This window comes from Mycolicibacterium komossense, assembly GCF_025822605.1.
GTDB classification, from domain to species: domain Bacteria; phylum Actinomycetota; class Actinomycetes; order Mycobacteriales; family Mycobacteriaceae; genus Mycobacterium; species Mycobacterium komossense.
Genome location: NZ_JACKTY010000033.1, coordinates 170,052 through 226,416, shown reverse-complemented (window position 1 = coordinate 226,416; position 56,365 = coordinate 170,052). Strand labels below are relative to the sequence as shown.

The window sequence follows — 56,365 nt, the reverse complement described above, 5'->3', positions numbered from 1 at the left end:
CGGCACTGGGGCGCGCGCCGGCGGGGTGCGATTCGGTGGCGACGGTGCGGTGATGATGTTCCAGTCCGGGAACAGCAGGCTGCTGCCGGGTTTGGTGGTGTAATTCTTGCCCGTGGGGCTGGTGACGATGATGGTGCCATCGGGGCGTTGTTCATCCGACCAGCCGTCTCCGCCGGTCCACCAGGTTTTCAACAGATGATGCTTTCGGCAGTAGCACCCCGGGAATCGGCACGTCAGATCCCGCATCCGGACGAATTCCGCAGGCTTGGCCGACGGAATATGGTGCCGCTCAGCTTCCAGGCCCTGGCTGACGACGTGCCGAACTGTCACCCCGGTACGGATCAACTCCGCCAGCAGCGCCGGCGGCACGATACCGCCGCCAACGATGACACCGGCAGTGGGGCGCGCGGGCCGCGGAGCGGGTTCGGGCTCAGGCTTACCTTCGCCGTGCAGATCAGGATCGGGCCGGGCAGTCGGGGCTTGCGCACCGACATGACAGCTGATCCGAACCCGCCGCCAATGCGCCCAACGCATCGGCGCGGCGCTGCCCCACCGTGCGCGGATCATCCGCACAAACACCACTAGCCATCACCGTCAAGCGCTTCTTCACCACCGCGCCATCGGTGACGAACAACCGCCCCCAGATCGACGTCGTGCCGATGTCGTCCTCCCAATCACCGATGGTGATATCGCGCTGACGAACCGCGCCCCGCCGCCGGCGCACCGCGTCAGGATCATGCTGCTCGATCAACTGATCAATCTTCTTCTCCACCTGGAGATCAGACAGCCCGCCCCAGACCACCACCCGCTCCGCCAACGTCGCATCCAGCACGGGCAACACGTCCTCGTCGACAAACTTGGTGCGATACTTCAGCTTCTGCACCACCTTCAGGTCGACCACACCCGCCAAGAACAACACGTTGACCGCAGGCACCCGATCCCGCAGAAACAACGCCGATGTTCAACGCCGCGCCCACCTCCGCGGCGACAGATTCCCACGGGTCACAGGTCCACAGATGCCGCTCATCAGCCTCATCACCACACCGGCGGGTCACCAACTCCGCAATCGGCGCCAACCGCCGCGCATCACTGACCGCCGACGCCCGCCCATACCCCTGCACCGCCCCGACCAGCCCAGCATCAGAGACCTCACACAGCTCGGCAGGCCCCAGCAACGACCCGTCGAACATGCGTTCGACTATGCCACAACACGGTGACACGCTGACACAAAAGCCGGGCTAACGTTTCTGGGCATGGTCAACATTCATGTGGAACGGGTGATCGACGCCTCACCGCAGCGGGTCTTCGACTGGCTGGCCGATCCGGCCCGCCTGACGACCGCTCCGCTGGTGCTCAAGGCCGACTGGGCGCAGGGTTCTGCCGCACAGGGTGTCGGCGCCGTGCGGGAAGTATGGGGAACCGGCATGTGGTTCCGCGAGGAGATCACTGCCTACGACCCGCCGAAGAGTTACTCGTATCGAATTACCCGCTCGCTACCGGTCTTTGACCACGACGGCGGCACCCTGACCTTCACGCCGACGGGCGACGGCACGCACGTCGACTGGCTCAGCAGCTACACCCATCCGGCTCGCGCGGGCGGTAAGGCGATGGAGGCGATCAGCTCACGGCTGTTGCTGTGGAATTTCGGAGCGATCCTCACGAGCTGCGGCAAGGATCTCGAGCCCTAGCGTCAGCGCCTGATGGTGGCGCTGGCCAGCACTTCGTCGCCGTCGGCGGCGTCGGGCCGGTACAGCACCATCGTCTGCCCGCCGGCGACCCCGCGCAGCGGTGAACGCAGCTGGACTCGCAGCTCACCGTCAACGAATTCTGCTATGGCAGAAGCAATTCCACCGTGCGCGCGGACCTGAACATCGCAGTCGACCGGTCCCGTCAGCGCGGTGCCCGAAGTGAACACCGGCCGCTCGCCGGTCAGGGCGAAGATCTCCAGATCGGCAGCCGAACCCACCCGCACCGTGCCGCTCTCGGCGTCGATCCCGGTGACGTAACGGGGCTGTCCATCCGGGCCGGGTCCGGCGATCCCGAGGCCTTTACGCTGGCCGATGGTGAAACCGTGCACACCGTCGTGTTCGGCAAGCACGGCGCCGCCCGCGTCGACGACCGAGCCGCGCCGCACGCCGATCCGAGCGCCCAGAAAAGCCTTGGTGTCGCCGGACGGAATGAAGCAGATGTCGTGGCTGTCCGGCTTCTCGGCGACCGCCAGACCACGGTGGGCGGCCTCTTCGCGGATCAACGCCTTCGGCGTGTCACCGATCGGGAACGCGGAATGCCGCAGCTGCTCGGCAGTCAGCACGGCCAACACATAGGACTGGTCTTTGTCACCGTCCACCGCGCGCCGCAGCCGCCCATCGCTGAGCCTGGCGTAGTGCCCGGTGGCCACCGAATCGAAGCCGAGTGCGAGCGCGCGCGCGGACAGCGCGGAGAATTTGATCCGCTCGTTGCAGCGCACGCACGGATTCGGCGTCTCGCCTCGAGCATAGGACTCGACGAAGTCGTCGATGACGTCTTCCTTGAAGCGGTCAGCGAAATCCCATATATAGAACGGGATTCCGAGGACATCGGCAACACGGCGGGCATCGCCGGCGTCCTCCTTCGAGCAGCACCCGCGTGATCCGGTCCGCAAGGTGCCCGGCGCCGAGGACAGCGCCAGATGCACGCCGACGACGTCGTGTCCGGCGTCGACCATCCGGGCGGCGGCCACCGACGAGTCGACGCCACCGCTCATCGCGGCCAGTACACGCATCAGCGGACCTGTCCGGCACTGGCCAGCGCAGCCTGCCTGGCCCGCTGAACGGCCGCGGGCAACACCTGCAACGCGGCGTCGACGTCGGCATCGACACTGGTGTGCCCCAGAGACAGCCGGATCGAGCCGCGCACTGTTGCCGGATCCGCGCCCATCGCGACCAACACATGCGAGGGCTGCGCGACACCGGCCGTGCACGCCGACCCGGTCGAGCATTCGATTCCGTTGGCGTCCAACAACATCAGCAGTGAATCGCCCTCGCATCCGCGGAAGGTGAAGTGCGCGTTGCCCGGTAGCCGGGCCTCGGGTGCGCCGTTGAGGATCACATCGTCGATTTCGGCGAACACACCCTCGATCAGCCGGTCCCGCAGTTCACGCAGCCGCGTGGCGCTGGCCGACAGCGACTCGGCGGCGATCTTCGCCGCCGCCGCCATCGCTACCGCACCCGCGACATCCGGTGTGCCGGAACGGACATCGCGTTCCTGACCACCTCCGTGGGTCAGCGGCACGCAGGCAGTGTCCCGTCGCAGAAGCAGCGCGCCGACACCGGTCGGGCCGCCGAACTTGTGCGCAGCGATGCTCATCGCCGACAGCCCGCTGGCGGCGAAGGCCACCGGCACCTGGCCGATGGCCTGGATGGCATCGCTGTGCATCGGCACGTCGTATTCGGCGGCGACCGCGGCCAGTTCGTGAATCGGCATGATCGTGCCGATCTCATTGTTGGCCCACATGATCGTCACCAATGCGACGTCGTCACCGTCGGCAAGAGCCTCCCGCAGAGCCGCAGGGGTGACGGAACCATCCGGCTCGGTGGGCAGCCAGGTGACCTCGGCGCCCTCGTGCTCGGTCAGCCAGATCACCGAATCCAGCACGGCGTGATGTTCCACCGCGGTGCTGATGATGCGCCGACGACTCGGGTCGGCGTCGTGGCGGGCCCAGTAGATGCCCTTGACGGCGAGATTGTCACTCTCGGTGCCACCCGCGGTGAAGATGACCTCGGACGGACGAGCCCCCAGCTGGGCCGCGATGGTCTCGCGGGCCTCTTCCATCCGCCGCCGGGCCACCCGCCCGGCGCTGTGCAACGACGACGCGTTGCCGACCGTGCCGAGCACACTCGTCATCGCCTCGATCGCAGCAGGGTGCATCGGGGTGGTGGCGGCGTGGTCGAGGTACACCGGAATGGACGGGCTCATGACCAACCAAGGATAGCTGTAGCACGGCCCGATCCTCGCCTCCGCTGACCTCCCCCGGAATCAGGCTGCCAGAGCGTGCCCGTGCACCGCTTGGGGCACCTGCGCGCCGCGAACCGCGGCCTCGCACCGAGCGGCCAGCGCCCGGCGGTCAGTGCCGGGCAGCTCCAACGATTCGACGTGCACGCCGACGATCGTCCGCCGGGCCACGATGAGCCGGCGGATCGACTCGAACAGGGTGTCGTCGCCGATGTAGGCGGGCACCGTCGAGGTGCTGCCGTCGCGGTGGTGATAGTTGAGCCGCAGCGGCTGCACCGGTCGGCCGGCATCGATCGCGGCCTGGAACATCGCCGGCCGGAACGGTCCGTAGCCCAGGCCGCACCAGGTGGTGCCCTCGGGGAAGGCGACGACGGTGTGTCCGGCGCGCAGACGCGCCGCCACGGCGTCGACCACTTCCGGGAGCCGGCGCAGGCTTTCCCGTTCGATCGGGATCACCTTCATCAGGCGGGCCAGCACGCCCAGTGCGGGCCAGCTGATCATCTCGGCCTTGGCGACAAACGATCCCGGCATCACCGCACCGACGGTGAAGATGTCCACCCAGGACACATGGCCGCTGACCACCAACACACCGCGCAGGTTGCGGATGGGGCCGCCCGACACCGTGATTCGCACGCCTAGGCAGCGCAACACCAACCGGCAGTAGCCGCGCTGGATGTGGGAGCGGCCGGGCAGCGGAACCGCCAACAGCGGCAGCGCCGGGATCAGGATCAGCGCCAGAATGGTTCGCAGTGTGGTGCGCAGCGCCACTGCCGCCCGGCGACCGGCCTGTCCGGACCCGGCCCGGATGCATTCGGCTCCGCACGATGCTCGCGGCAGCCACGGATTGGGATTGGTCATGCTGCGGTCCCCCCGGTCATTCCATCGCCCATTTGACTGGCCGCCGATACCGAACGCAGGCGCGTCAGGTACCGGGTATCGGCCTTGCGTTTGTCCAGCAGCGCCGGGAAATCCCCCACCCCGAAGTCCGGGTCGTGGGCCGGTTCGCCGCACACCTCGGCACCGAGACGCAGATAGCCCCGCATCAGCGGCGGCACCGTCGGCCGCGCAGGCGGGGCGATGTCGTCGAGTGTCTTGCCACCCAGGACCACCGGGCGGTACGGGTACACGGTGTACTCGGCCGGAGCCGCGTGGCGTTTGGAGACGAAATCTCGCACTCCGCGGATCTCACGGCCGGGCTCGGCGCTCGGATCGGCCGGGTCGTGGGTGGGCACCGACACGCAGCCGGTGACGTAGTCGTAGCCGCAGCGGTCGAGGTAGGCGAGAATGCCGGCCCACATCAGCAACACCACCGCGCCGTTGCGATGGTCCTCCCGCACCACCGCGCGGCCCATCTCGACCAGTGAGGGTCGCAGCGAATCCACTGCCCGGACGTCGAATTCGGTTGCGGTGTAAAGACTTCCAGCCGCGATGGCGCCGGGTGGCGGAAGCATCCGATAGCAGCCGACCAGTTCGCCGGAGCGGTCCTCGCGGACGATCAGGTGATCGCAATGTTCGTCGAACCTGTCGGCATCCCGGCCATCGGTTGCAGGCAGGGAGAAACCCGGCTCGGAGGTGAACACGTCATAGCGCAGCCGCTGCGCCGCGTCGATCAGCTCTGGATCGGTGGAAAGCAGCAGCGTGTACTGCGGGACGTCGGCAGATTCGGTCGGATGATCGGCGGCGATGAGTACGGAAGCGGTGCTCATAGCCAGCACGGTCGCCCAACAGGACAGCGGGACGGCAATCAGCGCGTGTCGTGTCCGTGCACGCTGGGTGACGTCTCAGGGCGAGCAGACACAAAAGTCCCCCATCTCGCCACGGAAATGGGGGACTTTGTGTCTGCTCGCGCAGAAAAAGCTAGCCCTTGCGGGCCTTGACCGCGTCGGTCAGCTGCGGGGTGACGTTGAACAGGTCGCCCACGATGCCGTAATCGGCGATCTCGAAGATCGGCGCCTCTTCATCTTTGTTGACGGCGACGATGGTCTTCGAGGTCTGCATACCGGCCCGGTGCTGGATGGCTCCGGAGATGCCCAGCGCAATGTAGAGCTGCGGCGACACCGTTTTGCCGGTCTGGCCCACCTGGAACTGACCCGGGTAGTAACCGGAGTCCACGGCGGCGCGCGAGGCACCGACCGCGGCGTTCAGCGAGTCGGCGAGACCCTCGACGACACTGAACTTCTCCGCGCTGCCGACACCGCGGCCACCGGCGACGACCACCGATGCCTCCGTCAGCTCCGGCCGGTCACCAGCGACCGCCGGCTGGCGAGACGTGATCTTCGTCGCATTCTCCGCAGGTGCCGGCACCTCGACGGTGACCTGCTCGCCGGCACCGTCGGCGGCGACGGCCTCGACGGAGCCCGGACGGAGCGTGATGACCGGGGTGTCGCCGTTGACCTGGGCATCGACGGTGAACGCGCCACCGAAGATGCTGTGGACGCCGATGGCGCCTTCCTTCACCTCGACGACGTCGACCAGGATGCCGGAGCCGATGCGCGCGGCCAGCCGGCCGGCGATCTCCTTGCCGTCGGCGTTGGCCGCCACCAGGACGGCTGCCGGGGTGGCCTGTTCGACCAGCGCGGCGAGGACGTCGACCACGGGGGTCACCAGGAACTTGTCCACGTCGTCGGACTCGGCGACGTAGATCTTGGCCGCACCTGCGGCCTTGAGACCGTCGACCAGCGGCGCCGCCGTACCAGGAGCCCCCACCACGACGGCGGACGGCTCACCCAGGACGCGGGCAGCGGTGATCAGTTCAGCGGTGACCTTCTTGAGTGCACCTTCGAAGTGCTCCACGAGCACAAGTACTTCAGCCATGTGTCGATTCCTTAAATGAGTTTCTGAGCAACCAGGTACTCGGCGATCTTCGTGCCGCCGTCACCTTCATCGGAGATTTTCTCGCCTGCAGTCTTGGGCGGCTTCGGGGTGGACGACAGCACCGTCGAACCCGCATTCGCCACGCCGACCTCGTCAGCCTCGACACCGATCTCGGCGAGGGTGAGAGTGGTGACTTCCTTCTTCTTGGCGGCCATGATGCCCTTGAAAGACGGGAAACGCGGCTCGTTGATCTTCTCGTTCACGCTGACGATCGCGGGCAGGCTCGCTTCGAGGGCGAACACGCCGTCGTCGGTCTCGCGCTCACCGGTGATTTTGCCGTCGGCGACCGACAGCTTGCGCAGGTGCGTGAGCTGCGGCAGGCCGAGGTACTCGGCGATGATCGCCGGGACCGCGCCGCCGACGCCGTCAGTGGCCTCGTTACCGGCGATGACCAACTCGACGCCCTCGACAGTCCCCAGCGCACGGGCCAGGGCCCATCCGGTCTGGACGATATCGGAACCGTGCAGGCCGTCATCCTTGAGGTGAACGGCCTTGTCGGCACCCATCGACAGGGCCTTGCGGATCGCCTCGGTGGCGCGCTCGGGACCCGCGGTCAGCACCGTGACCGAACCTTCGATCCCGTTGGCGGCTTCCTTTTCCTTGATCAGGAGCGCTTCCTCGACGGCGCGCTCGTTGATCTCGTCCAGCACGGCGTCGGCCGCTTCCCGGTCAAGGGTGTAATCGCCATCGGAAAGCTTGCGCTCCGACCACGTGTCAGGGACCTGTTTGATCAGGACCACGATGTTCGTCATGACTCTGTTTCGTCCTCCTCGAAGGGCCTTCACTGCGTTGTGAGCGCCGTGAAGAACTCTGCCTTTGGCCACTGTTTCGGCCCACCCCGCAATGTTACTAGTCGGTAACTTATGGTGGTCCGTTCGTCCACCATAGCGGGTCGTCCTGCGGGTTCTGACCCCCTCACCCCGGCGAAGGGTCGGATGCGCTACTCGATGGGTCGGCTTCGGGTTAGCCTGCCTTCCAATGAGCACTTCAACCTCCGACACCTCGGGACTCCCCGGCCCTTCTGGTCCGTCGCTACCGCTGACCGGCGAGCGCACCATCCCGGGCCTGGACATCGAGAACTACTGGTTCCGCCGCCACGAGGTGGTCTACCGGCGCCTGGCGCAGCGCTGCACAGACCGCGACGTGCTGGAGGCCGGATTCGGCGAAGGGTACGGCGCTGACCTGTTGGCCGACGTCGCCTCCCACGTCGTCGGGGTGGACTATGACGAGTCCGCCGTCGCACACGTCCGGGCGCGTTATCCGCGGGTCGAGGTGATCCAGGGAAATCTCGCAGAGCTGCCACTGCCCGACGCATCGGTCGATGTGGTGGTGAACTTCCAGGTCATCGAGCATCTCTGGGATCAGCCGCAGTTCGTCGCGGAATGTCGCAGGGTGCTGCGGCCAGGCGGGCTGTTGATGATGTCGACGCCGAACCGGATCACGTTCACCCCGGACAGCGACACCCCGATCAACCCGTTCCACACCCGCGAGCTCAATGCCGCCGAACTGACCGAACTACTGAGCGACGGCGGCTTCACCATCGAAAGCGTCTCCGGGGTCTTTCACGGTGCGCGCCTGCAAGGCCTCGACGCGCGCTACGGCGGCTCCATCATCGAGGCGCAGATCGCCCGCGCACTGGCCGACGCACCGTGGCCTGCCGACCTGCTGGCCGATATTGCCGGGATCACCACCGATGATTTCGATATCTCGGACGCCGACAGCGCCGATATCGATAGCAGCCTGGATCTGGTGGCGATCGCGGTGCGTCCGTGACTGCTGTTTCCGGGCGGGCAACCGGGGCCGTACCCGGGATGTTCACGCTGGTGCTGCACACCCATCTGCCGTGGTTGGCCCATCATGGCCGGTGGCCGGTCGGCGAGGAGTGGCTCTACCAGTCCTGGTCGGCCGCCTACCTCCCGCTGCTGCGGGTGCTCCGCACGCTGGCCGCCGAGAATCGACGCAACCTGGTCACCCTGGGCATGACGCCGGTCGTGGCCGCCCAACTCGACGATCCGTACAGCCTCGAGGGAATGCACCACTGGCTGGCGAACTGGCAATTGCGGGCGGTCGAAGCCCGAACCCAGGTAGCGAGCCCCAGCCGCCGCGGCACCGCAGCCCCGGATACGGCGTGCACCCCAGAGGCGCTGCGCACGTTCGGAATTCACGAGTACGCCGAGGCCGATCGGGCCCTCGACGACTTCGCCACCCTGTGGCGGCACGGCGGCAGCCCCGTGCTACGGGAACTCATCGACGCGGAGACCGTGGAGCTGCTCGGCGGCCCGTTGGCGCATCCGTTCCAACCGCTACTGCATCCGCGACTGCGGGAGTTCGCACTGCGGGAGGGGCTGGCCGACGCGCGGCACCGCTTCGGGCGGTCACCTGCCGGGATCTGGGCTCCGGAGTGTGCCTACGCCCCGGGGATGGAACTCGGCTACGCCGCCGCCGGAGTAGGGCATTTCATGGTCGACGGGCCCTCCCTGCACGGTGACACCGCGCTCGGGCGTCCGGTCGGCGACACCGACGTCGTCGCATTCGGGCGCGACCTCCAGGTCAGCTACCGGGTGTGGTCACCGAAATCCGGCTATCCCGGCCACGCCGCCTACCGCGATTTCCACACCTACGACCACGTCACCGGCCTGAAGCCGGCGCGCGTGACGGGGCGCAACGTGCCCTCGGAAGACAAGGCGCCCTACGATCCGGAGCGCGCCGACCGGGCCGTCGACAGCCATGTCGCCGACTTCGTCGATATCGTCCGGCGGCGCCTGATCTCCGAAAGCGAGCGCATCGGCCGGCCTGCGCACGTGGTGGCCGCGTTCGACACCGAACTGTTCGGGCACTGGTGGTACGAAGGCCCGATCTGGCTGGAGCGGGTGCTGCGGGCCCTGCCCGAGGCCGGGGTACGAATCGGCACCCTGGCGGATGCAGCCGCGCAGGGATTCGTCGGTCAGAGTGTCGAATTACCGCCCAGCTCTTGGGGTTCCGGCAAGGACTGGCAGGTGTGGGCGGGTGAGCAGGTGGCCGATCTGGTGACTCTGAACACCGAGGTGGTCGACACCGCATTGACGACGGTGGACAAGGCGCTGGAGCAGAACAGCACTCCGGGTGCCACCGTGCCACGGGACTTTGTCGCCGACCAGATCGTGCGCGAGACGTTGCTCACCGTGTCCTCCGACTGGCCCTTCATGGTCAGTAAGGACTCTGCCGCCGACTACGCGCGATATCGCGCCCACCTGCATGCCCACGCGACCCGGGAGATCGCCGACGCGCTGGCATCAGGGCGGCGGGAGGCCGCCGAACGCCTCGCCACAGGCTGGAACCGCGCCGACGGGTTGTTCGGGGCGCTCGACGCCCGGCGGTTGCCTCGCCCGTGAGAATTTTGATGGTGTCGTGGGAGTACCCGCCGGTGGTGATCGGCGGCCTCGGCAGGCATGTCTACCAACTGGCGACCGCGCTGGCTGCGGCCGGCCACGAGGTGGTCGTGCTGAGCCGGCAACCGTCCAACACCGACCCGCGCTCACATCCGTCGACCGACAGCATCAGCGAAGGGGTGCGGATCGTCGCGGCCGCGCAGGACCCGCACGAGTTCACCTTCGGGACGGACATGATGGCCTGGACGCTGGCGATGGGCCATGCAATGTTGCGGGCCGGGTTGGCGATCCGCGGTCCACGGGGGCGCACCTGGCGACCCGATATCGTCCATGCGCACGACTGGCTGGTGGCCCATCCATCCATCGCACTAGCCGAATTCTACGACGTGCCACTGGTTTCCACGATTCACGCGACAGAAGCCGGCCGGCACTCTGGCTGGGTGGCCGGACCCATCAGCCGACAGGTGCACGCGGTGGAATCGTGGCTGGTGCGCGACTCAGATGCGTTGATCACCTGCTCACACTCGATGGGCGACGAGATCGCCGACCTGTTCGGCTTCGGCCTGAGCGAGTCGACGGTCATCCCGAACGGGATCGACACCGAAGGTTGGCCATTCACGCGACGACAGCGCCGCACCGGCCCCCCGGAACTGCTGTTCGTCGGCCGCCTCGAATACGAGAAGGGCGCGCAAGACGCCATCGCCGCGCTGCCGCGGATCCGTCGCACCCATCCCGGAACCACACTCACGATTGCCGGCGACGGCACGCAGCGCGACTGGCTGATCGAACAAGCGCGCAAGCACAAGGTAATCAAGGCGACGAATTTCGTTGGCCTCGTTGATCATTCAGAACTTCTGCGACTCCTGCACCGAGCCGATGCCGCCGTGCTGCCCAGCCACTACGAACCGTTCGGCATCGTGGCGCTGGAAGCCGCCGCGGCCGGCACTCCCCTGGTCACCTCGAACGTCGGCGGCCTCGGAGAAGCGGTGATCGACGGTGTCACGGGATCGTCCTTCCCGCCGCGCGACCTGGCCGCACTGGCCGCCGCCGTGCGGACGGTGCTCGACGACCCGGTGGGAGCGCAGCGCCGGGCGGTGGCCGCCCGGGACCGACTGACCTCCGATTTCTCCTGGCCGACGGTCGCCACCCACACCGCAAAGGTTTATCTCGCAGCCAAGCGCCGCGAGCGGGAGCCGCAGGACCGGCGGCCGATCGTGGAACACGCCCTGCCCGGGCGCGGCTAGCCAGGCGGATCCGTCGCCGGCGACACCGGTTGTCCCACACTGACATCCAGCGCGGCGGGTCAACGCAGCGCTCGGCGATCTCGGTCACGGGGCGCATCGCACCTCCCTTAGCACACCCCGAGGCGCGTATTAACTATATTGAGCATATTAACTAGGTAGTGACTTCCTGGCGGCTCGATACCTATGCCGTACAGCGAAATTGCGCTACAAGGATGCAAAAAACACGAAACATCGTGGAAATCCAGCCAGAATATGGTCTGCTCATCATACTGTGTATGCACACTGGTCATGGAGAGGCTCGAGCAATGGCTGAGATTAACAGGCTCGCGACGGACGGGCTCGCGACGGACGGGCTCGCGATGAATCGGCGTGGTTTCCTTCGCACTTCGGCGGTCGTCGCGGTCGCTCTCGGCGGTGCGGCCGCGTTGGCCGCCTGCGCGCCGGAGACCAAGACCAGCACGGTGTTGCGCGTGGGATCCACCACCGATATCGACTCGCTCAACCCCTTCACCGCGTTCTCCACCCAGTCCTACGACGTGATGCAGTTGCTCTACGACAAGCTGATGGACTACGACGCCGACCTGAAAACCCAACCCGTGCTCGCCACGAAAGTCGACGTCACCGATGGCGGCAAGACGTTCACCTACACCCTGCGCTCGGACGCGAAGTGGCACGACGGCCAGCCCTTCACCGCCGACGACGTCGTCTTCACGTACCTGATGGTGCGCGACAACAACTACGGCACCTATGGTGCCTACTTCAAGGAACTGACAGACGTCACCAAGGTCTCCGACACCGAGGTCCGGCTCTCGTACTCTGCGCCGCAGACCCTCGACCCTGCCGTCATCATGCCGATCGCCCCCAAGCACATCTGGGAGACCGTCGGCAAGGACAAACTCACCGACTATGCGAACGACAAGCCAATCGGCACTGGGCCTTTCAAGTTCGACTCGTGGAACAAAGGCACCGTCACGACCGTCGTACGCAACGACTCGTGGTGGGGAACGAAGCCGGCCGCGGAGAAGGTGACGTGGACCAAGTTCGGCAGCGACGACATCGTCACACAGGCGCTGCGCACCGGCGATATCGACATCGTCGCCGAGGTGCCCCCGACCATCTTTACCGGGCTCAAGGGCGCCCAGGATGTCGCCACCGCCGAGATGAACTCGTTCTCGTTCCACATGATCGGATTCAACTGCTCGACCGCGCCCGGTTCAAAAGGCAACCCCCTGCTGCGCAACCAGGTCATCCGGCAGGCGTTGAGCTGTGCTGTCAGCCGCCAACAGCTGGTGGAGCTCGCACTCGGCGGATTCGGCCAGCCGGGCACCGACCTGCTGCCACCTGCGTTCGGCGATTTCCATTTCACCCCGTCGGCCGATCAGCTCCTGGACAACAACCCGGCCAAGGCCAAACAGCTCCTCGACGCCGCGGGCTTCACCGAACGCAACGGGGTCCGCCAGTCACCGGATGGAGTACCGCTCGACTTCCGGATCCTGGCCATCGCGGATACCGCCGTCGACGTCAAGGCCGCCGACCTGTTCATCACCGCCGCGAAAGCCGTCGGCATCACGCTGCACCTGTCCACCACCGACGCCGACTCGATGGGCTCCACGGTCTACAACACCAACGCACCGGACTGGGACATCATGGTGTGGGGCTGGGACTCCGCGCTCTACGACCCGTCATATCTGCTCGGCATTCCCACCACCGACCAGATCGGCGGCAACAACGACACGTTCTGGACCGACCCGCGCTACGACGAGCTGTACGCCAAACAGGCGACGACGATCGACCGTGGGGCACGGGTGGCGATCGCCCAGGAGATGCAAGCCCTGCACTACACGGCCTGCCCCTACATCGTCATGTGGTACCAGAAGAAGCTCACCGGCACCCGCTCGAACACCTGGACCGGCTGGAAACCGATCAACGGCGGCATGATCCTGAACTTCCCCCGGGCCAACTACCTCGACGTGAAGCCGGCGTGATCGTCGATGCCGCAATACATCGGGCGCAAACTCGCCTATCTCGCGGTCACCCTGGCGGCGGTGCTGGCAACGAATTTCGTGCTGTTCCACCTGATGCCGGGCGATCCGGTCACCCATATCGCGCGCGGGCAGCATCTCGACGCCGATGCGATCGCGCGACTGCGGACGTTCTACGGCCTCGACCGGTCACTGCTAGCCCAATTCGGTTCGTATCTGGGCAATCTCGTCAAGGGAGACCTCGGCTACTCGTACACTTATCACGCGCCGGTGGGGCCGATCGTCCTCAAGGCACTCGGCAACACGCTCATCCTGGTCACGGTCTCGACGTTGCTGGTGATCATCCTCGGCGTGCTGGTCGGCGTCTTCGCCGCGTCGCGCCGCGGAACCCGTTCGGACGCAGGCTTCGTCATCGGTTCGCTGGTGTTCTGGAGCCTGCCCACCTTCTGGGTGGGGATGCTGCTGATCTTCACGTTCGCGGTGAGTCTCGGCGCGCTGCCGATCGCGGGCATGTACACCGCCGATGCGATCTACCCGACGGTGCTGACCCAGATATCCGATCTGGCAAGACATCTGGCGCTGCCCACGATCGCCATGGTGCTCGTCGACATTGCCCAGTTCGTGCTGATCACCCGTAGCTCGCTGCTGGCCACCTTCTCCGAGAACTACATGGTGACCGCACGGGCGAAAGGCCTCACTCCGCGACGGGTGTTGTGGCGCCACGGTGTTCGCAACGCCCTGCTACCGGTGGTGACCGCGACATCGTTGTACGCCAGCGCCACCGTCGGTGGGACCATCCAGGTGGAGACCGTGTTCTCCTGGCCGGGCATGGGCCAGCTGATCTATCTGTCGGTGCTGCGCCGTGACTATCCGGTGATGGAGGCGTGCTTTCTGGTGTTTGCAGTGGTCGTTGTAGTGGCGAACTTCGCCAGCGATGTCGTGTACCGGATGCTCGATCCCCGGGTGAGGCTGACATGACCGACGAAACCCGACCCGTCACCGGCTGGCGCGGCATGGTGCACCAGGTTTGGCTCGACCCGATCGGCCGCACGGGTGCCCTCATGGTCGCCTTCGCCGTCGCTGTCGCGATCATCGGCCCGCTCCTGGCACCGTACGACCGCGGGTCGGTGGCCGAATCGCGGACGGGAATCCTGCAGCCGCCCAGCGGTGCGCACCTGCTGGGCACCGACGAACTCGGTCGCGATGTGCTCCGGCAGGTGCTCGCAGGAGCCTCGGTCTCGTTGGAGATCGGCATCATCGCCACCCTGATCACCGTGCTGATCGGCACAACCGTCGGCGTGCTGGCGGGTTGGTTCGCCGGTCCGACGGATTCCGTGCTCATGCGGGTGACCGATTTCTTCCTGGTGCTGCCGAACCTGCCGTTGATGATCGCACTGGGCGCCATCATCGGGCAGAGCCTGATGATGATCGTCATCGTCATCGCCATCACCAGCTGGCCGAGCACCGCGCGCATCGTCAGATCCCAGGCACTGGTGCTGCGGGAACGCGAGGTCGTCGCCAGGGCGCGCACGGTCGGCCTGTCCTCGCTGGGCATCCTGTGGCGGCTGATCCTGCCGGGCGTCATGGCGCTGGTGATCGCCAACGCGGTCCTGGTGATCGCGGGTTCGATTCTCGCCGAGGCGACGCTGTCCTTCCTCGGGCTCGGTGACCCCACCCGCACCTCGTGGGGACAGATCCTGCACAACGCCTTCGTCACCGGCGCCGTGGGCAACGGCTGCTGGTGGTACTTCCTGCCGCCCGGCATCGGGATCGTGGTGGTGGTGCTGGCTTTTTCTCTGGTCGGTCAGAGCCTCGAACGGGTACTCAATCCCATGCTGGCGGTGAACCAGTGAGCCTGTTGGACATTCGCAACCTGACCGTCAGCTATCGCATGGACGGGGTCGACGTCCGTGCAGTCGACCAGGTCGACCTGCAGGTCGGCGCGGGCGAAGTGGTCGGCCTCGCCGGCGAATCCGGCTGCGGGAAGAGCACACTGGCGCTCGCCGTGACACAGCTGCTACCCCGCTGGACCAATGTGGCTGCCGATCGCCTGATGTTCGACGGAATCGACCTGCTCACCCTGGACGAGCGGAGCCGGCGATCGTTGCGCTGGGCCCGGCTCTCCATCGTCTTCCAGGGTGCGATGAACGCGTTCGACCCGGTGATGACGATCGGCGCCCAGATCGCCGAGGCGATCCACACCCACGAGCCCTCCGAGAGTCGGCGGGCCATCCGCGACCGGGTCGCCGAACTCCTCGCCCAGGTGGGGATTTCACCGCGTCGGGCCGGTGACTATCCACATCAGTTCTCGGGCGGTATGAAACAGCGCGCGTCGATCGCGATGGCCCTGGCGTGCCATCCGGACCTCGTCATCGCCGACGAGCCCACCACGGCCCTGGACGTGATGACCCAGGCGCAGATCCTCGATCTGATCCGTCGCCTCGCCGACGAACTCGGGCTGGCGATGCTGATCATCTCCCACGATCTGACCGTGCTCTCGGAACTGTGTGATCGGACCGCTGTCATGTACGCCGGCCGGGTCGTCGAATCCGGCCCTGCCGCAGCGATGTTCACCGGCGGCGCGGCCCATCCCTATACCCGTCGGCTGCTGGACTGCTACCCGCAACCCGGTGCCGGCCGCGCGTCGATCACCGGAATACCCGGCGGACCGCCCGATCTCGCGCACCCACCGGAAGGCTGCCGATTCCATGCCAGGTGTGCGGTGATGACGCCCGAATGCGCGAGTATCCAACCCGCCCTGCGCGATGTGCCGGGCTCCCGCGGACACATCGCAGCCTGCCATCTGATCGGCGGTGACCCCCGATGACCGGCGCAGTGATTGCCGAGATCCGCAATCTGCGGGTGCACTTCCCGGTGCGCAACGGCCGCAAGCAACTGCTGGCCAGGGCGGTCGACGGCGTCGACCTGGTGGTCCACGAACGCGAAATCGTCGCACTCGTCGGGGAATCAGGTTGCGGCAAAACCACTGTCGCGCGAGCCATCATGCGCCTGGTCGAGGCTACCGAGGGCAGCGTGTCGGTCGGCGGTGTCGACATCACGCACGTCCGCGGGCGCGAGCTGCGCCGGCTGCGTCGCATGTTCCAGATGATCTTCCAGGATCCCTTCGACGCTCTGCCCGCCACCGCGACGGCGGCGGAAGTCGTCGCCGAGGGGTTGGCTATCCATCGTCCCGAACTGGATCCCGGGGCTCGGCGGGCCGCCGCGTTGTCCGCATTGGAGTCGTGCGGACTGCAACCCGCCTCCTCGGTGGCAGACCGCCGGATGTTCACCCTGTCGGGCGGTCAGCGCCAGCGGGTGGCCATCGCCGCGGCGCTGGCGGTGGAACCGCGTCTACTGGTGGCCGACGAGCCGGTCTCGATGCTCGACGTCTCGCTGCGGGCCGGGATCATCCGGGTGCTGTTGGACCTTCGCGAACGTCTCGATGTCGCAACGCTGTTCATCACGCACGACCTCGCCTTGGCGGGTGTCTTCGCCGACCGGGTCGCCGTGTTGTACCTGGGCCGGATCGTCGAGGAGGGACCGGCTGCCGAGGTGATCGGGAACCCGGCGCACCCCTATACCCGTGCGCTCGTCGGCGTCATGCCGGTGCCGCGCTCCGGACCCGACGCCCATCGCCGCGGCCCACGGACTCTGCTCACCGGCGAACCACCGAATGCCACCGACACCTCCCCCGGCTGTCGGTTCGCACCACGATGCCCCCTGCACCGCGAACTCGGCGAGCCGCAACGCTGCCACACGGAGATCCCCGCGCTGCAGTCGCCACCCGATGCCCCCGACGCCGAACACCGCGTCGCCTGTCATTTTCCGCCATCCCTACAGAAGGAGAACATCTCATGACCGTCAGCCGCGAAGAGGCGATCGACCTGCTCGACAAGCTGGTCCGTATCGACTCGGTCACGCCGTGGCTCATCCCGGGCGGGGCCGGCGAAGGCGAGGTCGCGACCTTCATGAAGCACTGGTTCGAGGAGTTCGGCCTCGACGTCATCATCGAGGAGGTCGAGCCGGGTCGGCCCAACGTGCTGGCCTGGCTGCGGGGAACCTCACCGGGGCCGACCGTATGTCTGAGTGCGCACAGCGACACCGTCGGCTATGCCAACTGGGCCGACCGGGCGTTGGTGCCGGAGGTCAAGGGTGACCTGATGATCGGGCTCGGGGTAGCCGATGACAAGGGTGGCTGCGCGGCCGCCATGCTCGCCGTACGCGAATTGGTCCGCACCAACACCCCGCTGGCCGGAAACGTCCTCGTCGCGATGGTCGCCGACGAAGAAGGCGTCAGTATCGGCACCGAGCACCTGGTGGCCCATCACGCCGACGAGATCGACCTGGCGATCAACCTCGAGCCCGAAGGCTCACACGTGATCTTCGGGGAGCACCAGGGATTCGGCTGGATCGACATCATCGTGCACGGCGTACCTGCGCACGGCTCGGCACCCGAGAAGGGGGTCGACGCCATCGTGCACATGGCGGAGGTGATCACGCGCCTGCATCGCCTCGACACCACCACCTGGACGCCGAACCCGGACCCGCGCAACGGCAGGACGGTGTTCCACACCGGCACCATCTCGGGCGGCACCGATTACGCCACCTATCCCAACAAGGTCGTCCTGGGTATCGAGATCGGCACGCAGCCCGGAGAGCGCCTCACCGACCGGGTCGCCGAGATCGAAGCCATCTTCGACGAAGTGCGCCAACAGGAACCGCGCTTCTCCGGTGAGGTCCAGGTCCGGTTGGACCGCGACCCCTTCACCGGTCAGGGCAACGAGGCGCTGCTGGCCGCCCTGGCCGACGCCACCGAAGCCGTCAACGGCACCCGTTCGCCGGTGACAGGTCTCAACGCCTGGACCGACGCCGCGCTGTTCCAGGAAGCCGGTATCCCGACGGTGCTGTTCGGGCCCGAAGGCGGTAACTATCACGCCGCCGACGAGTGGGTCTCGATTCCCGACATGATCGCGACCACCGAGATACTGCGCCAGACCGTCGCGACTCTCCTTGCCGCGCCGGTGCACTCGGCAGGCTGACCATGACAGCCCAAGATACGACCGAGAATCCGATGCCTTTCGCCGACGCCTTCGCCGCCCGCACGTCCGCCACCCACGCGATGTTCGAGCGGGCGAAGGTGACGGTGCCCGGCGGAGCCGGCTCGACCGCGCGGTTGCCGCGCAACGGCTGGAAGCCCTACCCGTTGTTCATCGCCGACGGCCAGGGCTCCCGCATAGTCGACGTCGACGGAAACAGCTATGTCGACTACCTGCTCGGACTGGGGCCGATGATCCTCGGACACCGCCACCCGGTGGTGACACAGGCTGTCACACAAGCGATCAACGAGCTCGGCACGTGCTTCGGACTGCCCTACGAGTTGGAGATCGAGGCCGCTGAAAAGGTGGTCGCCGCGGTCCCGGGGATCGAGCAGGTCCGGTTCACCAACTCCGGGTCGGAGGCGGTCGGGACAGCGGTGCGACTGGCCAGAGCCACCACCGGCAGGCGCATAGTCGTCCGCTTCGAGGGGCACTATCACGGCTGGCAAGACACCGTGTACTGGTCCAACCACGTCGACCCGGCGCTGGCCGGGCCGGCCGACCACCCCAGGCCGGTCGCGATGGGGCCGGGCGTGCCCGCCGAACTCGAGGACACCCTGGTGGTGCTCACCTGGAACGACCCGGAGAGCTTCATCGCGTTGATGGCCGAACGCGGCGACGAGGTGGCCGCGGTGCTCACCGAACCTGCCGTCTTCAACACCGGCTGCATCCTGCCCGAACCCGGCTACCTCGAACTGCTGCGCAGCGAAACCCGCAAGTACGGCGCGCTGCTCATCTTCGACGAGGTGATCACCGGATTCCGGTTCGCCCGCGGCGGCGCCCAGGAATGGTTCGGTGTGACACCGGATCTGACCACGCTGGCCAAGGGGCTCGGGGGCGGCTTCCCCGTCGCCGCGGTCGGCGGGTCGGTCGACGCGATGCGACTGATCGCCGACGGCATCTATTCGCATTCGGGCACGTACAACGCGAACGTCGTGCAATGCGCCGCCGTCTCGGCCACCATGGACGTGCTGTCCGAACCAGGGCTCTACGAACGGCAGCGCGCCTTGGGATTCCGACTCGCCGAAGGACTGTCAGCGCTGGCCGTCGAACGTGGTCTCGACGCATACGTCGAGGGCCTGGGAACCGTGTTCCAGCTGTGGTTCGCCGACGGTCCCATCCACAACTGGCGCGACGCCGCCGCACACGCCGACGAGAAGCTGTTCACCCGCTGGTATCAGGAGATGCTGGTCCGTGGAGTGCTGTTCCATCCGCTGCAGTTCGAGAACCTCTTCGTCTCCCTGGTACACACGGACCGCGATATCGACGAGACGCTGACCGCGGCGGCCGACGCCTTGACCGTGGTGGCCGACAGTCGGCGGCCGGCCGGCCGGCGGTGAGCCTGAGACCCGCTCAGAGCAGCAGGGCGGACACCGACACCCCGATCAGCACCAGGACCAGGAAAGTCAACAGGTACACCTCGCGCCGCGGGGTGATCGACTGCGGCAGTGGGCGTCTGGCCAGCGTGCGCTGACGTCGCAACCCGATCACATAGGTCAGTACGGCCAGCGCGGTGGCGATGATGGCGGCCGCCAGTCCGAACCCGGCGCGGTGTTCGTCGATATCGCGCACCATCAGCAGGGCACCGTTACCCAACAGCGCGAACGAGGTCCGTGTCCAGGCCAGCGACGTCCGCTCGGCCTGCAGACCCGAATCACTCAACCCGAGACCATCCTGATGATCGCGAACACCGCCACCAACAGGCCGATCACGGTCAGGCCCACCGCGAGATAGGCCGGAGTCGGATGACGGGGAAGCTCTTCTCCCCTGCACATCGCGCGGTCCACCTGCGCCCACCGGACCAGCCCCACCACGGCGGTCGCCGTCGCCAACACTGCCAGCAGGATGCCGAGCACATGCCGCGCGCCGGGTACACCCAGCTCGGGGACGAACTGAATGACCGCCACCGAGGCGGCCAGCAGCCCCAGCGCGGTGCGCTGCCAGGCCAAGAACGTCCGTTCATTGGCCAGCGTGAACCGGTAGTCGATCTCGGGGCCGTCCGGTTCGGTCATGACAGCTAGCGCGCCGCTTTTTTGCGTTCGATGTCAGCCAGCGCCGCGGCGAGCTGGGCGCGTTCGGCCGCCGAGGTCTCCCAGGCCAGCTGCCGGTTCTTGACGACCTTGGCAGGCGCTCCGACCGCGATCGAATAGTCCGGGATGACACCCTTGACCACCGCATGCGCACCCAGGACGCAGCCGCGCCCGATCGTGGTACCCCGAAGCACGGTCACCTTGGCGGCGATCCAGGTGTCCGGGCCGATCCGCACCGGACTCTTGGCGATCCCCTGGTCCTTGATCGGCATCTCGATGTTGTCCATCTTGTGGTCGAAATCGCAGATGTAGCACCAGTCGGCCATCAGCACCGACTCGCCGAACTCGATATCGATATACGTGTTGACCACGTTGTCCTTGCCGAACACCACTTTGTCGCCGAGCCGCAGCGATCCCTCGTGTGCGCGCAGCGTGTTCCCGTCGCCGATGTGCACCCAGCGGCCGATCTCCATCTGCGCCAACTCGGGGGTGGCGTGGATCTCGACGCGTTTGCCGAGGAACACCATGCCTCGGGTGATGATGTGCGGATTGGTGAGTTTGAACTTCAGCAGCCGCCAGTACCGGATCAGGTACCACGGCGTGTAGGCGCGGTTGGCCAGCACCCATTTCAGCGATGCCATGGTCAGAAACCGGGCCTGACGTGGGTCTCGCAGCCGCGAACCCCGCCAGCGTTTGTGGATCGGCGCGCCCCACATGCTCGTCATGGCCGGAAAGCCTACGCGAGCGCGACTCCGCCACGGGTTACCCTCGGTCCTGGTCCGGGGACACGTCCGGGCTCGGAAGTCAGAAGGGAGCGTCACTGGTGCTGCGGCCACTCCGGCGAATCTCAGCACCGGCGGCAGCGGCTCTGATCGCCGTGGCGGCAGCCGGCTGCGGCAACACCGACTCTTGGGTCGACGCCGCGCCGTCACTCGGCTGGACCGCCCAGTACGGCGATGCGGCCAACAGCAGCTACACCCCGACCGCCGGTGCGGACGCGCTGACCCTCGACTGGACCCGAGCGGTCAAAGGGAGTCTGGGCGCCGCCGTCGCGATCGGCTCCGGCGCCTATCTGGTAGCCAACGGGCAGACCGCGACCGGCTGCTCGCTGATGGTCTGGGAGAACGACAACGACGGCCGGCAGCGGTGGTGTAGCCGCATGGTGCTCGGCGGCGGGTTCGCCGGTCCGTTGATCGACGGTTTCGACAATGTCTATGTCGGCCAGCCCGGCTCCATCGTCAGCTTCCCGACCACCCAGTGGATCCGGTGGCGCCAGCAGGTCATCGGAATGCCGCAGACCCCAAGGATTCTGGCCAACGGACAGCTGCTGGTCGTGACGCACCTCGGCCAGGTGCTGGTGTTCGACGCACACCGCGGCACCGTCGTCGGCACGGCGATCGACCTGGTCGCCGACCTCAACCCGACCGACTCGCAGCGCGGGCTCACCGACTGCGGGCCCGCCCGGCGCGGCTGCCCGGTGGCGGCAGCACCGGCCTACTCGACGGCGTCGCAGATGATCGTCGTGGGGATCTGGCAGCCGGGCGCGCCTGCCGCCACGCTGGTCGGCCTGCAGTACCACCCCGGGCAGACGCCACTGGTGACCCGGGAGTGGACCAGCGACGCGGTCACCGGCGGGGTGCTGGCCAGCCCGGTGCTGTCCGCGGACGGTAAGACGGTCTACGTCAACGGCCGCAACAATGCGCTGTGGGCGCTCGACGCATCCAATGGCAGGGTGAAATGGTCTGTGCCACTTGGCTTTCAGCCGCAGACGCCCCCGACGGTGGCGCCGGACGGGGTGATCCTGACCGGCGGCGGTCCGGACACCGCGCTGGCCGAGGTGAAAGATTCCGGCGCCCGCGGCGAGTTGGCCTGGCGCCGAGACGATGTCGAACCGTTGACCACCTCGAGTCAGGCCGGACCCAAAGTCGCCTACACCGTCGCCCGCGACGGAGCATCCGGGATGGCGTTACTGGCTTTCGATCCCACCGACGGACACACCCTGAACCGCTATCCGCTTCCGCAGGCCACCGGATTCCCGGTGGGCGTGTCGATCAGTCGGGACCACCGCGTCGTCGCCGCGACCAGCGACGGCCAGGTGTACAGCTTCGCGCCCGCCTGATCTCAGGGCGCCAGCACCGCCGCCAACGCCGTCCGAGGTATCGACACCTTGGTGGCCCCGGCGGCTCCCGCCATCAGTTCACCCTGACTGAAGAAGAACGTCACGGCGTCGTCGGTGAGCGCGAAATTCTGGTAGTTCTCCGGATTCATCCCGTCCCCGACCGGAACGGGATCGGACATCCCCGACTGCTTCTCCAGGTCCTGCTGCACCAGCGGGAAGATGACGTTCAGCGGTTGCGAGCCGGGCAGGAACAGCGTGTCGAACGTGATGGGAGCCTTCTTGAGCAGGTCGTAGTTGAACGACTGGTACCAGGTGGACGGACGCGCCCCGCCGACATTCTGATACACCTCGAGCACCACCGAACTGGTGCCGCCGGGAGCGGCGCCGGCGGTGAAGCGAGACGAGGTGACATCCAGCGCATACGGTAGGCCGGTCGAGCCCGGCATATTTGCGACGGTGACGAAACCATCCCGAGTCTGGGTCAGGTACGCGGTCAGCGGACCCTCGTCGGGGTAGTCGACCGGGAAATTCATGTCCAGCATGTAGGTGGCGTTCGAGACGTGCACATCACACATCTGGTCGGGCCCGAGAGTGCCCCCGAAATCGGTACACATCGGCTGGGCAGCCGCCACGGCGGGTGAGCCGAGAAGTAGTGCGCCGGCCAGCGTCACGGCCGCAAACACGATGCGCATATCTGGTGTCCTTGCTGGCCTTTGACGGCACCGGCGCCGTTGCTGCCAGAGTACCCGGATCAGCGCGACGCTCGGCAGACGAATGCGCAAGCCCGCGCAGCGGACCCGGTGCCGATCCGGGTGATGACCACCGAACACCCCTGGGTGCCGGTCAGTTTCAAACGACGGCGCAGAGCGTCCGGGTCCACGTCGACACCGCGCACCAGGATTTCCAGCACACCGACGTCGAAGCCCAAAAGCGCTTGGCGTAGCCGCTTTTCGCTGAAGGCCAACTGGTCGAGCACCTCGAACCCACGCACCCCGGGCGGCAGCTGGTCGCCCGACAGGTACGCAATGTCGGGGTCGAGCTGCCACAGCCCGTGTCGTGCGGCGTAGTGCCGCACCAACCCCGCCCGCACGACGGCGCCGTCGGGATCGACGATCCAGCGCCCGGCCGGCCCGACGCCGCAGTCGTCGGGTTCGGCGTCAGTGAGCTGTTCGCCGCGGTCGAGCAGCGTGGCCCGCCGCGCCACACCGGCATGCGCCAACCCACCCGACCACAGACATGCTTCCCGAACCGAACCCTGCAACGACGTCAGCTCGATCTCACCGTGGAAGCCCAGCGCACCCAGGGCGCCGAAGTCGATGCCCGGCGCGCATTTCACCACCAGATCGCGGCCCCGATAGACAGCAAGGACGTCATCGAGGGCGGGCGTGTAGTCGCGCGGATCGAACCGCCTGCGGCCACCGCTGCGCCGCGCCGGGTCGGCGATCACCACGGTGTCGCGGGTGATCGGGGCCAGCGCGTCGGCGCGACAGACAGCGACCGTGCCGGCCAGGTTGTGCTGCGCCATCTTCAGCCGGACGGGGTCGAGGTCACTGCCGACGACCGAGGCCGCGGTGACGCGCAGCGCCCCGAGCTCGGTACCGATCGAACAGGTGGCGTCGTGCACATCGCGACCGGACAACCGCTGTGCCCGGTGCTCGGCGACGGCTGTGGCGGTCGCCTGTTGCAGCGCCTCGTCGGTGAACAGCCAACCGCCGGCGTCGACGAGCTTGGCGGCTGCCTTACGGCGCAGCAGCGTCGTCTCGACCAGCGCCGGCGCCCGCAAGCCGTAGCGCGCGCGGACCGCGCTGATATCGGCGACCCGGTCGGTCAGCGGCAGCGCCGCGATATCGGCAAGCGCGGCGCCGCCCTGCTCCGAGGTCAGGTAGCCGACCGTCTCCAGGTCGAAAATTTAGGATCCGGCGCGGTCGAACGAAGTAAGGGGGGATGGGTCGGGTTTAACTCCGGTGACCATGACGTTGTAGAACCAGCCCTTGGGTACGACGTGGCGCCAGACGTTGGCGTCGACCCAGCTCAGCGTGGTCCAGCCGCCGAAAGCGAACTTGGCCCACCCCCAGCCCAGCTTGCCCGGCGGCACCGTCGACTCGAAGGTGCGCACGGGCCAGCCCAACATCGCTGCGGTGAACTCCTCGCTGGCGGTTTCGACCTCGACAGCGCCTGCGCTGGTGGCCATCTTCTCCAGATCGACCGGGTCGAAGGTGTGCAGGTCGACGATCCACTCCAGGGCGGCCGCGCGGGAGTTCTCGTCGAGCTCCTCCTGTGAGCGGCGCCAGCTGCTCAGCCCGGGCAGCTTCATCGCCCGCACGGTGGTCTTCCAGGTCAGGTCCGCCAGCCTGCGCGCATACGCGTTGCCGACCGTCGTGGGCTCACCGGCGAACACGAACCGCCCGCCTGGCTTGAGCACCCGCACGACCTCGCGCAGCGACAGCTCGACATCGGGAATGTGATGCAGCACGGCATGCCCGACGACCAGATCGAACGTGTTGTCGTCGTACGGGATGCCCTCGGCGTCGGCGACCCGGCCGTCGACATCGAGTCCGAGGGACGTGCCGTTGCGGGTGGCCACCTTGACCATGCCCGGGGACAGGTCGGTGACCGAGCCGCGGCGGGCCACTCCGGCCTGGATCAGGTTGAGCAAGAAGAACCCGGTGCCACAGCCCAGCTCAAGGGCCCGGTCATAGGGCAATTCGCGCTGCACGTCGTCGGGCACGATGGCGTCGAAGCGGCCGCGGGCGTAGTCGATACAACGCTGGTCATAGGAAATCGACCACTTGTCGTCGTAGGATTCGGCCTCCCAGTCGTGGTACAGCACCTGCGCGAGCTTGGTGTCGTGGCGGGCGGCTTCGACTTGTTCGGCGGTCGCGTGGGGATTGGGGACGGGAATCTCCCCCTCGTGCGTGCTCGTCATGGAGGGCAGCCTAACCCGTCTCGAGGTCGGCCTGGCTGGCGGCGAACACCTCGACGTAGCGACGCCGCTCGTCGGCGATGCTCTTGGACCTGGCGCCCTTGCCCTTCTCGAAGGTGCCGTCGATGACAGCCTTTGCCGCGGCCAGTGCTTCCTGCGGACCCGCGACGAAACGCTGCGCCCAGGCCACCGCGGAGTCGTAGACGTGATCCGGGGCCACCATCTCGTCGAGCAGACCCAGCGCCAAGGCCTCCCTCGCGTCGACGAATCGACCGCTGTAGACGAGGTCCTTGGTCCGGCTGATGCCGATGCTTCGGGCCAGGCGCGCCATCCCGCCGCCGCCGGGGATCAGGCCGGCCAGGATCTCGGTGGCCCCGACCTTGACGTTGTCCCCGCCGATGCGCCAGTCGGCGGCGAGCGCGAGAGTCAGCCCGGACCCCAGCGCGTATCCGGTGATGGCGGCCACCGTCGGCTTGGGGATCGCCGCGACGGCCTCGATGGCATCGTGCCGGACGGCGGCCCCGCGGTCGGCCTCCCGGTCGCTGAGGGTGCGCAGCTCGGGTACGTCGTCACCTGCCGAGAAGATCTCGTGGCCGCCGAACAGGACCACCGCCGCGATGTCGTCGCGGCTGCCCACCTCTGCGGCGGCAGCGGCCAGCTCGCGATACGCCTGCCGGGTCAGCGCGTTGGTCGGCGGACGCGAAATCAGTACGGTGCCGACCCCGGGATGTTCGTCACCGGTGTGCACGCTGATGAACTCGCCGGCGCTGGACGTCATGGCGCCCGCCCCGCCCGCGCGGCGTTGTAGCGAGCGCTGTCGAAGAACTCGATCTCCCAATTGCCGTCGGCCACCACAAGATGGGGTTGCACCGCGGTGATCTGCCGCTCCACGGCCAGCACCTCGGCGACGGTCCGGCCGGCCAGTGAGTCGAGTTGGGTCCAGGTCGGCGGCAGCAGAAAGGAGCGGTTGGCCTCGAAGTCGGCCAGCGCCTCCTCGGGTGTGGCCCAGCCGGCTTTGTCCGATTCGGTGTTGTCGCCGTCGGCGCGTTGACCTTCAGGCAGCGCCCCGACGAAGAAGTACGTGTCGTAGCGGCGGGTGCGCTCCTCCTCCGGTGTCACCCAGTTCGCCCACGGCCGCAACAGATCTGCGCGCAGCACCAACTTCTCCTGGCGGAGGAAGTCGCCGAACGACAGCGTGTTGTCGGCCAGCGCCAGCCGCGCCTCGCGGTACCTGCCGGCGTCGCCGACGACGGTCTCGGGGTCAGCCGACGGACCGGCGAACAACACACCCGATTCCTCGAAAGTCTCACGCGCAGCGGCACATACCAGGGCCAGCGCCAGCTCTTCGTCGACACCGAGGCGCTGCGCCCACCAGGACGGCGGCGGCCCGTACCAGTCGATATCGGCATTGCGGTCGCGGTCGTCGACACCGCCCCCGGGGAACACGATCACCCCGCCGACGAACTCCATCGCGCGGTGCCGTCGCATCAAGAAGACCTCAATTTTTCCGTCGAGGCCAGGCTCCGTGTCCCGCACCAGCATCACCGTGGCGGCCGGTCGAGGCTGTAGTGGTGTTTCGGTCATGCTCGCCTCCTGTGCGCGGCGCGGCTGCGGACCCGCCGCGCGAAGTAGCGGCCGTCGAGCACATCGAGTGTGATCGACTGCCCAAAAGCCTTCGAGAGGTTCTCGGAGGTCAACACCTCGGTCAGCAGCCCGGCCGCGACGATCTTGCCTTCCGAGAGCATCAGGCAATGGCTGAAGCCGGGCGGGATCTCCTCGACGTGATGGGTGACGAGGACGGTTGCCGGTGCATCGGGATCGGCGGCCAGGTCGGCCAGGCGCGACACGAGTTCCTCACGGCCACCGAGATCGAGGCCGGCGGCGGGCTCGTCGAGCAGCAGCAGTTCGGGGTCGGTCATCAGCGACCGTGCGATGAGCACCCTTTTGCGTTCACCCTCGGACAGCGTTCCGTACGTGCGTGCGGCCAGGTGTTCGGCGCCGAGGCTCTCCAGCATGTCGACGGCTTGTTCGTAGTCGACGTCTTCATAGTGCTCGCGCCACCGGCCCAGCACCGCGTATCCGGCGGAGACGACGAGATCACGCACCACCTCGTCGTCGGGGATCCGCTGCGACAGCGCCGAACTGCTGAGGCCCACCCGTGAGCGAAGTTCGGACATGTCGACGCGGCCCAGCCGTTCGCCAAGGACGTACGCCCGGCCCGACGACGGGTACTCCATGGCAGCGGCAATCCGCAGCAGCGATGTCTTACCAGCGCCGTTGGGCCCGATGACCACCCATCGTTCGTCGAGCTCGACCTGCCAGGTGATCGGGCCGACCAGGACCTGGCCGCCCCGCCGTAGCGAGACCTTCCGGAAATCGATCAGCAGGTCTGGGTCGGTTGGCGCTTCTTCGGATTGTCGTCTCGACTCGGGGCCGGGTTCGGGCACTCGCTCATGGTAGTCAGGGTGGTATCCGTGAACGCCCAGCCACTACGGGCGAGTACCGCTTGCGGTGTGAGACGCAACACCAGCTGCACCAGTGGACCGATCCCCAACGCGTAGACAACCGTGCCCACCCCGACCGCGCCGCCGAGCAGCCAGCCCGTCAGCAGCACCGTTGCTTCGATCGAGGTACGAACCAAGCGCACCGACAGTCCGGTCCGGGCCACCAGCCCGGTCATCAGACCGTCACGCGGTCCCGGCCCCAGACCGGCGCCGATGTAGAGGACCGTGCTGATCGCGTTGAGTAGGACCGCTCCGAGCATCATCGCCACCCGGACGGGCAGCGCCGACGGTGTCGGCAGGACTGCCAGTGAAGCGTCGACGGTGACGGCGATGACGATGACGTTGGCGATGGTTCCGATACCGGGCCGGTTGCGCAGCGGGATCCAGGCCAGCAGCACCGCGACGCCGACCACGGCCGACGCCACTCCGATCGTCATCCCGGTATGGCGGGACAGTCCCTGATGAAACACGTCCCACGGGTCGAGCCCGAGGCCGGCGCGGACCATCAGTGCCATCGAGAAGCCGTATCCGACGAGACCGATCAGCAATGCGAGGCTCCGACTGACCGCAACTGTGGGGGCCCTGGTCTTCACGCGTGATCCTGGAAACGTGCCCGGATGGCGTCGAGGTCGCTGCGCATCCGGCGGCTGTCGGCATCGTCGAAGTACATGTCGGTCGACCGCAGGCTTGCCAGCGCGTCCCGCAGAGAACGGGCCAGTCTCCGTAGCCAGTTTGTGTTCATGTCTCGATAATCATCCGAACTGGCCTTGCCATCAATAGCCAGTTGGCGAATACTGGCTTGAATGGTGGCTCCTGCACTTCCCCGCAAACTCGATCCGGATCGACTGGCACGCGAACTGGGCAACTGGCGGACAGCCGGTGGCTCCGGCCCGGTCTATCGCGGCCTGGCCGACGGCATTCGACTACTCATCATCGACGGCCGACTACCGGTCGGGGCACAGCTACCCAGCGAGCGCGTCCTGGCCGACGCCCTGCACGTCTCCCGCACCACTGTCACCTCGGCTTACACCCAGCTCGGCGACGACGGCTATCTGCATTCCCGGCCTGGTGCCCGCAGCATCACGGCCCTGCCCGTGGCCCCGCCACCCGCAGCGCCGGCTCTGGTGCCCGCGGGCGCAGGAGTGAACCTGGCAGCAGCCGCCATGGCAGCGCCGGCGGCCGCTGTCCTGGAAGCGGTCAGTGCAGCAGCCAACGAAGTGGCCCCCTATCTGAACGGACCGGGCTTGGAACTCGCAGGCGTCGCCCCACTGCGGGAAGCGATCGCACGCCGGTACTGCCGGCGCGGTCTGCCGACCACCCCCGACGAGATCATGGTCACCAGCGGCGCACTGCAGGCAATCGGCCTCATCCTGACCACCTTCATCCAGCCCGGTGATCGGGTGCTGGTCGAGCAGCCGACCTTTCACGGCGCCCTGGCGGCGATCGCCACCGCCGGCGCCCGTCCCGTCCCGGTGGCGCTCAATCCCGAAGCGACCGAGGATGTCTGGGATCTCGATGCGTTCCAGTTCGCCATGCGCCAGCTGGCCCCGAACCTCGCCTACTTGATGCCCGACAACCACAATCCCGTCGGCCTGACGATGCCCGCGCCGAGCCGGAACCGGTTGGCGCAGATCATCGCCGAGACCAGAACTCGCACCATTGTGGACGAGACGATGGTCGACATGTGGATCGACGAACCGGTTCCCCCGCCGCTGGCCGCGTCAATGACCAACCGCCACGATCTGGTGCTGACCATCGGATCGATGTCCAAGTCGTTCTGGGGTGGGCTGCGCATCGGCTGGATCCGCGCCGAGAAGTCGACGCTGGCAACGCTCGCGGCTGTGCGCCCGTCGATCGACCTCGGCACTCCGATCCTCGAACAGCTCTCCGCGGCAAAGCTCCTCGCGATGGAAGACACCGTGTTACCCGAGCGCAGGGAGATAGTGAGAGCGGGCCGAACGTTGGTGACGGCACTGCTCGCCGAACAGCTGCCCGATTGGCGCCCGGTGGGCAGCGGCCACTGGCCGGCCGGCGGCCTGGCGTTGTGGATACGGTTACCCGCCCCGATGAGTTCCGCGCTCTCGGCAGCGGCCTCACGCCTCGGGGTCGACCTGCCGCCGGGACCGCGGTTCGGAGTGGACGGCACCCTCGAACGCTACATCCGGGTGCCCTACACGCTACCCGCGGACCAGCTGCGCGGTGCCATCGAATTGCTCGCCCGCGCTTGGCATTCGGTGACCGGCGGTGCCCCCTCGCAGCCCGGGCACGTGGTCATCTAGCGCACTTAGTCCGGCGGAATATCGACCCGCCGCAGCAGACCGTCGACGGCATCGGCTGCCTCGATCTCACCGCGGGTTACTCCGAGGATGAACAGCACGGTGTCGAGGTACGGATGGCTCAGCGAGGCGTCGGCGACCTCCCGCAGCGCAGGCTTGGCATTGAAGGCCACCCCAAGTCCGGCCGCGGCCAGCATGTCGATATCGTTCGCGCCGTCGCCGACTGCGACGGTCTGTTCCATCGGAACGCCGACCTCGTTCGCGAAATCCCGCAACGCCTTGGCTTTTCCAGGACGATCGATGATCTGTCCGACCACCCGACCGGTCAGCTTGCCGTCGACGATCTCGAGTTCGTTGGCCGCGACGAAGTCCAGTTTCAGCTCATGGGCGAGCGGATCGATGACCTGACGAAAGCCGCCGGAAACCACTCCGCAGTAGTACCCGAGCCGGCGGAGCGTCCGCAGCGTGGTCCGCGCCCCCGCGGTCAGTTCGAGCTGCTCGGCGACATCGTCGAGCACCTCGGCCGGCAGACCGGCGAGCGTCGCGACCCGCTCCCGCAGCGAGTCGGCGAAATCGAGCTCGCCCCTCATCGCTGCCTCGGTGATCTGGGCGACCTTGGCCTCGGCGCCGGCCCTCGCCGCGAGCATCTCGATGACCTCACCCTGGATCAGAGTGGAGTCCACGTCGAAAACGATGAGCCGCTTGGCACGTCGCGACAGGCTGTAATCCTCCAGCGCCAGGTCGACACCCTCTTCGGCGGCGACCCTGGCCAGCACGGTTTGCAGCTGGGCACCCATGCCGGGCGGCACCGAAACCCGCAGCTCCAGCCCGGTGACCGGATAATCGGAGACCCCGCGGATGGTGTCGAAGTTGACCCCGAGTGCGGCGGCCTCCCTGGCGAGCACGCCGAACGCCTGCGCCGTGATCGGGCGGCCCAAAACCACCAGGGTGTGCGTCGACGGTTCACGAAGGATCGCCGAGTCGTAACTCCGCTCGATCGTGACGTCCATGCCGACCCGGGAAACCGCGGCCCGGACCGCTTCGTGAAAGTCGAGGCTGTCGCCCACTTCTCGGGCGCAGAGCACCAGCACTCCGAGAGTGAGCCGTCCCCGGATGACGACCTGTTCGACGTTGAGCAGCTCGACTCTGTGGCGCGAAAGCACCTCGAAGAGAGCCGAAGTCACGCCTGGCTGATCGACACCGGTGACGGTGATCAACACCGACACCTTTGATGGGTTCACCGCCGTCGGTCCACCAATCGTCAGGTACGGACGCTCGCGTCGTCGCGTTCGGTGACGTCACCGTGCGGCGGGTGCTTGCCGCCACCGATGTGCGCCTCGGCCCGCATCCGCTCCACCATGTGGGGGTAGTGCAGCTCGAAAGCGGGACGCTCGGAACGGATTCGGGGCAGCTCGGTGAAGTTGTGCCGCGGCGGCGGGCAGCTGGTGGCCCACTCCAGGGAGTTGCCGTAGCCCCACGGATCATCAACCGTGACGACCTCGCCGTAGCGCCAGCTCTTGAACACGTTCCAGAGGAACGGCACGGTGGAGACACCGAGGATGAACGCGCCAACGGTGGAGATGATGTTCAGTGTGGTGAAACCGTCGGTGGGCAGGTAATCGGCGTAGCGCCGTGGCATGCCCTCATCGCCCAGCCAGTGCTGCACCAGGAAGGTGGTGTGGAAGCCGATGAAGGTTAGCCAGAAGTGCAGCTTGCCCAGCCGCTCGTCGAGCAGCCGGCCGGTCATTTTCGGGAACCAGAAGTAGATGCCCGCGTAGGTGGCGAACACGATGGTGCCGAAGAGGACGTAGTGGAAGTGCGCGATAACGAAGTAACTGTCGGTGACGTGGAAGTCGATCGGCGGGCTGGCCAGCAGCACGCCGGACAGGCCACCGAGCAGGAAGGTGACCAGGAAGCCCACCGAGAACAACATCGGTGTCTCGAATGTCAACTGCCCCTTCCACATCGTCCCGATCCAGTTGAAGAACTTGATCCCGGTCGGCACGGCGATCAGGAACGTCATGAACGAGAAGAACGGCAGCAGCACGGCGCCCGTGGCGTACATGTGGTGCGCCCACACCGCCACCGACAGCGCGGCGATGGACAGCGTGGCGTAGATCAGCGTGGTGTAGCCGAAGATCGGCTTGCGGCTGAACACCGGGAAGATCTCGGAGACGATGCCGAAGAACGGCAGCGCGATGATGTAGACCTCGGGGTGGCCGAAGAACCAGAACAGGTGCTGCCACAACAGGACTCCGCCGTTGGCGGGGTCGTACACGTGGGCACCCAGATGGCGATCGGCGGCCAGGCCGAACAGTGCGGCGGTCAGCAGCGGGAACGCGAGCAGCACCAGAATCGAGGTCACCAAGATGTTCCAGGTGAAGATCGGCATCCGGAACATCGTCATGCCGGGGGCGCGCATACAGACGACCGTGGTGATCATGTTGACGCCGCCGAGAATGGTGCCAAGACCACCGACGGCCAGGCCCATGATCCACAGGTCGGCACCGGCTCCTGGAGAGTGGATGGCGTCGGTCAGCGGGGTGTAGGCCGTCCAGCCGAAGTCGGCGGCGCCACCGGGGGTGATGAACCCGGCGATCGCGATCAGCGCGCCGAACAGGAACAACCAGAACGAGAAGGCGTTGAGCCGCGGGAACGCGACGTCGGGTGCGCCGATCTGCAGCGGGAGTACCAGGTTGGCGAACCCGAACACGATGGGCGTCGCGTAGAACAGCAGCATCACCGTGCCATGCATGGTGAACAGCTGGTTGAACTGTTCGTTGCTGAGGAACTGCAGGCCCGGTACCGCGAGTTCGGTGCGCATCAGCAGGGCCATCAGGCCGCCGATGAGGAAGAACGCGAAGCAGGCGACGCAGTACATCATCCCGATCAACTTGTGATCGGTGGTGGTGACCAGCTTGTAGATCAGATTGCCCTTGGGACCCATGCGCTCCTTGAACGGGCGCGTGGCCTCGAGTTCTCCAAGCGGGGGTGCTTCGGTAGTCAAGAGCTTCTCCAAACATCCAAAATCCGGGGAACTTCTCCAGAATCCTATCCCCCGGACAGCCCCGTGTCGGCCCGGGTCCGACAATCTGTCGTAGATGTCGGCTGACCGGTATCGCGACACCGTGGTGTTACCGTCGGGCCGTGCTGTTAGGACGGGTACGACCAGGCGTTCTCGCCGCTGCGGCGGCCTCCCTGAACTTGGCGGTCATCTCGGTCGCGATCATGGCGTGCACCAGTTGTTCGAAGCCGGCCGGCGAAACACCCGTGGCTTCTGGGAGCAGTGTGATCACCAGCACCACGAAGATCGCCGGCGCCGGAGTGCTGGGCAATGACCGCAGACCTGACGAGTCCTGCGCCCCCGAACCGGCCGCAGTCGATCCCGGCGGACCGACCCGACCGGTCGGCAGCGGGACGTCACGCGGCGATATCGAGGTTCCGGCCGACCCGCAGCGCATCGTCGTCCTCTCCGGCGATCAACTCGACGCGCTGTGCGCACTGGGACTGCAGTCCCGGATCGTCGCCGCGGCCCTGCCGGACGGATCCGAGAGCCAGCCGTCCTATCTGGGAACGGTGATCCACAACCTGGCGCCCGTCGGGACCCGAAGTACACCGGATACCGCGGGGATTGCGGCCGCCCACCCCGATCTGATCCTCGGCTCCCAGGCGTTGGCCCCGCAGGATTACGGCCAGTTCCTGGCGATCGCGCCGACCGTCTTCACCGGGGCTCCCGGCGCGCACTGGCAGGACACCCTGCGTGCCGTCGGCGCTGCGACGGGCCGGGCAGCCGCGGCCGACGGGCTGATCGCCGATTTCGACGACCAGGCCAAGCAGTCCGGCGTCGCCGACGATGCGGCCCACTTCCAGGCCTCGGTGGTGCAACTGACCGCCGACACCGTGCGCGTCTACGGTGCCGATAACTTCCCGGCCAGCGTGCTGACCGCCGTCGGTGCCGATCGTCCCGCCTCGCAAAGGTTCACCGACAAGCCGTTTGTCGAGCTGTCGGATACCGCAGACCTCTCGGCCGCCGACGGCGACATCATCTACCTGTCGTTCGACTCCCCCGCCGCCAAAGAACACGCGGCGACCCTGATGGACAGCGACGCGTGGCGTGCTTTGTCGGCGACGAAGGACAACCGCGTGTTCGTCGTCAACAACGAGATCTGGCAGACAGGTCAGGGCCTGGTGGCGGCACGCGGCGTGATGGCCGATCTGCGCTGGCTCAACGCGCCGATCAACTAGTCTCGCGCCGTGTTCCACATTCTGACGATCACCTACCAGCAGCCCGCCGATGTGATCGCCGAGATGCGGCCCGCCCATATGGAGTGGTTGCAGGCCGAGATCGAGGCCGGCCGGCTAATCCTGACCGGCCGCCTGGAGTCGCAGCAGGGTGGGGTGCTCATCACAGGGGACATCAGCACCGAGGCAGCCGAGGAACTGATGGCCGCGGACCCGTATTCGCAGGCCGGCCTGGTGCATTACGAGCGCGTCGGCTTCACCGGAGGGGGCCGCGCCCGCGGTCTGTAACCGAGACTTCACGCACGTTTGGAACTAAAACGGCGCGGGCACCCGTTGGGACTGCTCGGGAGGCGCATCGACGCGCCGCACACAGTTAACGTCGCTACGACTTTTAGCTGACGCATACGCACACCGAAACAAAGAGGGCACGCAACTACATGACGACCACCGTTTCCGCCTACGCAGCCACCTCGGCCGATGCACCACTGACCAAGACCACGATCGAGCGCCGCGACGTCGGCCCGCACGATGTGGCATTTGACATCAAGTTCGCCGGCATCTGTCACTCCGACATCCACACCGTCAAGGGCGAATGGGGAGTTCCCGACTATCCCGTCGTTGCAGGCCATGAGATCGCCGGCGTCGTGACCGAGGTCGGCTCCGAGGTCACCAAGTACAAAGTCGGGGACCATGTCGGCGTCGGCTGCTTCGTCGATTCCTGCCGCGAGTGCGATAACTGCAAGGCCGGCCTGCAGCAGTACTGCACGGGCGAGGGCGGCATGGTGGGCACCTATAACGCCACCGGCAAGGACGGCACGCCCACCTACGGCGGCTACAGCCAGGCCATCGTTGTCGACGAGAACTACGTATTGCGGATCCCGGAGAGCATTCCGCTGGACAAGGCCGCTCCCCTGCTGTGCGCGGGGATCACCCTGTTCTCCCCGCTGAATCACTGGGGTGCGGGCCCCGGCAAGAAGGTCGCCATCGTCGGCCTCGGCGGCCTTGGCCACATGGGCGTCAAGATCGCACACGCGATGGGTGCTTCGGTGACCGTGCTCAGCCAGTCGCTCAAGAAGATGGAAGACGGCCTGCGCCTGGGCGCTGACGAGTACTACGCCACCAGCGACCCGGATACCTTCACCAAACTGGCCGGCACGTTCGACCTGATCATCAACACGGTGTCGGCGAACCTGAATCTGGCGGCCTACCTCAACCTGCTCGCCACCGACGGCACGCTCGTGGAAGTCGGCGCACCCGAGAAGCCGATGGAAGTTCCGTTCTTCCCGCTGGGCGTCTACCGTCGCAGCCTGGCCGGCTCGATGATCGGCGGCATCCCGGAAACCCAGGAGATGCTCGACTTCTGCGCCAAGCATGACGTCACACCCGAGATCGAGGTTATCGACGCGTCCTATGTCAACGAGGCTTACGAGCGCGTGCTCTCCAGCGACGTGCGGTACCGGTTCGTCATCGACGCCGCCACCATCTAGACATCTCAGTTAGACCTCTGCGCAACGCACAGCGGCGGCCGTCCCAGTCGGACAGCCGCCGCTGGCGTTTCCGAGAAGTGTGGTCAGGCGGTCGGATCGGCGATGCCGGCCAGCGGCCAACCCGCGGCGGCGAGCTTGGCCGCGACCCGGTTCGTGTTCTCCGGCCCGGCGTCATGATGGGTCACCTGGGAGATGAATTCCTCGATCTCGTCCTTGGTGATCTCGCCGTCGGCCACTGCGAGCGAGTCCGGTGCGGTGATGTTCCGGACGATCTCCTTGATCTGGTCCTCGGTCAGCGGGGTCGCCCGCAGCAGCGCCAGCAGCGGAACCCGGTCCTCGCCGGGGACACCCTCGGGGTAGCCGGCTCGTAGCCAGTTCAGCACGCGTCCCAGGAGCGAAGAAGTCGTCGTCACGCCGCCAAGTCTCCGCACTTCGCGGCGCGGGCGCCACTGGCTGTCGCACAGTTCTCCGGCCATTCACCGGTGGTTCACCGCCACCAAACAGCGCTTTCGAGTTGTCGACCCCCGCCAACAGTGCGACGCTCACACGAGAACCGCAGCGCCGCGGGTACTTCAGCTGCCCATCTGATAGAGGAGGCCCGCGGTGCCCACTGAATCCGCAGCCGAAACCGATACGCCTACCGGCCCATCCGGGCTGAAAAAGGGGTCGATCGGAATCGTCGCCGTCATATTCATGGCGGTGGCCAACGCCGCACCGATCACAGCGATGACGGGCAACGTGCCCATCGCGGTCGGGTTCGGCAACGGTCTCGGCGCCCCCGCCGGGTTCCTTTTCGCCACGATCATCCTGACCCTGTTCGCGCTGGGCTATGTCGCGATGGCCAGGCACATCACCACCACCGGGGCCTTCTACGGATTCATCTCGCATGGCCTGGGCCAGGTCTGGGGAATGGCCAGCGGCGTGCTGGCCACCTTCGCCTACGTCGTCTTCGAAGGATCCTTGATCGGCGGCTGCGCGTACTTCGCCAATGACGCCCTCAACACGATCTTCAAGGTGAACATCCCCTGGCTGGTGATCGCCATCGTCGCGATCGTGGCCATCGCGCTGCTGTGCTACTTCGACATCAGCCTGACGGCGGCCATCCTCGGTGTCACCCTGACCGCAGAAGTGCTCATCCTCTTCGCGCTGGCGTTCACCGTGATCTTCAAAGGCGGCGGCCCCGACGGGTTCATGCTGAATCAGACTGTGCTGCTGAACAATGCGTTCGAGAGTCTGCCGGCGGGAGCGTTCGGCACGGCGGCCGCGGCCGGCTCGATGGCCATCGGCCTGTTCTTCGCCTTCTGGTCGTGGGTGGGTTTCGAGACCACCGCGGTCTACGGCGAGGAATCCCGCAACCCGAAGAAGATCATCCCGCGGGCCACCATCATCGCGGTGGTCGGTCTGGGCCTCTTCTACACCTTCATCTCGGCGATGGTCATCGCAGGCAACGGCGCGAAAACCTCGGTGGAGGCGTCGATCAGCGCCTCTCCGCTGGACCTCTTCTTCAACCTCGTGCAGAGCAACCTGGGCGGCGTACTCCTGGATATCTACAAGGCCCTATTGGTGATCGGTTCCTTCGCCTGCGCCCTGGCATTCCACAACGCCGCGTCGCGCTATCTGTTCGCCCTGGGTCGCGAGATCCCGTCGGACAAGGTGAAGAACACCATCGGCAACACTCATCCCAAGCACGGTTCGCCCTACATCGCCTCGACGATCCAGAGCGTGATCACGCTGCTGATCGTGCTGGCGTTCGCGTTCTTCACCGCGGTGCAGGTGCCTGATGCCAACGGCACACCCGTCGACACCCCGGCACTGGTGCCGTACGTCAACATCTACGGCCTGCTGGCCCTGATCGGCACTGCCGCCATCCTGCTCGTCCAGGCCATCTGCTCGGCCGCGGTGATCTGGTACTTCTGGGTGCGAAAGACGCACCGCGGCAACGTGATCACCACACTGATCTGCCCGCTGATCGGCGGAGTGGCGATGATCTACGTGGTGTGGCTGCTGTGGGACAACCGGGAGTTCGCGGCCGGGCTGGCCGCGAAGTCGGACGTCTTCAAGGTGGCGCCGTACATGATCCTGGCGGCGTTCGTGATCGGGCTCGGCTATGCCTTATGGCTGCGTTCGGCCAAGCCGGCGGTCTACGCCGAGATCGGGCGCACCGTCATGGAAGACACCCACGAACGGGTCTGAGGGCTCTTGCCAAGACGACCGAACGGGCGCGAAATACCTTGGTATTTGCGCCCGTTCGTCGTCTTCGGCAGCAGAGCTCTAGAACTCCCAGTCCTCGTCTTCGGTGTTGACGGCCTTGCCGATGACGTAGCTCGAACCGGAGCCCGAGAAGAAGTCATGGTTCTCGTCGGCGTTCGGTGACAGCGCCGACAGGATCGCCGGGTTGACGTCGGTCTCCTCTTTCGGGAAGAGCGCCTCATAGCCGAGGTTCATCAGCGCCTTGTTGGCGTTGTAGCGCAGGAACTTTTTGACGTCCTCGGTCAGGCCGACCTCGTCGTAGAGGTCCTGGGTGTACTCCGCCTCGTTCTCGTAGAGCTCGTAGAGAAGGTCATAGGTGTAGTCCTTGAGCTCGGCCTGGCGAACTTCATCCGCCAGCGCCAGCCCCTTCTGGAACTTGTAGCCGATGTAGTAGCCGTGGACGGCTTCGTCGCGGATGATCAGCCGGATCATGTCGGCGGTGTTGGTCAGCTTGGCCCGGCTGCTCCAGTACATCGGCAGATAGAAGCCGGAGTAGAACAGGAAGCTCTCCAGCAGCGTCGAGGCCACCTTGCGCTTGAGCGGATCGTCGCCCTTGTAGAAGTTCATCACGATCTCGGCTTTGCGCTGTAGGTTGACGTTCTCCTCCGACCAGCGGAAGGCCTCGTCGATCTCGACCGTCGAGCACAACGTCGAGAAGATGTTGCTGTAGCTCTTGGCGTGCACCGACTCCATGAACGCGATGTTGGTGTAGACGGCTTCCTCGTGCGGCGTCAGAGCATCGGGGATGAGGCTTACGGCACCGACGGTGCCCTGGATGGTGTCCAGCAGCGTCAGTCCGGTGAACACCCGCATGGTGAGCTGCTTCTCGTGGGCGGTCAGCGTGCCCCACGACGGGATGTCGTTGGACACCGGGACCTTCTCCGGTAACCAGAAATTGCCGGTCAGCCGGTCCCACACCTCGGCGTCTTTATCGTCCTGCAGGCGGTTCCAGTTGATGGCCGATACGCGGTCGATCAGCTTCATTCCATCGGACACCGGGAACCCCTTTAACTGTGCGAAATGTGATTGTCGAGCTAGTGTCCGCAACACTACAACTGGGGGGCGACGAGACGCCGCAACACAACACGTTGTGTCGCCCGAGTTTGTCAGCCGGCGTTCGCACCCGAGCCGAGAAGCTGGTATTCGGTGACATCCAGCGACCGGGTGGCCAGCCAGTACTGCCACGTCATCCCGCTCCACAGGGTGCGGTTCACCCCGTGCTCGTCGAGGTACCAGCTCTGGCAGCCACCGGTACTCCACACCGTGCCGCCGAGCTGCTCCTGCAGTTCGGCGTTGTAGCGGTCCTGCGCGGCCCGGGTCGGGCTCAGTGCCTGCACGCCCGCGCGGTCCACGGCGGCGATCGCCTGGGCGATGTAGCGGATCTGCGATTCGATCATGAAGACCACCGAGTTGTGACCGAGCGCCGTGTTCGGGCCCAGCAAGAAGAACAGGTTCGGCACGCCCGCGACGGCAATCCCCCGCAGCGCCGCGATGCCTTCGCGGTTCCACCGGTCGACGAGGTCCTCGCCGTCGGGCCCCTTGATGTCGACGTATGTGTAGGAATCGGTGACGTGGAACCCGGTGGCGAAGACCACCACGTCGACGGGACGCTCAACTCCATCGGCGGTGACGATCCCGTCAGCGGTGAACCGCTCGATCCGATCGGTGATCACCTCGGTCTTGGGGTTGGCGATCCCACGGTAGTACTTGTCGGAGTTCAGGATTCGCTTGCAACCGGCCCGATAGTCGGGGGTGAGCTTGCGGCGCAGTTCGGGATCCTTGATGCTGCGCCGGATGTTCCACTTGCCCAGCCATTCGCCGATGGTCAGCAGTCGGGGTTGGCGGGTCATCGCGAAGCCGACGCTCTCGTGGATCCAGTAGATCCCCGCGCGCATCAGCGCGCGGGTTCCGGGCACCCGGGTGAAGATCTGCCGCAGCCGTTCCGGGATGGGGTTGTTCGGCCGCGGCATAACCCACGCCGGGGTGCGCTGATAAAGCTGCAGCTGCGCGACATCGCGCACGATCTCGGGCACGATCTGGATCGCGCTGGCCCCGGTTCCGATCACCGCGACGCGCTTGCCCGCGATGTCGACCGTCGGGTCCCACTGCGCGGAATGGAATGCCACACCGGCAAATTCGCCCGCACCGGGGATTTCCGGGATCAGCGGTATATGCAATCCCCCCGCGCCGGAGACCAGGAACTGCGCCACGAATTCGCGACCGTCTTTGGTGAACACATGCCAGCGCATCTCCTCGGCATCCCAGTGCGCGCGATCCACATGCGAGCCGAATCGGATGTGGGGCCGCAGCCGGTATTTGTCGGTCACGCCCTTGAGATAGTCGAAGATCTCCGGCTGGAACGACCACATGTGCCGCCAGTCCGGCTTGGGCTCGAACGAGAACGAGTACATATGCGACGGGATATCGCAGGCGCACCCGGGATAGATGTTGTCGCGCCAGGTTCCGCCGATCTCGTCGGCCTTCTCCAGGATGACGAAATCTTCAGCGCCGAAGCCCTGCTTCTGCAGCGCAATCGCCATGCCGAGGCCGGAGAAACCAGAGCCGATGATCAGCGCGCGGGTGTGCACCGGCTGCGTGTCAGTCATGGCGCCAACGGTACCTGGGAACGCGGGTACCGGGTAATGGGTTCAGGCCGGCAGGTTGGCTATCGAACGACGCAGCCGGTCCTCCGGCGGCGCAGGAGGTAGCGGACCGCTCGACGGCGCCGTACTGCAGGCGTCGACAATCAGTGCCGCGAACCGGCGCCACGCCTCGGGTGCCGAGCCCGCCGTCGCGCCCACCACACCTGCGTTGGCCAGCAGCATCACCCCGACGTCGGCGACTGCCAGGTCCGGACGCAGGCTGCCTTCGCGCTGTCCGCGCGCGATCAGTTCCCGGAGTTTCTCGGCGGATTCCGCAACGGTGCGTTCAATGACGCTGCTGGCCGGAAACGCGGTGGTGAGCAGTTCCCGCAGACCGGCGTCGGCGGCCTGCAGGCGGCACAGCTCGATGACCAGCTCACCAAACCCGTTACCGGCCTGCGGATCCGCAACGGCACGGTCGACGGCGTCGGTATAGCGGGAGATGTTGCGCTCGAAGATGGCGGCGGCAAGGTCGGCGCGGGCCGGAAACCGCCGGTAGAGCGTGGCCACCCCGACTCCAGCCTGCCGGGCGACCTCTTCCAGCGGGACGGAGATGCCGCGGTCGGCGAACAGGGTGGCGGCCGCGTCGAGGATCCGGTCCCGGTTGAGCGCGGCGTCAGCGCGCAGTTTCGGGGACCCCGAAGGTGGTGCCGGTCGCTTCTGCCGCGCCGCTGCGCGTGAAATCACACGTCCAGCCTAGTCGCACAAGTGGAGGGTGTCATCCAGTTAGGCGTAACGTCGCTCGCAGTAAGTGGTGGGACTCCTCCACTTAGTCGAAACGGAGCACATCTGATGTCAGTGGAAACCCTCAACCTCGACCGCGGTCACACCAACCGCGGCATCCGCGGCAATCCCTGGTGGACGCTGGCCGCCGTGTCGATCGGCGTCATCATGGTCGGCCTGGACGCCTCGGTGGTGGCGATCGCCAACCCGCATATCGCCGTCGATCTGCACGCCTCGCTTGCGGATCTGCAGTGGATAACCGATTCCTACATGCTCGCGCTGGCCGCGCTGTTGATCTTCGGCGGCAAGCTCGGCGATCGCTTCGGGCGTCGCAACGTCTTCTTCATCGGCGTCATCGGCTTTGCCGTGGCATCGATCGGCATCGGCCTCGTCGGCAGCGTCGCGGGCGTCATCGCGCTGCGCGCGGTCCAGGGCGTGTTCGGCGCGTTGCTGATGCCCAGCACCCTGGCGATCATCCGCAACACCTTCCCCGCCGAGAAGCTCAATACCGCTGTCGGCATCTGGGGCGCCGCGACGGGTGCATCGATCGCGGCAGGCCCGATCGTCGGCGGCCTGCTGGTCGAGCACGTCAACTGGGAGTCGGTGTTCTACATCAACGCCCCGATCGGCGTCGCCGCACTGGTCATCGGTGCGCTGGCCATCGTCGAGAGCCGCAGCCACCAGGGCCACGGTCTGGACGTCCCCGGAATCGCCGCACTCTCAGGCGGGCTGTTCCTCGTCGTCTTCGGCCTGATCAAGGCCCAGAACTGGGGCTGGCTGGCCGCATCCACCCTCGGCATCATCCTGGCCGGGCTGGTGCTGCTTGCGGTGTTCGTCCTGATCGAGCTGCGCACCGCCTCCCCGGTGCTGCCCATGCACCTGTTCGCGAACCGCTCGCTGTCGATCGGTACCGCGGTCGTCGTGATCAACTTCTTCGCGCTGTTCGGCACGTTGTTCTTTATGACGCTGTTCCTGCAGAACATCCAAGGCATGAGCCCGGTCGAGGCCGGCGTCCGGACACTGCCGCTCAGCGCGGCGCTGATGGTGATGGCACCGCTGTCCGGCGTGCTGACCCAGAAGTTCGGGCCGCGCCCGGCGATGGTCGGCGGTCTGGCGGCCGTCGCGGTCGCGCTGGTTCTGCTCTCGAATCTGACGGCCGCTTCCGGCTACAACGCCCTCTGGCCGGCATTCATGCTGCTGGGTGCGGGCATCGGCCTGGTGCTGACGGCCAGCTCGGACGCGATCATCGGTAACGCCAGCGTCGACGACGCCGGTGTGGCCGGCGGCCTGCAGAGCACTGCTGTACAGCTCGGCGGGGTGCTCGGGACCACGATCCTGGGCTCGGTGCTCTCCAGCCGGGTGGGTTCGGTTCTCACCGGGGAACTGACCACCGCCGGTGTGCCGACACCGGTGGTCAGCCAGCTGACCGCCGCCAAGGAACTCGTCGCCCAGGGTGCGACACCGCCGGTTCCCGGCGCGCCGGCGGCGCTGACGCACGCCATCGTGACCGGCAGCCAGAATGCGTTCATGGCCGGACTGCACACCTCGGTGATCGTCGCCGCAGCGGCGGCAGGCGTCGGCGCGGTCCTGGCCCTGTTCGTCAAGGGCGGCCAGACCGAAAGCTGAGCCCAGCTAGCCGACGGAGTGCTCCCGCGGCACCGCCTTGTGAATGGGGAGCTCGGGATCGATCTTGATCCCGAGCAAGGCGGTGGTTCCGTTGATGACACCGAGCATGATCGTGCTCAGGTGGGCAATGAAATCTTCGCGGGGCATCCGGCGGGGGGTGTCTGGCCGCGATCCCAACCACCAATCCGTCGCCGAAGCCGCCGTTCCGAAGGTGGCAAAGGCAGCCAATTCGATTGCCGCGCGGTCCAATTCCATTTCCCGCAGTTCGTTGTTGAACATCTCGGCCATCGCCAGGGTGATCTCGCGACTCTCGTTGACCGCCCTGACCGTGGAGTCCGACTGTTCGGGGAACCGACCCTGGATGACGAACCGCAACACGTTGGGGTGGGCGTCCACCAGATAGACGTACTGCTCGACACTGCGCTGGATGACGTCCTTGGCGGAGTCGGTGGCGAGGTTGATCACCGGGAAGATCTCGGCCCACAGCATGTCGCGCAACCGTTCACCGATGGCACCGAACAGATCGGACTTGTCGGTGAAATGACGATAGATCTTCGGCTTGGCGGTACCGGCCTCCTCGGCGATCTCGCGCAAACTAAGGTCCGGCCCCAGTCGATCGATGGCCCGAAACGCCGCGTCGACGATCTCAGCGCGAACCTTCTTGCGGTGCTCGCGCCACCGTTCACTGCGGGCGTCGACCTTGACCCCGACTTCCCCGCTGGGTCGTATCACCCGTGGCCCTCTCCGCACGGTCAGCACTGTACCCGCCCAGCAGCCCCTGACCTGCGAAGACCGCGCTCAACGCCGGAATCATCCGCGATGTCGTGCTGGTCACATTTCTGTCACTTCGCGCCAATACCCTTGACCGGTAACTCAATTGGGGTGCCGAGGCAGAATTTGTCGCAGGCGTAACAAGACTCGTAGCGGCCCCGTCGGTACCATGAACGCTTGTGACCCAGCGATTTGACCTCGCCATCGTCGGCGGGGGACCAGCCGGAGCGGCTGCGGCGTGGCAAGCGGCCCAGACCGGTGCACGTGTCGTGGTGCTGGACAAGGCCGAGTTTCCCCGCGACAAACCCTGCGGGGACGGACTGACCGCACGCGCCGTCAGTTACCTGCAGAAAATGGGCCTCGGCGAAGAACTTAACAAGTTCCATCGCGTCGACGGCGTCAAGGTCTTCAGCCCCAGCGAGTGGGATCTCAGTTTCCCGACCCGCCCGGGAATGCCCGATCACGGCTACGTCGCGCGACGACCCGAACTCGACACCATTCTGCTTCGGCACGCAGGGTCAGCGGGTGCCGAGATCCGCGAAGGCGCCGAAGTCATCGGCCCGGTGCAGGACACCCGCGGCCGAGTCACCGGGGTCACCCTCAAAGGTGGCGAGACGGTATCCGCCGACGCGGTGATCGCCGCCGACGGCGCCTACTCCCCCATCAAGCGGGCAATGAAGATGGACTCGGAGTACAACGGCTACTCGGCGATCGCGATCCGCGCGGAGATGCCGGCCAATCGGCCCGACTCCAACATGCTGGAGATCTACCTCAAACTGGCGTTCGAAGGCGACCAGTTGCCCGGCTACGGCTGGGTCTTCCCCTTCGGCGGCGGCCAGATCAACATCGGCTTGGGCTACGTGAACAGCTACAAGAAGTGGCAGCAGATCAACGCCACCCAGTTCATGGGCCAGTTCATGGAGACGCTGCCCCGGGAATGGGATCTCCCCAAGATCGACGACCTGAAGAAGGCCAAGGGCGTGCGGGCGTGGCGGCTGCCGATGGGCTTCACCGCCTGGCCGCCGTGGCGTCCGGGCGTGCTGTTCACCGGCGACTCCCTCGGTGCCGGCAAGCCGGCCAGCGGCGCCGGCATCTCCAAGGCGCTGGAGTCCGGCCTCGCGGCGGGTGAATGCGCCATGGCTGCGCTCCAGAACGGTGGACCGGACGACTTCACCAACTACGCGCAGCGGATGGAAGCGGCGTGGGGCCGGGAGTACAAGCGCGGCCGCTACTTCCACAAGCTCCTCGGTCAGCCGAAGCTCGCGAATGCCGGCATCAAGCTGATCGACAATGCCCGCTTCCGCGATGTGGTGCTGAAGTCGATGTACAAGAAGGCGCAGGGCCCGCAGCACAAGTTCTGAGCGCCGTCGCCGAGCGTGGGGCCACCTGTCCGTTAACGTCCACCGCGCCCGGCCCGGCCCGGCCTGCGGGCGACCTTGCCCGAAGCGGCGCGGGCCGCCTGTTTGGCGAGGGTCTTCTCCCGTGCGGTGCGTTTCGGTGCCGACTGGGCCTGCCCGCGCGACGAACCGGGTTTGCGGCCGCGCACAATGCCGATGAACTCCTCGACCAGTTCCGGCTGCCGCCCCGCGGGGACGGCGAGTGCCACGGGGCACGTGGGCGCGTCGGCGATCGGGCGGTATGTCAGGTCCCTACGGTGATACAGCCGCGCCAATGACTGCGGAACGATGAGCGCGCCGAGCCCCGCAGCGACGAGTTCTGTTGCATCCTTGGTGGTTTCGGGTCGGTGATCGACTTGAACACCCGGGCAGGGCACCCAGCCCACGACATCGTCGAGTGGGGTCAGAATCGGTTGTTCGTCGAGGTCCGCGACGGTCACCTCGTCGGCGGCGCTGAGCAGGTGGTCCGTGGGCACCACGACCACCGTCGTCTCCTGATAGAGGGTGATGACGGCCAGCCCAGGTGTGTCGGCCGGCGGCCGGAGCAGCGCCACGTCGATGGTGCCGGTCCGCAACGCGTCGGCGGCGACGGCCGCGGCGACGGCATGTAACCGCAGTGGAACCTCGGGATGACGTTCCGCCCAGGTCCGGGCCCACTTCGCGGGCGTTACACCGGGGACGTACCCGACGGTGAGGCGGAGCGGAGTCACCGCCTCAGGCTACCGATAAGCTCAAGCCATGAGCAGGCCAGACGCGCAGTCCATGAAACCCGCCACGGCGGCGAAGAAGCTGGACGTGTACCTGCCCGCGACACCCCCGGAGTTCCAGGAAAACGCGATCACCCGCGCCGAGCTCGCTGCCCTGCAGGCCGACCCGCCGCAGTGGCTCAAGGACCTCCGCAAGGACGGGCCGCACCCGAAGAACCTGGTGGCAGCCAAGCTGGGCGTGTCGATCGGCGGCCTCGCGCGCGGCGGCGTCACCGAAGCGTTGACCACCGAGCAGATCAATGCGTTGCTCGAGGACAAGCCGGAATGGCTCGCCACCGAACGCGAGAGCTACCAGAGCGTGCTACGCGAGGAGCGCCGTCTGAAGGCCGTGCAGGCGGATCGGGCTCGCGAGAGCTAGCCTGGAACCGCGGACGTCGGCTACCGCGCGATACGTCGCATCATCCAGACGGAATCCTCGGCCTCGAATCCGTGCCGTGTGTAGAAACGGCGAGCGCCATTGTTCGGACGCTCGGTCTCCAAAAAAATGACCGCAGCGCCGAAGGCGCTTGCTTCCCGGACAGCGTGCTCGAGCAGCTCGCCACCGAGTCCACCCCCACGCGTCCGGACGTAGACCTCGTCGAGGATGCAGTCGAGGCCGCCTGACTCCAACGACCAGCTCCACGCAACGACTGCGTACCCGACCGCTGAACCCTCATCCTCGACGATCCACACCTGACCGTGTCGGTCGTCACGAAGCAGCGGTATCAGGCCCGACTCGACGCGTGCTGAGTCGTACTCGTGACCGTCGATTGCGTAGAACTCCCGAATCAGCGGAGTTAGCCGTTCGCGGTCGTCAACCTCCGCACGGCGGATTGTCACGGCCCCTAGAGCATGCAGCTGACGCAACCCTCCACTTCAGTGCCCTCCAAGGCCATCTGACGTAGCCGGATGTAGTACAGCGTCTTGATCCCCTTGCGCCAGGCGTAGATCTGCGCCTTGTTGACCTCGCGAGTATTGGCGGTGTCCTTGAAGAACAGCGTCAGGCTCAGGCCCTGGTCGACGTGTTGGGTGGCAGCGGCATACGTGTCGATGATCTTCTCGTAGCCGATCTCGTACGCGTCCTGGTAGTACTCCAGGTTGTCGTTCGTCAGGTAGGGCGCCGGGTAGTAGACGCGCCCGATCTTGCCTTCCTTGCGGATCTCGATCTTGCTCGCCACCGGGTGGATCGACGATGTCGAATGGTTGATGTAGGAGATCGACCCGGTCGGCGGGACGGCCTGCAGGTTCTGGTTGTAGATGCCGTGCTCCTGCACCGATTCCTTGAGCCGCTTCCAGTCGTCCTGGGTCGGGATGTGGATACCGGCCTCGGAGAACAGCTCGCGCACCCGCCCGGTGGCGGGCTCCCAGACCTGATCGGTGTACTTGTCGAAGAACTCCCCTGACGCGTACTTGGAGTTCTCGAATCCACCGAAGGCCCTACCCCGCTCCACGGCAAGGAGATTCGAGGCACGCAGCGCGTGGTAGAGCACGGTGTAGAAGTAGATGTTAGTGAAGTCGATTCCCTCTTCGGAGCCGTAGAGAATCCGCTCGCGAGCGAGGTAGCCGTGCAGGTTCATCTGACCCAGCCCGATGGCGTGGGAGTCGTTGTTGCCCTGCTCGATTGACGGTACCGACCAGATGTGGGTCTGATCGGACACCGCGGTCAACGCCCGGATGGAGATCTCGATGGTCTGCGCGAAATCAGGCGAGTCCATCGCCTTGGCGATGTTGAGCGAGCCGAGGTTGCACGAAATATCCTTGCCCACTTTGGCATACGACAGATCATCGTTGAACAGCGACGGTGTCGACACCTGCAGGATCTCCGAGCACAGGTTGCTGTGGGTGATCTTGCCTGCGATCGGGTTGGACCGGTTCACCGTGTCCTCGTACATGATGTACGGGTAGCCGGACTCGAACTGCAGCTCGGCCAGGGTCTGGAAGAACTCGCGCGCCTTGATCTTGGTCTTGCGGATCCGGGCGTCGTCGACCATCTCGTAGTACTTCTCGGTCACCGAGATGTCGGCGAACGCCACCCCGTAGACGCGTTCGACGTCATACGGCGAGAACAGATACATGTCCTCGTTGTTCTTGGCGAGCTCGAAGGTGATGTCCGGGATCACCACGCCCAGGCTCAGCGTCTTGATCCGGATCTTCTCGTCGGCGTTCTCCCGCTTGGTGTCGAGGAAGCGGTAGATGTCGGGGTGATGCGCATGCAGGTACACCGCACCGGCACCCTGGCGCGCACCGAGTTGATTGGCGTAGGAGAAGGAGTCCTCCAGCAGCTTCATGATCGGGATGACGCCCGAGGACTGGTTCTCGATGTTCTTGATCGGTGCGCCGTGCTCACGAATGTTGCTCAGCAGCAAGGCAACTCCGCCGCCGCGCTTGGACAGCTGCAGCGCTGAGTTGATGGAGCGCCCGATGGACTCCATATTGTCCTCGATGCGCAGCAGGAAGCAGCTCACGGGTTCACCGCGCTGCTTCTTACCCGAGTTGAGGAATGTCGGGGTGGCCGGCTGGAACCGGCCGTCGATGATCTCATCGAGCAGCTTCTCGGCCAGCGAGGTGTCTCCGGCGGCCAGGGTGAGGGACACCATGACGACGCGGTCCTCGAACCGCTCGAGGTAGCGCTTTCCGTCGAACGTCTTCAGCGTGTAAGAGGTGTAGTACTTGAACGCGCCGAGGAAGGTCGGGAAGCGGAACTTCTTGGCGTATGCCCGGTCCAGCAGGGACTTCACGAAGTTGCGCGAGTACTGGTCGAGCACCTCACGCTCGTAGTAGTTCTCCTTGACCAGGTAGTCGAGCTTCTCGTCCTGGTTGTGGAAGAACACCGTGTTCTGGTTGACGTGCTGCAGAAAGTACTGATTGGCCGCTTCGCGATCCTTGTCGAACTGGATCTTGCCGTCGGCGTCGTACAGGTTCAGCATCGCGTTGAGGGCGTGGTAGTCCATCTCGCTGGCCTGCGATGCGCTGCGGGCGGCTACAGGCTCTGCAGCTGTGACGGTGGGTGACACGTCTGTTCCTTCCAGAAGTCTTCCAAGCCCGAACGGACGGCGAAGACGTCGTCCTCGGTGCCCATCAGCTCAAATCGATATAAATACGGGACCCCGCACTTGCGGGAGATGACGTCACCGGCATAGCCGAACTCAGCGCCGAAGTTGCTGTTGCCCGCGGCGATGACGCCGCGGATCAGCGACCGGTTGTGCTCGTTGTTCAGAAATGCGATGACCTGTTTGGGGACGTATCCCCCGGCTTCAGGATCGGGTCCGTTCGCGTGGCCACCGCCGTAGGTCGGCAACACCAGCACGTAGGGCGCATGAACTTCGATGCGCTCGCGGAGCGGAATACGGATGGCGGGAATGTCGAGTTTCTGGACGAAGCGGTGGGTGTTCTCCGAAACGCTGGAGAAATAGACGAGGTTGGTCATCGCGATTCTCCCGGTGAACGTTCTGCCCCGCCCGGCGCAGTGGTGACTAGGCAGTCAGTGCGGCGCCGGCGAGGGCCTTGATGCGATCCGGCCGGAAACCCGACCAGTGGTCATTGCCTGCCACCACGACGGGAGCCTGCAGGTAACCCAGGGCCATCACGTAATCGCGGGCCTCGGGGTCCATGGTGATGTCGACGATGTTGTACTCGATGCCCTGCTTGTCCAACGCCTTGTAGGTGGCATTGCACTGCACGCAGGCGGGCTTGGTGTAGACGGTGATGCTCATATTGGTTCGACCTTCCCCAGCGAAGCAATATTGGACGGTGTTGAGTCGTTGTTGCGCTGCACTGCCTAGTGACTCGACCGGTCGACGACTACTTGTCTGTCAACGCTCGAACCGAGGAAGAACATCCCCTCGGCCGCCTTGACAGTCGCCTTGACTTCGTAGACCTTCCATTGCTGGCCTAACCCGCCTTGGCACTAGATGTTGTGCCCCATAAGTAGAACACACACAAGATGGGTCTTAATAACATTCATGAAATTACCAGGTGGGATCGGTGTGTCGTTGCGTCTCGGCGTGTCACGCTCCTGGCGTGGGCGCTTCGTGCCGTACGGTCCTGCTCTACCAGAAGGGTCCGACACGTTTCGGCTGGGCCGTGTCGTGCGCGCTCGCTCTCTAGCAGCGCAGCAAAGTCAAAACCCGGGATCCGCCACGCCCGCCCGTCGCAGCACCCCCGCTGACCCCTGGTCACGTCCGAGCAGTTGCCGTCCGGTGACGATTTCGCGTCCAGCTCGCAGCCGGACGGCAAACGAAGACCGCTGCCAGTAATGCGCTGACGGCCCGACTCAGCCGACTGGGTCGGCGACGGACGCGACGAGTGTGTCCACGGCGGCGCGCACGCTCTCGACCACCTCGGCACTCTCGCGCGGGTGCTTGCCGTCGAACGCGGTACCCGGAATCGAGAGCTTGATCGACTCGACCACCTGAGAACCTGCGATACCGAAGGACTTGCGCGTTTCGTCATGCGCCCACACCCCGCCGTACTGCCCGTGTGCGTATCCGACCACCCCTAGCGGCTTGCCTTTGAGGGCGCCCATCCCGAAGGGCCGGGACAACCAGTCGATGGCATTCTTCAACACACCCGGGATGCTGCCGTTGTACTCGGGGGTGAACACCAGGACTGCATCGGCGGCAGCGGCCGCGGCCCGGACTGCCACCACGGAGGCCGGGGCATCGGCGGTGTCGAGGTCTTCGTTGTAGAACGGCAGATCGCCGAGGCCGTCATAGATCGTCACCGTCACGCCGTCGGGGGCATGCTCGGCCGCCAGTTCGGCCAGCTGGCGGTTCACCGATGCCGCCCGCAGACTTCCCACTAGCGCCATCACCTGGATATCGGACATCTGGGAGCTCCCTTTCTATTGCGTGGACCTGGTGGGTGGTCCGATCTTCACATCGATCAACCGGACTATAGTCCGCTTTGTTCCGGCTGCGTTAAAGTGCACTGGTGAGCGTTGTCGGACCGCCGGGGCAATTGCCGGTAACGGATGTGTCCGGCCCGCAGGAGCACGGCCCCGAGCGGATCGATGCCGCACGCAACCGCGCGCTGCTACTCGACGCCGCCCGCCGGCTGGTCGCCGCGCACGGCGCAGAGGCGGTGACGATGGACGACATCGCCAGCGCCGCCGGGGTGGGAAAAGGCACGGTGTTCCGCCGGTTCGGCAGTCGGGCCGGGCTGATGCTGGTGCTGCTCGACGAGGACGAAAAGGCCAACCAGCAGGCCTTCCTGTTCGGCCCCCCACCCCTCGGCCCCGAAGCTCCGCCGCTGGAAAGACTCATCGCATTCGGGCAGCAGCGCCTGCACTTCGCCCACACCCACCGGGAGCTGCTGTCCGCGGCCAACCGCGACCCGCAGAGCCGGTACGGTCCGCCTGCGATGGTGTTGCGGCGGCATGTCTACGTGCTACTGCAAGCGGCGGGCACCACCGGCAACATCGACGCCCAAGTCGACGCTCTGCTGGCACTGCTCGACCCCGACTACATCCAGCATCAACTCGTCGACCGCGGCCAGACCCTCGACCAACTCGGAGACGCATGGGAGAGCCTCGCGCGCAAACTGTGCGGACACTAGCCGAAACCGACGAGATCCCGCACTGGATACTGCATGTGGACCTGGACCAGTTCCTGGCCTCGGTCGAATTGCGCCGTCGGCCCGAGCTCGTCGGGCAGCCCGTCATCGTCGGTGGCAACGGTGATCCGCAGGAACCGCGCAAGGTGGTGACCTGCGCGTCGTATGAAGCCCGCGCATTCGGCATCCACGCGGGCATGCCGTTACGCGCCGCCGCCAGACGCTGCCCTGCCGATTCGGGCGTGGTGTTCCTGCCCTCGGATCCTGAGGCCTACGACGCCGCCTCGGCGGAGGTGATGGGACTGCTGCGCGACCTCGGCTATCCGGTGGAGGTGTGGGGCTGGGACGAGGCCTACCTCGGCGCGCACACCAAGGATCCGGTCACTCTGGCCGAACGGGTTCGCTCCGTGATCGAGGAGGCGACGGGGCTGTCCTGTTCGGTAGGCATCAGCGACAACAAACAACGCGCCAAGGTTGCCACCGGCTTCGCCAAGCCGGCAGGCATCTTCACCCTCACCGACACCAACTGGATGGACACGATGGGTTCCCGCTGCGTCGATGCACTCTGGGGCGTCGGGCCCAAGACGACGACAAAGCTGGCCGCGATGGATATCACGACGGTCCGCGAACTCGCCTACGCCGATGCCGAGACCCTCACCTCGGCATTCGGTCCGAGAGCCGGCCTGTGGCTGCTGCTGCTCGCCAAAGGTGGTGGCGACACCGACGTCAGCGCCGAACCCTGGATACCGCGCTCGCGCAGCCACGTCGTGACGTTTCCCGCCGATCTCACCGATCGCGCCGAAATGGCCACTGCCATTGAACAGTTGGCGCGACAGGCGCTCGGTGAGGTCGTCGAGCAGGAGCGCATCGTCACGCGAGTCGCGGTCACCGTGCGGACCAGCACCTTCTACACCAGGACCAAGATCCGCAAGCTGACCCGACCCAGCACCGACAGCGACGTGATCACCGCCGCCGCGCTGGCGGTGCTCGGCCTCTTCGATCTGGACCGGCCGGTCCGGCTTCTCGGAGTGCGGCTCGAACTTGCCATGCCGCAGTAGCCCAGCGGTCAACCACCGTTCACCACGATCACGTTCACTCTGCCAGGCGATGCACAGCGAACGAGGAGCGAACGTGGCGGTCAACAGGTATGTCAAGGCGGCAGTGGTCATCGGCGCGGTGGCGATCCTGCCGTTGACTGCCTGTAGTAGCGATGAGAAGAAGAGCTCCGCCGGCGACACTGTGACGCGCTCCGCCACCGGCGATATCTCGACCAACGGCGGCGCCCGGCGGCTCCCAGGCGATCAGTCAGATGCTTTGCGCAACAACATTTCCGACGGCAAGGCCCGCAACATCATCCTGCTGATCGGCGACGGAATGGGCGACTCGGAGATCACCATAGCCCGCAACTACGCGATGGGCGCAGGTGGCGCGTTCGCCGGGCTCGACGCCTTCCCACTGACCGGGCAGTACACCACCTACGCGCTGCGCAAGGACGGCAAGCCCAATTACGTCACGGACTCCGCGGCCAGTGCCACCGGCTGGACGACGGGGACCAAGACCTACAACGGCGCGCTCGGCATCGACATCAAGGATGCCAAACACGCCACTATCCTCGAGCTCGCCAAGACCCAGGGTTTCGCTACCGGTGACGTCACCACCTCGGAGATCCAGGACGCGACACCCGCCTCGCTGTTCTCCCACATCACCGAACGGGACTGCTACGGCCCCGAGGAGATGGCCAAGGACTGCCCGAACGAGACGCTGGAGAAGGGTGGCCCGGGATCGGTCACCGAACAGATGCTGGCAACCCGGCCCGACATCACCTTGGGCGGCGGTTTCGAGACCTTCAACCAGACCGCCACCGGCGGCGACTACCAGGGTAAGACACTGGAGGCGCAGGCCAAGGAGCGCGGCTACCAGATCGTCCGTACGGCAAGCGAATTGGCGAGTGTCACCAAGGCCGACAAGGACGCCCCGGTACTCGGGCTGTTCGCCGACGGCAACATGCCGGTCAGTTGGACCGGCGCACCCGCGGTGCGACAGGGCTATCTGCAGCCGGCCGCCAAGTGCGGGCCCAATCCCAAGCACACCGCTGATGTGCCGGTGCTGGCCGATATGACGCAGAAGGCCATCGACGTGCTGTCCACCAGCCAGGCCGGGACAGACAAGGGCTTCTTCCTGCAGGTCGAGGGCGCCTCGATCGACAAGCGCGATCACGCGGCGGATCCGTGCGGGCAGATCGGCGAGACCGTCGACCTCGACGGCGCCATCCAGAAGGCACTGGAGTTCGCGAAGAAAGACGGCAACACCCTGGTCATCGCAACGGCTGATCACGGCCACACCAGCCAGATCGTCGAGCAGTACACCGAGGAGGATCTCCAAGGTCTCGCCGAGGATTCCCGGCAGCCGATCGAACGGGTCCGCGACATCATGTATCCCGGCCTGACCCGGGTGCTGACCACCGCCGACGACGCTCCGATGATCGTCAGCTACGGGACCTCTGCGGATGTCGGCGTCGAGGACGAGACGCACACCGGCACGCAGGTGCGCCTGGCGGCGTTCGGCCCGCGGGCCGGCAACGTCGTGGGGCTGACCGACCAGACCGACCTGTTCTTCACGATGACCGACGCGCTGGGGATCGACCGCACCGCCAAGTAGGGTCCACGGCCGGCGGCCCGGAGTTGTCTGAGCCCTGAGCTAGCGTCTGGGCATGCTCTCCACCGTCGCGGTGCACGGCTATCGGTCCCTGCGCGATGTCGTGCTGCCGCTGCGGCAGCTCACAGTCATCACCGGTCCCAACGGCAGCGGTAAGTCGTCGTTGTACCGGGCACTGCGACTGCTCGCCGATTGCGGTCGTGGTGAGGCGATCGGTTCACTGGCCCGTGAGGGCGGCCTGCAGTCGGCGCTGTGGGCCGGGCCCGAAAGCCTCGCAGGCGCCCGTCGCACCGGCAGAACCGAGGGCACCACCCGAACCGGCCCCGTGGCCCTTCAGATGGGTTATGCAGCAGACGATTTCGGATATCTTGTGGACCTCGGACTGCCTCAGATGGCCGGCATCCGTTCCGAGTTCACCAGGGACCCGGAGATCAAGCGGGAAGCGGTGTTCGCCGGCCCGGTGCTGCGACCCAGCTCGACGCTGGTGCAGCGGGCCGGATCGCTGGCTCAGGTGCGCGCGGAGTCCGGCCGCGGTTTCGACGAGCTCACCAGGGCACTGCCGACCCATCGCAGCGTGCTCGCGGAATTCGCCCACGCCGGTGAGCTTCCTGAGCTGGCCGCGGTCCGGGATCGACTGCGGGAGTGGCGGTTCTACGACGGATTCCGGGTCGACGCGGCCGCTGCCGCACGCCACCCGCAGGTCGGCACCCGTACCCCGGTACTCGCCGACGATGGCAGCGATCTCGCGGCCGCCATCCAGACAATCATCGAGGCCGGAGCCGGGGCAGAGGACCTGCATCGCGCGGTCGCCGACGCGTTCGACGGCGCCACCGTGTCGGTGACGGTCAACGACGGGCTGTTCGACGTGCAGCTGCGGCAGGCCGGAATGCTGCGGTCGTTGCGGACCGCCGAACTCTCCGACGGCACACTACGTTTCCTGCTGTGGGCCGCGGCTCTGCTGAGCCCCCGACCACCGTCGCTGATGGTGCTCAACGAGCCGGAGACATCCCTGCATCCGGACCTGGTCGCCCCGCTGGCCGTTCTGATCCGGGCCACCGCCGCCGTGACGCAGCTGGTGGTGGTCACCCATTCGCGAATCCTGCTCGACGCGCTGAATCTCACCGACGAAGACGAGACCGCGCGGGTGGAGATCTACAAAGACCACGGAGAGACGAAAATCGTCGGACAGAACCTGCTTACGACTCCGGCGTGGGATTGGGGTTCGCGCTGACCGGCCTGCTGGTCGCGGGCCGAAGTACCCGGGTGAACAAGACGTTCACCCGGCGCATCGCGACGCTGTACGGCCACCAGGCGGTGCGCTTGAACAGGTAGAGCGCCCGGATGTCCGGGGAGGTGTAGATCAGGTAGCGGTTCTTCTGCACGCCGACGAGAATCCTGGCCGCGACGTGTTCGGGTGAGACCGCATGCCCGCTGAATCGCTCGATCCACGGCGCGACCTTCGGATGGTCACGGTCGACACCGGCGATTTCGACGGTGTGCACCAGCGGGGTCTGCACGGCACCCGGCACCACTACCGACACGCCGATCCGATGCTTGGCCAGGTCGAACCGCAGTACCTCGGACAGGCCGCGCAGGCCGTACTTGCTTGCGCTGTAGGCGGCGTGCCACGGTAGCGCCACCAGGCCTGCGGCCGAGGACACGTTCACCAGGTGACCGCCCCGGCGGGCCGCGATCATCGGCGGCACAAACGTCTCGATGACGTGGATCGGGCCCATCAGGTTGGTGTCGATCATGGACCGCCAGTGCCGGTGGGTGAGGCGGTCGACCGTGCCCCACGCGGAGACACCGGCGATGTTCATCACGACGTCCATCGGCGGGTGCGCGGCGTGGACATCGGCGGCGAACT

57 protein-coding genes (2 of these 57 only partly in view) are annotated in these 56,365 nt (G+C 66.3%); 24 read left to right on the top strand and 33 right to left on the bottom strand.

Features of this window, described 5'->3' with window-relative positions; translation table 11 throughout:
- Together H7J73_RS21640 and H7J73_RS21635 are read right to left on the bottom strand one after the other, a co-directional pair.
- A protein-coding gene (locus H7J73_RS21640; protein WP_264069724.1) for a hypothetical protein crosses the window boundary here: on the bottom strand, nucleotides 1–534 show its 5' portion. Its footprint begins 6 nt before the window's first position; the window shows 534 of its 540 coding nt (coding positions 1–534); it begins with the start codon at nucleotides 532–534; its stop codon lies beyond the left edge, outside the window.
- On the bottom strand, nucleotides 455–934 hold the full coding sequence (locus H7J73_RS21635) for a DUF222 domain-containing protein (RefSeq protein WP_264069723.1): 480 nt from the start codon (nucleotides 932–934) through the stop codon (nucleotides 455–457). The genes H7J73_RS21640 and H7J73_RS21635 overlap by 80 nt, the downstream gene beginning before the upstream one ends.
- A 319-nt stretch (nucleotides 935–1,253) precedes the next feature.
- On the opposite strand from H7J73_RS21635, the gene H7J73_RS21630 reads away from it, so the two are divergent.
- Nucleotides 1,254–1,688: an SRPBCC family protein gene (locus H7J73_RS21630; protein ID WP_264069722.1), complete on the top strand. Its 435-nt coding sequence runs from the start codon at nucleotides 1,254–1,256 to the stop codon at nucleotides 1,686–1,688.
- Nucleotides 1,689–1,690: 2 nt separating this feature from the next.
- Here H7J73_RS21630 and mnmA read toward each other — a convergent pair whose 3' ends face one another.
- The 6 genes from mnmA to H7J73_RS21600 form a co-directional block, all read right to left on the bottom strand.
- Entirely contained in the window at nucleotides 1,691–2,761 is a 1,071-nt protein-coding gene (gene mnmA / locus H7J73_RS21625) for a tRNA 2-thiouridine(34) synthase MnmA (RefSeq protein ID WP_264069721.1), read from the bottom strand.
- Nucleotides 2,761–3,954, bottom strand: a complete 1,194-nt coding sequence (locus H7J73_RS21620; protein WP_264069720.1) for a cysteine desulfurase family protein — start codon at nucleotides 3,952–3,954, stop codon at nucleotides 2,761–2,763. Before H7J73_RS21620 ends, mnmA begins: the two co-directional genes overlap by 1 nt.
- A gap of 60 nt (nucleotides 3,955–4,014) precedes the next feature.
- Entirely contained in the window at nucleotides 4,015–4,848 is an 834-nt protein-coding gene (locus H7J73_RS21615; protein ID WP_264069719.1) for a lysophospholipid acyltransferase family protein, read from the bottom strand.
- Entirely contained in the window at nucleotides 4,845–5,696 is an 852-nt protein-coding gene (locus H7J73_RS21610; RefSeq protein ID WP_264069717.1) for a GNAT family N-acetyltransferase, read from the bottom strand. Before H7J73_RS21610 ends, H7J73_RS21615 begins: the two co-directional genes overlap by 4 nt.
- Nucleotides 5,697–5,847: 151 nt before the next feature.
- A complete protein-coding gene (locus tag H7J73_RS21605) occupies nucleotides 5,848–6,804 on the bottom strand; it encodes an electron transfer flavoprotein subunit alpha/FixB family protein (protein WP_264069716.1) in 957 nt (318 codons plus the stop codon).
- A gap of 11 nt (nucleotides 6,805–6,815) precedes the next feature.
- Nucleotides 6,816–7,616: an electron transfer flavoprotein subunit beta/FixA family protein gene (locus H7J73_RS21600; protein WP_264069715.1), complete on the bottom strand. Its 801-nt coding sequence runs from the start codon at nucleotides 7,614–7,616 to the stop codon at nucleotides 6,816–6,818.
- 226 nt (nucleotides 7,617–7,842) lie between these two features.
- On the opposite strand from H7J73_RS21600, the gene H7J73_RS21595 reads away from it, so the two are divergent.
- From H7J73_RS21595 to H7J73_RS21550, 10 genes are all read left to right on the top strand, one after another.
- On the top strand, nucleotides 7,843–8,637 hold the full coding sequence (locus H7J73_RS21595; protein ID WP_264069714.1) for a class I SAM-dependent methyltransferase: 795 nt from the start codon (nucleotides 7,843–7,845) through the stop codon (nucleotides 8,635–8,637).
- Between the two features lie 38 nt (nucleotides 8,638–8,675).
- Nucleotides 8,676–10,235 carry a 1,4-alpha-glucan branching protein domain-containing protein gene (locus H7J73_RS21590; protein ID WP_264069917.1) on the top strand — a complete coding sequence of 520 codons (1,560 nt, stop codon included), beginning with the start codon at nucleotides 8,676–8,678 and terminating at the stop codon, nucleotides 10,233–10,235.
- The gene (locus tag H7J73_RS21585) at nucleotides 10,232–11,476 is read left to right on the top strand and encodes a glycosyltransferase family 4 protein (RefSeq protein ID WP_264069713.1); all 1,245 of its coding nucleotides are present in this window, start codon (nucleotides 10,232–10,234) and stop codon (nucleotides 11,474–11,476) included. Before H7J73_RS21590 ends, H7J73_RS21585 begins: the two co-directional genes overlap by 4 nt.
- Before the next feature lie 305 nt (nucleotides 11,477–11,781).
- Complete coding sequence (locus tag H7J73_RS21580) at nucleotides 11,782–13,461, top strand: ABC transporter substrate-binding protein (protein WP_264069712.1); 1,680 nt, start codon at nucleotides 11,782–11,784, stop codon at nucleotides 13,459–13,461.
- Between the two features lie 6 nt (nucleotides 13,462–13,467).
- Nucleotides 13,468–14,436, top strand: coding sequence for an ABC transporter permease (locus H7J73_RS21575; RefSeq protein WP_264069711.1), 969 nt, complete (start codon nucleotides 13,468–13,470; stop codon nucleotides 14,434–14,436).
- The gene (locus H7J73_RS21570) at nucleotides 14,433–15,311 is read left to right on the top strand and encodes an ABC transporter permease (protein WP_264069710.1); all 879 of its coding nucleotides are present in this window, start codon (nucleotides 14,433–14,435) and stop codon (nucleotides 15,309–15,311) included. Before H7J73_RS21575 ends, H7J73_RS21570 begins: the two co-directional genes overlap by 4 nt.
- Nucleotides 15,308–16,285 (top strand): ABC transporter ATP-binding protein, encoded by a 978-nt coding sequence (locus tag H7J73_RS21565; protein WP_264069709.1) that lies wholly within the window; start codon nucleotides 15,308–15,310, stop codon nucleotides 16,283–16,285. Before H7J73_RS21570 ends, H7J73_RS21565 begins: the two co-directional genes overlap by 4 nt.
- On the top strand, nucleotides 16,282–17,316 hold the full coding sequence (locus H7J73_RS21560) for an ABC transporter ATP-binding protein (RefSeq protein ID WP_264069708.1): 1,035 nt from the start codon (nucleotides 16,282–16,284) through the stop codon (nucleotides 17,314–17,316). The genes H7J73_RS21565 and H7J73_RS21560 overlap by 4 nt, the downstream gene beginning before the upstream one ends.
- A complete protein-coding gene (locus H7J73_RS21555) occupies nucleotides 17,313–18,497 on the top strand; it encodes a M20 family metallopeptidase (protein ID WP_264069707.1) in 1,185 nt (394 codons plus the stop codon). The genes H7J73_RS21560 and H7J73_RS21555 overlap by 4 nt, the downstream gene beginning before the upstream one ends.
- A 2-nt stretch (nucleotides 18,498–18,499) precedes the next feature.
- On the top strand, nucleotides 18,500–19,894 hold the full coding sequence (locus H7J73_RS21550; protein ID WP_264069706.1) for an aspartate aminotransferase family protein: 1,395 nt from the start codon (nucleotides 18,500–18,502) through the stop codon (nucleotides 19,892–19,894).
- 13 nt (nucleotides 19,895–19,907) lie between these two features.
- Here the strand turns inward: H7J73_RS21550 and H7J73_RS21545 are convergent, their stop codons facing one another.
- Genes H7J73_RS21545 through H7J73_RS21535 form a run of 3 tightly spaced genes read right to left on the bottom strand, consistent with a single transcriptional unit; the run spans nucleotide 19,908 to nucleotide 21,309 of the window.
- Nucleotides 19,908–20,216, bottom strand: a complete 309-nt coding sequence (locus H7J73_RS21545) for a DUF202 domain-containing protein (protein ID WP_264069705.1) — start codon at nucleotides 20,214–20,216, stop codon at nucleotides 19,908–19,910.
- On the bottom strand, nucleotides 20,213–20,566 hold the full coding sequence (locus H7J73_RS21540) for a YidH family protein (RefSeq protein WP_264069704.1): 354 nt from the start codon (nucleotides 20,564–20,566) through the stop codon (nucleotides 20,213–20,215). Before H7J73_RS21540 ends, H7J73_RS21545 begins: the two co-directional genes overlap by 4 nt.
- A 5-nt stretch (nucleotides 20,567–20,571) precedes the next feature.
- Nucleotides 20,572–21,309: an acetyltransferase gene (locus H7J73_RS21535; protein ID WP_264069703.1), complete on the bottom strand. Its 738-nt coding sequence runs from the start codon at nucleotides 21,307–21,309 to the stop codon at nucleotides 20,572–20,574.
- Between the two features lie 98 nt (nucleotides 21,310–21,407).
- Here H7J73_RS21535 and H7J73_RS21530 point away from each other — a divergent pair, with 98 nt between their 5' ends.
- Entirely contained in the window at nucleotides 21,408–22,703 is a 1,296-nt protein-coding gene (locus H7J73_RS21530; protein WP_435405554.1) for a BamB-related PQQ repeat family beta-propellar protein, read from the top strand.
- A gap of 2 nt (nucleotides 22,704–22,705) precedes the next feature.
- Here H7J73_RS21530 and H7J73_RS21525 read toward each other — a convergent pair whose 3' ends face one another.
- The 8 genes from H7J73_RS21525 to H7J73_RS21490 form a co-directional block, all read right to left on the bottom strand.
- Entirely contained in the window at nucleotides 22,706–23,395 is a 690-nt protein-coding gene (locus H7J73_RS21525; RefSeq protein ID WP_264069702.1) for an esterase, read from the bottom strand.
- A gap of 59 nt (nucleotides 23,396–23,454) precedes the next feature.
- On the bottom strand, nucleotides 23,455–24,612 hold the full coding sequence (locus H7J73_RS21520; protein WP_435405561.1) for a THUMP-like domain-containing protein: 1,158 nt from the start codon (nucleotides 24,610–24,612) through the stop codon (nucleotides 23,455–23,457).
- The gene (locus tag H7J73_RS21515) at nucleotides 24,613–25,629 is read right to left on the bottom strand and encodes a class I SAM-dependent methyltransferase (RefSeq protein ID WP_264069701.1); all 1,017 of its coding nucleotides are present in this window, start codon (nucleotides 25,627–25,629) and stop codon (nucleotides 24,613–24,615) included.
- A gap of 10 nt (nucleotides 25,630–25,639) precedes the next feature.
- Entirely contained in the window at nucleotides 25,640–26,404 is a 765-nt protein-coding gene (locus H7J73_RS21510) for an enoyl-CoA hydratase (protein ID WP_264069700.1), read from the bottom strand.
- A complete protein-coding gene (locus H7J73_RS21505) occupies nucleotides 26,401–27,210 on the bottom strand; it encodes an NUDIX hydrolase (RefSeq protein ID WP_264069699.1) in 810 nt (269 codons plus the stop codon). Before H7J73_RS21505 ends, H7J73_RS21510 begins: the two co-directional genes overlap by 4 nt.
- The gene (locus tag H7J73_RS21500) at nucleotides 27,207–28,073 is read right to left on the bottom strand and encodes an ABC transporter ATP-binding protein (protein WP_264069698.1); all 867 of its coding nucleotides are present in this window, start codon (nucleotides 28,071–28,073) and stop codon (nucleotides 27,207–27,209) included. Before H7J73_RS21500 ends, H7J73_RS21505 begins: the two co-directional genes overlap by 4 nt.
- Nucleotides 28,007–28,645 carry a membrane protein YczE gene (gene yczE / locus H7J73_RS21495; RefSeq protein ID WP_264069914.1) on the bottom strand — a complete coding sequence of 213 codons (639 nt, stop codon included), beginning with the start codon at nucleotides 28,643–28,645 and terminating at the stop codon, nucleotides 28,007–28,009. The genes H7J73_RS21500 and yczE overlap by 67 nt, the downstream gene beginning before the upstream one ends.
- A gap of 74 nt (nucleotides 28,646–28,719) precedes the next feature.
- Nucleotides 28,720–28,872 (bottom strand): hypothetical protein, encoded by a 153-nt coding sequence (locus H7J73_RS21490; RefSeq protein ID WP_264069697.1) that lies wholly within the window; start codon nucleotides 28,870–28,872, stop codon nucleotides 28,720–28,722.
- A gap of 61 nt (nucleotides 28,873–28,933) precedes the next feature.
- Here H7J73_RS21490 and yczR point away from each other — a divergent pair, with 61 nt between their 5' ends.
- Nucleotides 28,934–30,409 (top strand): MocR-like transcription factor YczR, encoded by a 1,476-nt coding sequence (gene yczR / locus H7J73_RS21485; protein WP_264069696.1) that lies wholly within the window; start codon nucleotides 28,934–28,936, stop codon nucleotides 30,407–30,409.
- Nucleotides 30,410–30,414: 5 nt separating this feature from the next.
- Here yczR and serB read toward each other — a convergent pair whose 3' ends face one another.
- Together serB and ctaD are read right to left on the bottom strand one after the other, a co-directional pair.
- A complete protein-coding gene (serB, locus tag H7J73_RS21480; protein WP_264069695.1) occupies nucleotides 30,415–31,647 on the bottom strand; it encodes a phosphoserine phosphatase SerB in 1,233 nt (410 codons plus the stop codon).
- Nucleotides 31,648–31,667: 20 nt separating this feature from the next.
- On the bottom strand, nucleotides 31,668–33,413 hold the full coding sequence (gene ctaD, locus H7J73_RS21475; protein WP_264069694.1) for an aa3-type cytochrome oxidase subunit I: 1,746 nt from the start codon (nucleotides 33,411–33,413) through the stop codon (nucleotides 31,668–31,670).
- A gap of 140 nt (nucleotides 33,414–33,553) precedes the next feature.
- Between ctaD and H7J73_RS21470 the strand changes: the two genes are divergently transcribed.
- The 3 genes from H7J73_RS21470 to H7J73_RS21460 all read left to right on the top strand — a co-directional run bounded on the left by H7J73_RS21470 (nucleotide 33,554) and on the right by H7J73_RS21460 (nucleotide 36,135).
- The gene (locus H7J73_RS21470; RefSeq protein WP_264069693.1) at nucleotides 33,554–34,651 is read left to right on the top strand and encodes an iron-siderophore ABC transporter substrate-binding protein; all 1,098 of its coding nucleotides are present in this window, start codon (nucleotides 33,554–33,556) and stop codon (nucleotides 34,649–34,651) included.
- Between the two features lie 9 nt (nucleotides 34,652–34,660).
- Nucleotides 34,661–34,936 carry a YciI family protein gene (locus tag H7J73_RS21465; protein WP_264069692.1) on the top strand — a complete coding sequence of 92 codons (276 nt, stop codon included), beginning with the start codon at nucleotides 34,661–34,663 and terminating at the stop codon, nucleotides 34,934–34,936.
- 149 nt (nucleotides 34,937–35,085) lie between these two features.
- Complete coding sequence (locus tag H7J73_RS21460) at nucleotides 35,086–36,135, top strand: NAD(P)-dependent alcohol dehydrogenase (RefSeq protein WP_264069691.1); 1,050 nt, start codon at nucleotides 35,086–35,088, stop codon at nucleotides 36,133–36,135.
- Between the two features lie 83 nt (nucleotides 36,136–36,218).
- On the opposite strand, the gene H7J73_RS21455 is transcribed toward H7J73_RS21460, so the two are convergent.
- Entirely contained in the window at nucleotides 36,219–36,548 is a 330-nt protein-coding gene (locus H7J73_RS21455; RefSeq protein ID WP_264069690.1) for a DUF3349 domain-containing protein, read from the bottom strand.
- Between the two features lie 190 nt (nucleotides 36,549–36,738).
- Here H7J73_RS21455 and H7J73_RS21450 point away from each other — a divergent pair, with 190 nt between their 5' ends.
- A complete protein-coding gene (locus tag H7J73_RS21450; RefSeq protein WP_264069688.1) occupies nucleotides 36,739–38,328 on the top strand; it encodes an APC family permease in 1,590 nt (529 codons plus the stop codon).
- Nucleotides 38,329–38,406: 78 nt separating this feature from the next.
- On the opposite strand, the gene nrdF is transcribed toward H7J73_RS21450, so the two are convergent.
- From nrdF to H7J73_RS21435, 3 genes are all read right to left on the bottom strand, one after another.
- Nucleotides 38,407–39,369, bottom strand: coding sequence for a class 1b ribonucleoside-diphosphate reductase subunit beta (gene nrdF, locus H7J73_RS21445; RefSeq protein WP_276031598.1), 963 nt, complete (start codon nucleotides 39,367–39,369; stop codon nucleotides 38,407–38,409).
- Nucleotides 39,370–39,491: 122 nt separating this feature from the next.
- Nucleotides 39,492–40,991: a flavin-containing monooxygenase gene (locus tag H7J73_RS21440; protein ID WP_264069686.1), complete on the bottom strand. Its 1,500-nt coding sequence runs from the start codon at nucleotides 40,989–40,991 to the stop codon at nucleotides 39,492–39,494.
- Between the two features lie 42 nt (nucleotides 40,992–41,033).
- On the bottom strand, nucleotides 41,034–41,714 hold the full coding sequence (locus H7J73_RS21435; RefSeq protein ID WP_264069685.1) for a TetR/AcrR family transcriptional regulator: 681 nt from the start codon (nucleotides 41,712–41,714) through the stop codon (nucleotides 41,034–41,036).
- Between the two features lie 105 nt (nucleotides 41,715–41,819).
- Between H7J73_RS21435 and H7J73_RS21430 the strand changes: the two genes are divergently transcribed.
- Nucleotides 41,820–43,376: an MFS transporter gene (locus H7J73_RS21430; RefSeq protein WP_264069684.1), complete on the top strand. Its 1,557-nt coding sequence runs from the start codon at nucleotides 41,820–41,822 to the stop codon at nucleotides 43,374–43,376.
- Nucleotides 43,377–43,382: 6 nt separating this feature from the next.
- Here the strand turns inward: H7J73_RS21430 and H7J73_RS21425 are convergent, their stop codons facing one another.
- Nucleotides 43,383–44,108: a TetR/AcrR family transcriptional regulator gene (locus H7J73_RS21425; protein WP_264069682.1), complete on the bottom strand. Its 726-nt coding sequence runs from the start codon at nucleotides 44,106–44,108 to the stop codon at nucleotides 43,383–43,385.
- A gap of 218 nt (nucleotides 44,109–44,326) precedes the next feature.
- Here H7J73_RS21425 and H7J73_RS21420 point away from each other — a divergent pair, with 218 nt between their 5' ends.
- On the top strand, nucleotides 44,327–45,508 hold the full coding sequence (locus H7J73_RS21420) for an NAD(P)/FAD-dependent oxidoreductase (RefSeq protein WP_264069681.1): 1,182 nt from the start codon (nucleotides 44,327–44,329) through the stop codon (nucleotides 45,506–45,508).
- Between the two features lie 32 nt (nucleotides 45,509–45,540).
- On the opposite strand, the gene H7J73_RS21415 is transcribed toward H7J73_RS21420, so the two are convergent.
- The gene (locus H7J73_RS21415) at nucleotides 45,541–46,254 is read right to left on the bottom strand and encodes a LysR family substrate-binding domain-containing protein (protein ID WP_264069680.1); all 714 of its coding nucleotides are present in this window, start codon (nucleotides 46,252–46,254) and stop codon (nucleotides 45,541–45,543) included.
- A 28-nt stretch (nucleotides 46,255–46,282) separates the two neighbouring features.
- Between H7J73_RS21415 and H7J73_RS21410 the strand changes: the two genes are divergently transcribed.
- On the top strand, nucleotides 46,283–46,669 hold the full coding sequence (locus tag H7J73_RS21410; protein ID WP_264069679.1) for a DUF5997 family protein: 387 nt from the start codon (nucleotides 46,283–46,285) through the stop codon (nucleotides 46,667–46,669).
- Between the two features lie 20 nt (nucleotides 46,670–46,689).
- Here the strand turns inward: H7J73_RS21410 and H7J73_RS21405 are convergent, their stop codons facing one another.
- The 5 genes from H7J73_RS21405 to H7J73_RS21385 all read right to left on the bottom strand — a co-directional run bounded on the left by H7J73_RS21405 (nucleotide 46,690) and on the right by H7J73_RS21385 (nucleotide 51,118).
- Nucleotides 46,690–47,130: a GNAT family N-acetyltransferase gene (locus H7J73_RS21405; protein WP_264069678.1), complete on the bottom strand. Its 441-nt coding sequence runs from the start codon at nucleotides 47,128–47,130 to the stop codon at nucleotides 46,690–46,692.
- Nucleotides 47,131–47,135: 5 nt separating this feature from the next.
- Nucleotides 47,136–49,304 carry a class 1b ribonucleoside-diphosphate reductase subunit alpha gene (gene nrdE / locus H7J73_RS21400; RefSeq protein ID WP_264069676.1) on the bottom strand — a complete coding sequence of 723 codons (2,169 nt, stop codon included), beginning with the start codon at nucleotides 49,302–49,304 and terminating at the stop codon, nucleotides 47,136–47,138.
- Nucleotides 49,271–49,717, bottom strand: coding sequence for a class Ib ribonucleoside-diphosphate reductase assembly flavoprotein NrdI (nrdI, locus tag H7J73_RS21395; RefSeq protein WP_264069675.1), 447 nt, complete (start codon nucleotides 49,715–49,717; stop codon nucleotides 49,271–49,273). Before nrdI ends, nrdE begins: the two co-directional genes overlap by 34 nt.
- 46 nt (nucleotides 49,718–49,763) lie before the next feature.
- A complete protein-coding gene (locus H7J73_RS21390; RefSeq protein WP_264069674.1) occupies nucleotides 49,764–50,003 on the bottom strand; it encodes a redoxin NrdH in 240 nt (79 codons plus the stop codon).
- A gap of 560 nt (nucleotides 50,004–50,563) precedes the next feature.
- On the bottom strand, nucleotides 50,564–51,118 hold the full coding sequence (locus H7J73_RS21385; RefSeq protein ID WP_264069673.1) for an NAD(P)H-dependent oxidoreductase: 555 nt from the start codon (nucleotides 51,116–51,118) through the stop codon (nucleotides 50,564–50,566).
- Between the two features lie 104 nt (nucleotides 51,119–51,222).
- Between H7J73_RS21385 and H7J73_RS21380 the strand changes: the two genes are divergently transcribed.
- The 4 genes from H7J73_RS21380 (at nucleotide 51,223) to H7J73_RS21365 (ending at nucleotide 55,729) form a co-directional block, all read left to right on the top strand.
- The gene (locus H7J73_RS21380) at nucleotides 51,223–51,846 is read left to right on the top strand and encodes a TetR/AcrR family transcriptional regulator (RefSeq protein WP_435405553.1); all 624 of its coding nucleotides are present in this window, start codon (nucleotides 51,223–51,225) and stop codon (nucleotides 51,844–51,846) included.
- Nucleotides 51,810–52,901, top strand: coding sequence for a DNA polymerase IV (locus H7J73_RS21375; protein ID WP_264069672.1), 1,092 nt, complete (start codon nucleotides 51,810–51,812; stop codon nucleotides 52,899–52,901). Before H7J73_RS21380 ends, H7J73_RS21375 begins: the two co-directional genes overlap by 37 nt.
- Before the next feature lie 73 nt (nucleotides 52,902–52,974).
- The gene (gene phoA / locus H7J73_RS21370; RefSeq protein ID WP_264069671.1) at nucleotides 52,975–54,501 is read left to right on the top strand and encodes an alkaline phosphatase; all 1,527 of its coding nucleotides are present in this window, start codon (nucleotides 52,975–52,977) and stop codon (nucleotides 54,499–54,501) included.
- A gap of 52 nt (nucleotides 54,502–54,553) precedes the next feature.
- Nucleotides 54,554–55,729 carry an AAA family ATPase gene (locus H7J73_RS21365; RefSeq protein ID WP_264069669.1) on the top strand — a complete coding sequence of 392 codons (1,176 nt, stop codon included), beginning with the start codon at nucleotides 54,554–54,556 and terminating at the stop codon, nucleotides 55,727–55,729.
- Here the strand turns inward: H7J73_RS21365 and H7J73_RS21360 are convergent.
- A protein-coding gene (locus H7J73_RS21360) for an SDR family oxidoreductase (RefSeq protein ID WP_264069668.1) crosses the window boundary here: on the bottom strand, nucleotides 55,695–56,365 show its 3' portion. The gene runs 220 nt beyond the window's last position; only the last 671 of its 891 coding nucleotides appear in the window; the start codon falls outside the window, past its right edge — the gene reads right to left on this strand; its stop codon occupies nucleotides 55,695–55,697. The genes H7J73_RS21365 and H7J73_RS21360 overlap by 35 nt on opposite strands.

What these genes read in the sequence shown, in the direction of transcription:
- yczE (WP_264069914.1), bottom strand. Translation starts at nt 28,645, where the DNA reads ATGGCACTGATGGTCCGCGCCGGCCTCGGGCTCGACCCGTGGGACGTG.
- H7J73_RS21430 (WP_264069684.1), top strand. Translation starts at nt 41,820, where the DNA reads ATGTCAGTGGAAACCCTCAACCTCGACCGCGGTCACACCAACCGCGGC.
- H7J73_RS21580 (WP_264069712.1), top strand. Translation starts at nt 11,782, where the DNA reads ATGGCTGAGATTAACAGGCTCGCGACGGACGGGCTCGCGACGGACGGG.
- H7J73_RS21590 (WP_264069917.1), top strand. Translation starts at nt 8,676, where the DNA reads ATGTTCACGCTGGTGCTGCACACCCATCTGCCGTGGTTGGCCCATCAT.
- H7J73_RS21560 (WP_264069708.1), top strand. Translation starts at nt 16,282, where the DNA reads ATGACCGGCGCAGTGATTGCCGAGATCCGCAATCTGCGGGTGCACTTC.
- H7J73_RS21385 (WP_264069673.1), bottom strand. Translation starts at nt 51,118, where the DNA reads ATGTCCGATATCCAGGTGATGGCGCTAGTGGGAAGTCTGCGGGCGGCA.
- H7J73_RS21460 (WP_264069691.1), top strand. Translation starts at nt 35,086, where the DNA reads ATGACGACCACCGTTTCCGCCTACGCAGCCACCTCGGCCGATGCACCA.
- H7J73_RS21525 (WP_264069702.1), bottom strand. Translation starts at nt 23,395, where the DNA reads ATGCGCATCGTGTTTGCGGCCGTGACGCTGGCCGGCGCACTACTTCTC.
- H7J73_RS21630 (WP_264069722.1), top strand. Translation starts at nt 1,254, where the DNA reads ATGGTCAACATTCATGTGGAACGGGTGATCGACGCCTCACCGCAGCGG.
- H7J73_RS21440 (WP_264069686.1), bottom strand. Translation starts at nt 40,991, where the DNA reads ATGACTGACACGCAGCCGGTGCACACCCGCGCGCTGATCATCGGCTCT.
- H7J73_RS21490 (WP_264069697.1), bottom strand. Translation starts at nt 28,872, where the DNA reads ATGAACACAAACTGGCTACGGAGACTGGCCCGTTCTCTGCGGGACGCG.
- H7J73_RS21605 (WP_264069716.1), bottom strand. Translation starts at nt 6,804, where the DNA reads ATGGCTGAAGTACTTGTGCTCGTGGAGCACTTCGAAGGTGCACTCAAG.
- yczR (WP_264069696.1), top strand. Translation starts at nt 28,934, where the DNA reads ATGGTGGCTCCTGCACTTCCCCGCAAACTCGATCCGGATCGACTGGCA.
- H7J73_RS21615 (WP_264069719.1), bottom strand. Translation starts at nt 4,848, where the DNA reads ATGACCAATCCCAATCCGTGGCTGCCGCGAGCATCGTGCGGAGCCGAA.
- H7J73_RS21610 (WP_264069717.1), bottom strand. Translation starts at nt 5,696, where the DNA reads ATGAGCACCGCTTCCGTACTCATCGCCGCCGATCATCCGACCGAATCT.
- nrdI (WP_264069675.1), bottom strand. Translation starts at nt 49,717, where the DNA reads ATGACCAACCTCGTCTATTTCTCCAGCGTTTCGGAGAACACCCACCGC.
- mnmA (WP_264069721.1), bottom strand. Translation starts at nt 2,761, where the DNA reads ATGCGTGTACTGGCCGCGATGAGCGGTGGCGTCGACTCGTCGGTGGCC.
- H7J73_RS21570 (WP_264069710.1), top strand. Translation starts at nt 14,433, where the DNA reads ATGACCGACGAAACCCGACCCGTCACCGGCTGGCGCGGCATGGTGCAC.
- H7J73_RS21390 (WP_264069674.1), bottom strand. Translation starts at nt 50,003, where the DNA reads ATGAGCATCACCGTCTACACCAAGCCCGCCTGCGTGCAGTGCAATGCC.
- H7J73_RS21375 (WP_264069672.1), top strand. Translation starts at nt 51,810, where the DNA reads ATGGGAGAGCCTCGCGCGCAAACTGTGCGGACACTAGCCGAAACCGAC.
- H7J73_RS21600 (WP_264069715.1), bottom strand. Translation starts at nt 7,616, where the DNA reads ATGACGAACATCGTGGTCCTGATCAAACAGGTCCCTGACACGTGGTCG.
- H7J73_RS21365 (WP_264069669.1), top strand. Translation starts at nt 54,554, where the DNA reads ATGCTCTCCACCGTCGCGGTGCACGGCTATCGGTCCCTGCGCGATGTC.
- H7J73_RS21595 (WP_264069714.1), top strand. Translation starts at nt 7,843, where the DNA reads ATGAGCACTTCAACCTCCGACACCTCGGGACTCCCCGGCCCTTCTGGT.
- H7J73_RS21550 (WP_264069706.1), top strand. Translation starts at nt 18,500, where the DNA reads ATGACAGCCCAAGATACGACCGAGAATCCGATGCCTTTCGCCGACGCC.
- H7J73_RS21505 (WP_264069699.1), bottom strand. Translation starts at nt 27,210, where the DNA reads ATGACCGAAACACCACTACAGCCTCGACCGGCCGCCACGGTGATGCTG.
- H7J73_RS21510 (WP_264069700.1), bottom strand. Translation starts at nt 26,404, where the DNA reads ATGACGTCCAGCGCCGGCGAGTTCATCAGCGTGCACACCGGTGACGAA.
- H7J73_RS21515 (WP_264069701.1), bottom strand. Translation starts at nt 25,629, where the DNA reads ATGACGAGCACGCACGAGGGGGAGATTCCCGTCCCCAATCCCCACGCG.
- H7J73_RS21540 (WP_264069704.1), bottom strand. Translation starts at nt 20,566, where the DNA reads ATGACCGAACCGGACGGCCCCGAGATCGACTACCGGTTCACGCTGGCC.
- nrdF (WP_276031598.1), bottom strand. Translation starts at nt 39,369, where the DNA reads ATGAAGCTGATCGACCGCGTATCGGCCATCAACTGGAACCGCCTGCAG.
- H7J73_RS21410 (WP_264069679.1), top strand. Translation starts at nt 46,283, where the DNA reads ATGAGCAGGCCAGACGCGCAGTCCATGAAACCCGCCACGGCGGCGAAG.
- H7J73_RS21535 (WP_264069703.1), bottom strand. Translation starts at nt 21,309, where the DNA reads ATGACGAGCATGTGGGGCGCGCCGATCCACAAACGCTGGCGGGGTTCG.
- H7J73_RS21620 (WP_264069720.1), bottom strand. Translation starts at nt 3,954, where the DNA reads ATGAGCCCGTCCATTCCGGTGTACCTCGACCACGCCGCCACCACCCCG.
- H7J73_RS21575 (WP_264069711.1), top strand. Translation starts at nt 13,468, where the DNA reads ATGCCGCAATACATCGGGCGCAAACTCGCCTATCTCGCGGTCACCCTG.
- H7J73_RS21555 (WP_264069707.1), top strand. Translation starts at nt 17,313, where the DNA reads ATGACCGTCAGCCGCGAAGAGGCGATCGACCTGCTCGACAAGCTGGTC.